The 54,476-nt window shown below is 66.4% G+C and carries 58 protein-coding genes (2 of these 58 cut by a window edge); 31 read left to right on the top strand and 27 right to left on the bottom strand.

Features of this window, described 5'->3' with window-relative positions; genetic code table 11:
* The 7 genes from C7T96_RS11355 to fdxA form a co-directional block, all read left to right on the top strand.
* A protein-coding gene (locus C7T96_RS11355) for a branched-chain amino acid ABC transporter permease (RefSeq protein ID WP_106571332.1) crosses the window boundary here: on the top strand, window positions 1-783 show its 3' portion. Its footprint begins 219 nt before the window's first position; only the last 783 of its 1,002 coding nucleotides appear in the window; the start codon falls outside the window, past its left edge; its stop codon occupies window positions 781-783.
* The gene (locus C7T96_RS11350) at window positions 780-1,502 is read left to right on the top strand and encodes an ABC transporter ATP-binding protein (protein WP_106571331.1); all 723 of its coding nucleotides are present in this window, start codon (window positions 780-782) and stop codon (window positions 1,500-1,502) included. Before C7T96_RS11355 ends, C7T96_RS11350 begins: the two co-directional genes overlap by 4 nt.
* On the top strand, window positions 1,495-2,214 hold the full coding sequence (locus C7T96_RS11345) for an ATP-binding cassette domain-containing protein (protein ID WP_106571330.1): 720 nt from the start codon (window positions 1,495-1,497) through the stop codon (window positions 2,212-2,214). Before C7T96_RS11350 ends, C7T96_RS11345 begins: the two co-directional genes overlap by 8 nt.
* 18 nt (window positions 2,215-2,232) lie before the next feature.
* Complete coding sequence (locus C7T96_RS11340; protein ID WP_106571434.1) at window positions 2,233-3,750, top strand: amidase; 1,518 nt, start codon at window positions 2,233-2,235, stop codon at window positions 3,748-3,750.
* Window positions 3,751-3,891: 141 nt separating this feature from the next.
* Complete coding sequence (locus tag C7T96_RS11335; RefSeq protein ID WP_106571329.1) at window positions 3,892-4,725, top strand: AraC family transcriptional regulator; 834 nt, start codon at window positions 3,892-3,894, stop codon at window positions 4,723-4,725.
* A 249-nt stretch (window positions 4,726-4,974) separates the two neighbouring features.
* On the top strand, window positions 4,975-5,448 hold the full coding sequence (locus C7T96_RS11330) for an Rrf2 family transcriptional regulator (protein ID WP_106571328.1): 474 nt from the start codon (window positions 4,975-4,977) through the stop codon (window positions 5,446-5,448).
* 171 nt (window positions 5,449-5,619) lie between these two features.
* Window positions 5,620-5,958: a ferredoxin FdxA gene (fdxA, locus tag C7T96_RS11325; RefSeq protein WP_106571327.1), complete on the top strand. Its 339-nt coding sequence runs from the start codon at window positions 5,620-5,622 to the stop codon at window positions 5,956-5,958.
* Between the two features lie 98 nt (window positions 5,959-6,056).
* On the opposite strand, the gene C7T96_RS11320 is transcribed toward fdxA, so the two are convergent.
* From C7T96_RS11320 to ccoN, 6 genes are read right to left on the bottom strand one after another with little or no spacing between them, the layout of a single operon-like run.
* On the bottom strand, window positions 6,057-6,890 hold the full coding sequence (locus C7T96_RS11320; protein WP_106571326.1) for a DUF2189 domain-containing protein: 834 nt from the start codon (window positions 6,888-6,890) through the stop codon (window positions 6,057-6,059).
* Window positions 6,891-6,924: 34 nt separating this feature from the next.
* Entirely contained in the window at window positions 6,925-7,140 is a 216-nt protein-coding gene (locus C7T96_RS23865; RefSeq protein ID WP_127596276.1) for a hypothetical protein, read from the bottom strand.
* On the bottom strand, window positions 7,137-8,012 hold the full coding sequence (gene ccoP, locus C7T96_RS11315) for a cytochrome-c oxidase, cbb3-type subunit III (protein ID WP_106571325.1): 876 nt from the start codon (window positions 8,010-8,012) through the stop codon (window positions 7,137-7,139). Before ccoP ends, C7T96_RS23865 begins: the two co-directional genes overlap by 4 nt.
* Window positions 8,003-8,176, bottom strand: coding sequence for a cbb3-type cytochrome c oxidase subunit 3 (locus C7T96_RS11310; RefSeq protein ID WP_338036285.1), 174 nt, complete (start codon window positions 8,174-8,176; stop codon window positions 8,003-8,005). The genes ccoP and C7T96_RS11310 overlap by 10 nt, the downstream gene beginning before the upstream one ends.
* Complete coding sequence (ccoO, locus tag C7T96_RS11305; RefSeq protein ID WP_106571324.1) at window positions 8,173-8,910, bottom strand: cytochrome-c oxidase, cbb3-type subunit II; 738 nt, start codon at window positions 8,908-8,910, stop codon at window positions 8,173-8,175. The genes C7T96_RS11310 and ccoO overlap by 4 nt, the downstream gene beginning before the upstream one ends.
* A gap of 4 nt (window positions 8,911-8,914) precedes the next feature.
* The gene (gene ccoN / locus C7T96_RS11300) at window positions 8,915-10,573 is read right to left on the bottom strand and encodes a cytochrome-c oxidase, cbb3-type subunit I (RefSeq protein ID WP_106571323.1); all 1,659 of its coding nucleotides are present in this window, start codon (window positions 10,571-10,573) and stop codon (window positions 8,915-8,917) included.
* Between the two features lie 260 nt (window positions 10,574-10,833).
* Between ccoN and C7T96_RS11295 the strand changes: the two genes are divergently transcribed.
* Window positions 10,834-12,060: an NAD-dependent epimerase/dehydratase family protein gene (locus C7T96_RS11295; RefSeq protein WP_106571322.1), complete on the top strand. Its 1,227-nt coding sequence runs from the start codon at window positions 10,834-10,836 to the stop codon at window positions 12,058-12,060.
* Here the strand turns inward: C7T96_RS11295 and C7T96_RS11290 are convergent.
* From C7T96_RS11290 to acnA, 5 genes are read right to left on the bottom strand one after another with little or no spacing between them, the layout of a single operon-like run.
* A complete protein-coding gene (locus C7T96_RS11290) occupies window positions 11,941-12,627 on the bottom strand; it encodes a dienelactone hydrolase family protein (RefSeq protein ID WP_106571321.1) in 687 nt (228 codons plus the stop codon). The genes C7T96_RS11295 and C7T96_RS11290 overlap by 120 nt on opposite strands.
* Before the next feature lie 47 nt (window positions 12,628-12,674).
* A complete protein-coding gene (locus C7T96_RS11285) occupies window positions 12,675-13,397 on the bottom strand; it encodes an isochorismatase family protein (RefSeq protein ID WP_106571320.1) in 723 nt (240 codons plus the stop codon).
* A gap of 11 nt (window positions 13,398-13,408) precedes the next feature.
* Entirely contained in the window at window positions 13,409-14,767 is a 1,359-nt protein-coding gene (locus C7T96_RS11280; protein WP_199190458.1) for an amidohydrolase family protein, read from the bottom strand.
* Entirely contained in the window at window positions 14,764-15,168 is a 405-nt protein-coding gene (locus C7T96_RS24205) for a nuclear transport factor 2 family protein (protein WP_199190457.1), read from the bottom strand. The genes C7T96_RS11280 and C7T96_RS24205 overlap by 4 nt, the downstream gene beginning before the upstream one ends.
* Window positions 15,155-17,872, bottom strand: coding sequence for an aconitate hydratase AcnA (gene acnA, locus C7T96_RS11275; protein WP_199190456.1), 2,718 nt, complete (start codon window positions 17,870-17,872; stop codon window positions 15,155-15,157). Before acnA ends, C7T96_RS24205 begins: the two co-directional genes overlap by 14 nt.
* A gap of 147 nt (window positions 17,873-18,019) precedes the next feature.
* Here acnA and C7T96_RS11270 point away from each other — a divergent pair, with 147 nt between their 5' ends.
* Together C7T96_RS11270 and C7T96_RS11265 are read left to right on the top strand one after the other, a co-directional pair.
* A complete protein-coding gene (locus C7T96_RS11270) occupies window positions 18,020-18,691 on the top strand; it encodes a GntR family transcriptional regulator (protein WP_106571318.1) in 672 nt (223 codons plus the stop codon).
* Entirely contained in the window at window positions 18,688-19,635 is a 948-nt protein-coding gene (locus C7T96_RS11265) for an isocitrate lyase/PEP mutase family protein (RefSeq protein ID WP_106571317.1), read from the top strand. The genes C7T96_RS11270 and C7T96_RS11265 overlap by 4 nt, the downstream gene beginning before the upstream one ends.
* 190 nt (window positions 19,636-19,825) lie before the next feature.
* Here C7T96_RS11265 and C7T96_RS11260 read toward each other — a convergent pair whose 3' ends face one another.
* Genes C7T96_RS11260 through C7T96_RS11250 form a run of 3 tightly spaced genes read right to left on the bottom strand, consistent with a single transcriptional unit; the run spans window position 19,826 to window position 22,568 of the window.
* On the bottom strand, window positions 19,826-21,361 hold the full coding sequence (locus tag C7T96_RS11260; protein WP_106571316.1) for a tripartite tricarboxylate transporter permease: 1,536 nt from the start codon (window positions 21,359-21,361) through the stop codon (window positions 19,826-19,828).
* Window positions 21,362-21,364: 3 nt separating this feature from the next.
* Window positions 21,365-21,805 carry a tripartite tricarboxylate transporter TctB family protein gene (locus C7T96_RS11255; RefSeq protein WP_106571315.1) on the bottom strand — a complete coding sequence of 147 codons (441 nt, stop codon included), beginning with the start codon at window positions 21,803-21,805 and terminating at the stop codon, window positions 21,365-21,367.
* Window positions 21,798-22,568: an SDR family oxidoreductase gene (locus C7T96_RS11250; protein WP_106571431.1), complete on the bottom strand. Its 771-nt coding sequence runs from the start codon at window positions 22,566-22,568 to the stop codon at window positions 21,798-21,800. The genes C7T96_RS11255 and C7T96_RS11250 overlap by 8 nt, the downstream gene beginning before the upstream one ends.
* A 389-nt stretch (window positions 22,569-22,957) precedes the next feature.
* On the opposite strand from C7T96_RS11250, the gene C7T96_RS11245 reads away from it, so the two are divergent.
* Window positions 22,958-24,400 (top strand): FAD-dependent oxidoreductase, encoded by a 1,443-nt coding sequence (locus C7T96_RS11245; RefSeq protein ID WP_106571314.1) that lies wholly within the window; start codon window positions 22,958-22,960, stop codon window positions 24,398-24,400.
* Window position 24,401: 1 nt separating this feature from the next.
* A complete protein-coding gene (locus C7T96_RS11240; protein WP_158264344.1) occupies window positions 24,402-25,361 on the top strand; it encodes a tripartite tricarboxylate transporter substrate binding protein in 960 nt (319 codons plus the stop codon).
* A gap of 103 nt (window positions 25,362-25,464) precedes the next feature.
* On the opposite strand, the gene C7T96_RS11235 is transcribed toward C7T96_RS11240, so the two are convergent.
* A complete protein-coding gene (locus C7T96_RS11235; protein ID WP_106571312.1) occupies window positions 25,465-26,133 on the bottom strand; it encodes a TetR/AcrR family transcriptional regulator in 669 nt (222 codons plus the stop codon).
* 179 nt (window positions 26,134-26,312) lie between these two features.
* Here C7T96_RS11235 and C7T96_RS11230 point away from each other — a divergent pair, with 179 nt between their 5' ends.
* A complete protein-coding gene (locus C7T96_RS11230; protein WP_106571311.1) occupies window positions 26,313-27,038 on the top strand; it encodes an NAD(P)H-binding protein in 726 nt (241 codons plus the stop codon).
* Window positions 27,039-27,041: 3 nt separating this feature from the next.
* Here the strand turns inward: C7T96_RS11230 and mtnA are convergent, their stop codons facing one another.
* Together mtnA and mtnK are read right to left on the bottom strand one after the other, a co-directional pair.
* On the bottom strand, window positions 27,042-28,151 hold the full coding sequence (gene mtnA, locus C7T96_RS11225) for an S-methyl-5-thioribose-1-phosphate isomerase (protein WP_106571310.1): 1,110 nt from the start codon (window positions 28,149-28,151) through the stop codon (window positions 27,042-27,044).
* Entirely contained in the window at window positions 28,148-29,416 is a 1,269-nt protein-coding gene (gene mtnK / locus C7T96_RS11220) for an S-methyl-5-thioribose kinase (protein WP_106571309.1), read from the bottom strand. Before mtnK ends, mtnA begins: the two co-directional genes overlap by 4 nt.
* A 292-nt stretch (window positions 29,417-29,708) precedes the next feature.
* Between mtnK and C7T96_RS11215 the strand changes: the two genes are divergently transcribed.
* The 3 genes from C7T96_RS11215 to C7T96_RS11205 are packed head-to-tail and all read left to right on the top strand — an operon-like array spanning window position 29,709 to window position 33,381.
* Window positions 29,709-31,220, top strand: a complete 1,512-nt coding sequence (locus C7T96_RS11215) for a sugar ABC transporter ATP-binding protein (protein ID WP_106571308.1) — start codon at window positions 29,709-29,711, stop codon at window positions 31,218-31,220.
* Window positions 31,221-31,243: 23 nt separating this feature from the next.
* Window positions 31,244-32,302: an ABC transporter permease gene (locus C7T96_RS11210; protein ID WP_245414123.1), complete on the top strand. Its 1,059-nt coding sequence runs from the start codon at window positions 31,244-31,246 to the stop codon at window positions 32,300-32,302.
* Window positions 32,303-32,334: 32 nt separating this feature from the next.
* Window positions 32,335-33,381 carry a substrate-binding domain-containing protein gene (locus C7T96_RS11205; RefSeq protein ID WP_106571307.1) on the top strand — a complete coding sequence of 349 codons (1,047 nt, stop codon included), beginning with the start codon at window positions 32,335-32,337 and terminating at the stop codon, window positions 33,379-33,381.
* Between the two features lie 56 nt (window positions 33,382-33,437).
* On the opposite strand, the gene C7T96_RS11200 is transcribed toward C7T96_RS11205, so the two are convergent.
* Window positions 33,438-34,415 carry a sugar-binding transcriptional regulator gene (locus tag C7T96_RS11200; RefSeq protein ID WP_106571306.1) on the bottom strand — a complete coding sequence of 326 codons (978 nt, stop codon included), beginning with the start codon at window positions 34,413-34,415 and terminating at the stop codon, window positions 33,438-33,440.
* A gap of 213 nt (window positions 34,416-34,628) precedes the next feature.
* Here C7T96_RS11200 and C7T96_RS11195 point away from each other — a divergent pair, with 213 nt between their 5' ends.
* Complete coding sequence (locus C7T96_RS11195) at window positions 34,629-34,982, top strand: ArsC family reductase (RefSeq protein ID WP_106571305.1); 354 nt, start codon at window positions 34,629-34,631, stop codon at window positions 34,980-34,982.
* Here C7T96_RS11195 and C7T96_RS11190 read toward each other — a convergent pair.
* Window positions 34,955-35,914, bottom strand: coding sequence for a LysR substrate-binding domain-containing protein (locus C7T96_RS11190; RefSeq protein WP_106571304.1), 960 nt, complete (start codon window positions 35,912-35,914; stop codon window positions 34,955-34,957). The two genes, C7T96_RS11195 and C7T96_RS11190, sit on opposite strands and share 28 nt — an antisense overlap.
* A gap of 92 nt (window positions 35,915-36,006) precedes the next feature.
* Here C7T96_RS11190 and C7T96_RS24200 point away from each other — a divergent pair, with 92 nt between their 5' ends.
* A complete protein-coding gene (locus C7T96_RS24200; RefSeq protein ID WP_199190455.1) occupies window positions 36,007-36,174 on the top strand; it encodes a hypothetical protein in 168 nt (55 codons plus the stop codon).
* Between the two features lie 33 nt (window positions 36,175-36,207).
* Here the strand turns inward: C7T96_RS24200 and C7T96_RS11185 are convergent, their stop codons facing one another.
* Genes C7T96_RS11185 through C7T96_RS11175 form a run of 3 tightly spaced genes read right to left on the bottom strand, consistent with a single transcriptional unit; the run spans window position 36,208 to window position 37,694 of the window.
* Window positions 36,208-36,903 carry a DUF899 domain-containing protein gene (locus C7T96_RS11185; protein ID WP_106571303.1) on the bottom strand — a complete coding sequence of 232 codons (696 nt, stop codon included), beginning with the start codon at window positions 36,901-36,903 and terminating at the stop codon, window positions 36,208-36,210.
* A gap of 28 nt (window positions 36,904-36,931) precedes the next feature.
* Window positions 36,932-37,375: an SRPBCC domain-containing protein gene (locus C7T96_RS11180; protein WP_106571302.1), complete on the bottom strand. Its 444-nt coding sequence runs from the start codon at window positions 37,373-37,375 to the stop codon at window positions 36,932-36,934.
* Window positions 37,359-37,694: a metalloregulator ArsR/SmtB family transcription factor gene (locus C7T96_RS11175; RefSeq protein ID WP_106571301.1), complete on the bottom strand. Its 336-nt coding sequence runs from the start codon at window positions 37,692-37,694 to the stop codon at window positions 37,359-37,361. The genes C7T96_RS11180 and C7T96_RS11175 overlap by 17 nt, the downstream gene beginning before the upstream one ends.
* A 296-nt stretch (window positions 37,695-37,990) precedes the next feature.
* Between C7T96_RS11175 and C7T96_RS11170 the strand changes: the two genes are divergently transcribed.
* The 3 genes from C7T96_RS11170 (at window position 37,991) to sbmA (ending at window position 42,358) form a co-directional block, all read left to right on the top strand.
* Window positions 37,991-39,604 (top strand): BCCT family transporter, encoded by a 1,614-nt coding sequence (locus C7T96_RS11170; RefSeq protein ID WP_106571300.1) that lies wholly within the window; start codon window positions 37,991-37,993, stop codon window positions 39,602-39,604.
* 83 nt (window positions 39,605-39,687) lie between these two features.
* A complete protein-coding gene (locus C7T96_RS11165; protein WP_106571299.1) occupies window positions 39,688-40,857 on the top strand; it encodes a YbfB/YjiJ family MFS transporter in 1,170 nt (389 codons plus the stop codon).
* Between the two features lie 211 nt (window positions 40,858-41,068).
* Window positions 41,069-42,358, top strand: a complete 1,290-nt coding sequence (gene sbmA, locus C7T96_RS11160; RefSeq protein ID WP_106571298.1) for a peptide antibiotic transporter SbmA — start codon at window positions 41,069-41,071, stop codon at window positions 42,356-42,358.
* A 31-nt stretch (window positions 42,359-42,389) separates the two neighbouring features.
* On the opposite strand, the gene C7T96_RS11155 is transcribed toward sbmA, so the two are convergent.
* A complete protein-coding gene (locus tag C7T96_RS11155; protein WP_106571429.1) occupies window positions 42,390-43,379 on the bottom strand; it encodes a polysaccharide deacetylase in 990 nt (329 codons plus the stop codon).
* A gap of 164 nt (window positions 43,380-43,543) precedes the next feature.
* On the opposite strand from C7T96_RS11155, the gene C7T96_RS11150 reads away from it, so the two are divergent.
* The 9 genes from C7T96_RS11150 (at window position 43,544) to C7T96_RS11110 (ending at window position 50,534) form a co-directional block, all read left to right on the top strand.
* On the top strand, window positions 43,544-44,119 hold the full coding sequence (locus tag C7T96_RS11150; protein ID WP_106571297.1) for an NnrU family protein: 576 nt from the start codon (window positions 43,544-43,546) through the stop codon (window positions 44,117-44,119).
* A gap of 135 nt (window positions 44,120-44,254) precedes the next feature.
* A complete protein-coding gene (locus C7T96_RS11145) occupies window positions 44,255-44,920 on the top strand; it encodes a tetratricopeptide repeat protein (protein WP_106571296.1) in 666 nt (221 codons plus the stop codon).
* Between the two features lie 8 nt (window positions 44,921-44,928).
* Window positions 44,929-46,362 (top strand): ribosome biogenesis GTPase Der, encoded by a 1,434-nt coding sequence (der, locus tag C7T96_RS11140; RefSeq protein ID WP_106571295.1) that lies wholly within the window; start codon window positions 44,929-44,931, stop codon window positions 46,360-46,362.
* 121 nt (window positions 46,363-46,483) lie between these two features.
* Window positions 46,484-47,668 carry a cell wall hydrolase gene (locus tag C7T96_RS11135; RefSeq protein WP_245414122.1) on the top strand — a complete coding sequence of 395 codons (1,185 nt, stop codon included), beginning with the start codon at window positions 46,484-46,486 and terminating at the stop codon, window positions 47,666-47,668.
* 292 nt (window positions 47,669-47,960) lie between these two features.
* Window positions 47,961-48,308: an AtpZ/AtpI family protein gene (locus tag C7T96_RS11130; RefSeq protein ID WP_106571294.1), complete on the top strand. Its 348-nt coding sequence runs from the start codon at window positions 47,961-47,963 to the stop codon at window positions 48,306-48,308.
* A 39-nt stretch (window positions 48,309-48,347) separates the two neighbouring features.
* On the top strand, window positions 48,348-49,097 hold the full coding sequence (locus C7T96_RS11125; protein ID WP_106571293.1) for a F0F1 ATP synthase subunit A: 750 nt from the start codon (window positions 48,348-48,350) through the stop codon (window positions 49,095-49,097).
* Between the two features lie 75 nt (window positions 49,098-49,172).
* A complete protein-coding gene (locus C7T96_RS11120; RefSeq protein WP_106571292.1) occupies window positions 49,173-49,397 on the top strand; it encodes a F0F1 ATP synthase subunit C in 225 nt (74 codons plus the stop codon).
* A 69-nt stretch (window positions 49,398-49,466) separates the two neighbouring features.
* The gene (locus C7T96_RS11115) at window positions 49,467-50,045 is read left to right on the top strand and encodes a F0F1 ATP synthase subunit B (RefSeq protein WP_106571291.1); all 579 of its coding nucleotides are present in this window, start codon (window positions 49,467-49,469) and stop codon (window positions 50,043-50,045) included.
* Between the two features lie 9 nt (window positions 50,046-50,054).
* Window positions 50,055-50,534, top strand: coding sequence for a F0F1 ATP synthase subunit B (locus tag C7T96_RS11110; protein ID WP_106571290.1), 480 nt, complete (start codon window positions 50,055-50,057; stop codon window positions 50,532-50,534).
* A 331-nt stretch (window positions 50,535-50,865) separates the two neighbouring features.
* On the opposite strand, the gene C7T96_RS11100 is transcribed toward C7T96_RS11110, so the two are convergent.
* Both C7T96_RS11100 and C7T96_RS11095 read right to left on the bottom strand, forming a co-directional pair.
* Entirely contained in the window at window positions 50,866-51,537 is a 672-nt protein-coding gene (locus C7T96_RS11100; protein ID WP_106571288.1) for a ribonuclease HII, read from the bottom strand.
* 171 nt (window positions 51,538-51,708) lie between these two features.
* Window positions 51,709-52,863 carry a PA0069 family radical SAM protein gene (locus C7T96_RS11095; RefSeq protein ID WP_106571287.1) on the bottom strand — a complete coding sequence of 385 codons (1,155 nt, stop codon included), beginning with the start codon at window positions 52,861-52,863 and terminating at the stop codon, window positions 51,709-51,711.
* Between the two features lie 134 nt (window positions 52,864-52,997).
* Between C7T96_RS11095 and C7T96_RS11090 the strand changes: the two genes are divergently transcribed.
* Window positions 52,998-53,501, top strand: coding sequence for a glycosyl transferase family 2 (locus tag C7T96_RS11090; RefSeq protein WP_106571286.1), 504 nt, complete (start codon window positions 52,998-53,000; stop codon window positions 53,499-53,501).
* A 36-nt stretch (window positions 53,502-53,537) separates the two neighbouring features.
* Here C7T96_RS11090 and moaB read toward each other — a convergent pair whose 3' ends face one another.
* Complete coding sequence (gene moaB / locus C7T96_RS11085) at window positions 53,538-54,098, bottom strand: molybdenum cofactor biosynthesis protein B (protein WP_106571285.1); 561 nt, start codon at window positions 54,096-54,098, stop codon at window positions 53,538-53,540.
* A protein-coding gene (locus tag C7T96_RS11080; RefSeq protein ID WP_106571284.1) for a 4-(cytidine 5'-diphospho)-2-C-methyl-D-erythritol kinase crosses the window boundary here: on the bottom strand, window positions 54,095-54,476 show its 3' end. Its footprint extends 494 nt past the window's final position; only the last 382 of its 876 coding nucleotides appear in the window; the start codon falls outside the window, past its right edge; the stop codon is at window positions 54,095-54,097. The genes moaB and C7T96_RS11080 overlap by 4 nt, the downstream gene beginning before the upstream one ends.

Here is a 54,476-nt window from a genome sequence, read left to right as displayed (position 1 = left end):
TATGCGATCACGGCGATAAATCTGGGCAGCGGCTGGGGCCTGCTGGCCGCGGTCGCCGTGCCGTGCCTGTTCGCGCTGATCGTGGGGTATGTCGCGTTCTACGGCCGGATCAGCGACGTCTATTTCGGCGTCGTGTCGCTGACCATTTCGTTGATCCTCTACAATTTCGTCAACAGCACCTCCGACGCTTTCTATACGATCGGCGCCGCCCGGCTCGGCGGTTATAACGGCATTCCCTCGGTGCCGCCGATCCAGGCGCCTTGGGCGGCCCAGCCGCTCGGCTTTGAAGCCATGTACATGCTGTGCGCGCTGACGGCGCTGGTGTTCTATCTCGGCGTGCGCCTATTCGTGCGCGCCCCGTTCGGGCGCGTCATCGTCGCCGTGCGCGAAAACGACCTGCGCGCGGAGCTGCTCGGCTACGATCCCCGCTACCACCGGCTGGTCGTGTTTGCGATCGGCGCGGCGATGTCGGGCCTGGCCGGCGCGTTTTTCGCCGCCTGGGGCGCCTTCATCGGCCCGGACACCTTCTCCGTCTCCTTCGCCGCCCAGGCCATCATCTGGGTCCTGTTCGGCGGTCTCGGCACCTTGATCGGACCGGTGGTGGGGGCGTTGTCGGTGTCCTGGTTCACGACCTGGCTCGGCGAGGTGCGGCTGCTCGATCCCAATATCGCGCTCGGCCTGTTGTTCATCATATCGGTGCTGCTGGTTCCCAACGGCATGGTCCCGGCCTTGCGCAGGGTTCTGGAACGGCTGCGGATCGTGAAGGAAAGGGCTGACACATGATTGTCGAAACCAGCGATCTGTGGCGGACATTCGGCGGCGTTGCGGCTGTCGCCGGTGTCAATTTCAGGCTCGAACCGGGTGAATTGCGCTGTCTGATCGGCTCCAACGGCGCCGGAAAGAGCACGTTCTTCAAACTGCTGACCGGCCAGTTGCGGCCGTCCAAAGGCCACATTTCCATCCTCGGCAGGCAAACGACGACCAGTCAGCCCTTCGAGATTTCGCGCCTCGGCGTCGGCATCAAGACCCAGGTTCCTAACCTGTTCGAGGGCCTCAGCGTACGCGAAAATCTTCATCTCGCCGCGCGGCGGACCCATGCCGGCAAGGCGGCGCGCCTGGCCGCCGAGGCGATGCTGGACGATATCGAGCTTGCCGATCGCGCCGGCGTGCCCGTGCGGGAGCTGTCGCACGGCCAGCGCCAATGGGTCGAACTCGGCATGGTGCTCGTGTCGGAGCCGAAACTGGTCCTGCTGGACGAGCCGGCGGCGGGCATGACCCAGGCCGAGGTCGAGCGCACCGCGATGCTGCTGCAGCGCATGCGCAAGGACCGCGCCTTCATCATCGTCGAGCACGACATGCATTTCGTTCGCAACATCGCCGAACGGGTCACCGTGTTTCACCGCGGCCGCATCCTTGTCGAGGACACGATGGAAGCGGTGACGAGCAACGCCGAGGTGCGCAACGCCTATCTCGGCCAGAAATTCGGCAAGGATCATGATTGAGCAATCGCTGTTCGCCGTCTCTGAACTGCGCGCCGGTTACGGAAGGGTCCCGGTTCTGGACGGCGTTACGTTTTCGGCCCGCCAGGCTGAGATCGTCGGACTGCTTGGCCCGAACGGAATGGGCAAGACCACGCTTTTGAAAACCCTGATCGGCGTCCTGCCGTTGAGCGGCGGATCGATACTGTTCGACGGTGTAGAGCTCCGCGCCAAGCCGGCCCACGAGCGGGCCCGGCTCGGCATTGGTTACGTCCCCCAGGGGCGCGAGATCTTCGCCGGGTTGACGGTGCGCGAAAACATCGCCTTCGGTGCGGCCTCCTTCGGCCGCGCCCGCCGGGCGGTGATCGACCGGGCGGTAGCGGATTTCCCAGTCCTGGAGCGGCTTTTGGACCGAAAGGGCGGTGCGCTGAGCGGCGGCGAGCAGCAGATCCTGGCGCTCGCCCGCGCGCTCGCCGGCGATCCCAGGGTGCTTTTGCTCGACGAGCCGACCGAAGGCGTGGCGCCCGCGATCGTCGAGGACATCGAACGCCAGCTCATCAAGCTGGCGCGCGAGCGCAGCCTGGCCGTGGTCGTGGTCGAACAGGACGTCGATTTCCTGGCGACCGTGTCCGACCGGATTCTGCAGATGCAGAAGGGACGGATCGTGCGCGAGGTGCCGGTGGCCGAACTGGCCGAAACCGATATTTTCGCGCCCGTTTCGCAAACCAATTCCTGACAAGTGATGGTGGCATCGATGTTTGAAAATCCCGACATTTCCGCACTTGAGGACGCGGCCGAACGGCTCGGCCTGTCGCCCAAGGCCGGATATCTCGACAAGGTGAGCACGATCGTCGAGGCGCTGTCGGCCGGATATGCCGATCTCGACCTGTTGCCGGACCTCCTGCCCGCTGTCGCCTATCCCCGGCGCGGCGGCGAGCGGCCCGCCGCCGAGGACAATCCGTTCGGCGCCTGGTACGTCAAGACCGACATCGCCGGCGCCGCCGAAGGCCCGCTGGCCGGTCGGCGCGTTGCCATCAAGGACAGCATCTATGTCGCCGGCGTGCCGATGATGCACGGTTCGAGCCTGTTCGAGGGCTTCGTGCCGGATATGGACGCCACCGTCGTGACCCGCATTCTCGACGCCGGCGGCGTGATCGCCGGCAAGGCGGTATGCGAGAACTATTGCGTCTCCGGCGGCAGCCATACCAGCTCGACCGGCCCCGTCATCAACCCGCGCTGTCCCGGCCATTCGGCCGGCGGCTCGTCATCCGGCAGCGCGGCGCTGGTGGCGGCCGGCGAGGTCGACATGGCGATCGGCGGCGATCAGGCTGGTTCGATCCGTATCCCTTCTGCCTATTGCGGCACCTACGGCATGAAACCGACCTTCGGCCTGGTGCCCTATACGGGCATGATGTCGCTGGAACAGACCATCGACCACGCCGGCCCGATCACCGGCAATGTCCGCGACAACGCCTTGTTGCTGCAGGCGATCGCCGGTGACGATGGCCTGGACGCGCGCCAGCGCGCGGTCAAGGTCCAGGACTATGCGCGCGAGATCGGCAAGGACCTTTCCGGCCTGCGCATCGGCGTCGTGCAAGAGGGGTTCGGGCACCCGAATTCGCAGGCCGATGTCGATGCGTCCGTGCGCGCGGCCGCCCAGACGCTGGCCGCGCTGGGAGCGGAAGTCTCGCAGATCAGCATTCCCATGCACACGCATGCCTTCGGCATCTGGGCAGCGCTCGCGCATGACGGGGGCTACTGGATGATGATGGAAACCAACGGCATGGGGGTCGGCTTGCAGGCCCCCGTGGCGACCGATCTGCCCCGCTTCGGGTCGCAATGGCGGCGCGCGGGCGACGACATGTCCGATCCGCTCAAGATCATGGCGCTTTTCGGCGCCTATTCGACCGAACGTTATCTGGGCCACTATTACGCCAAGGCCCAGCGCGTGCGCCGGCGCCTGAAAGCGGCCTATGACGAGGCCCTGCAAAGCTGCGACCTGCTCGTCATGCCGACCCTTCCGGTGACCGCGACCCCGCTGCCGGAAACGCTGTCCGACCCGGTGGAGGTCACCGACAGGTCGTGGGAGATGATCCGCAACACATCTGCCTTCAACGTGTCGGGCCATCCGGCCATGAGCGTGCCGTGCGGGCTGTCGGAGGGGCGTCCGATCGGGATGATGCTGATCGCCGCTCACTGGAACGAGCCGACGATCTATCGCGCCGCGGCCGCGTTCGAGGCGGCTGTCGACTGGCAGAAGGAAGCGGCGTGACCGGGTTTTGCGTCTCGTGCCTCGAACCGCCCGCACAGGGCGGTCTTCCGGCCTGAGTCGGGCGTCGGCGTTCGCGTAGGCCGCCGCCGGCGCAGCAAAGGGGGTGCGCGCATTAATCCGCTTCGACCGAGCCGTGAGGTTTTGGATCGACTGCAATATCTGCAGGTCGAGCGGATTTCCACGCGTATTAGAAAATACAACTGGGAGCTTTTCCCGCACCGCCATTCCGACCTGTTCCAGATCGCCATCGTGCATTCGGGAACCGGTCGGGTGAATTTCGACATCGAAAGCCGGACGTTGCGGCCACACATGGCGGTGCTGCTGCCCAACGGCGTCATGCATAATTTCGAACTGTCGGCAAATGCCGACATCGATCTGATGACCGTCGATGCCGACTATTTTCAGTTCAATGTGAGGCAGGTCGTGGAGGCAGCGGCCGAAGCCTGCTTTGTTCATCCCGACATTGTCGCCTTCGACCCGCAAGGCGTCGAATGGCCGGCGCTGCGTTCGTCTTTCGACAATGCCGAAGCCCATCAGAACGTCGCGAGGTCACGGACACGCAACGCGCTTCTGGCCGCCAATCTGGTCGCCATCATCTCGATCCTGTCCGACCAGTTGTCGCATGCGCACCTGCCGGAGGAGAAGGCCGGCCATGTCGGCCTCTATTTGCGTTTTCGCGATCTGGTGGAGGCGAGCTATGCCAGCCGTCAGACCATTGCCGACTATGCCGCCAGGCTGGTCGTGACCGAGCAGAGCCTGTACCGGGCCTGCAAGGCCGTTTCGGGCGTCAGCCCCTCCAAGCTGGTGCAGCAGCGTCTGGTTCTGGAGGCGCAGCGATTGCTGCTTTACTCGGACATGACGGTGTCGGAGATCGCTTATGCGCTCGGCTTCACCGAACCCTCCGCATTCAGCCGGTTCTTTAGCGAGCGAACGGGACAGAGTCCGGTCAAGTTCCGCGCCAAGCGCCTGGGCTGAACCGGTTCCGGCAAGCGCCTGCGCCAGGCCGGCGAGGGCATCGTGTTGGACTTCGCTATAAGATTCATTTACGATCTATCATAAATCCGGTGTTGGGAAGATCCGATGTTGTTCGCTATCGTTCGCCGTGCCGCCTGTGTCGGCTTGCAAGGATTTCTCGATGGGGCGACAACAGGCCCGGACATTGCCATCTCGTGGCGGCGCGCGCGGAGCGCGCGGCGGCGCTGCGCCGGAGCCAGGTAGAAAACCATGCGGTTGACGACATTTTCCGATTATGCGCTTCGCGTGCTGATGTATGCGGGCGCGGCCGAGGGCCGGTTGATCACCATCGAGGAGACGTCGCGCGTCTACAACATCTCGCGGGCGCATTTGATGAAGGTGGTCAATATTCTCACCAAGACCGGTTATCTGAGGGGGGTGCGCGGGCGGTCCGGCGGGTTCACGCTGGCGTTGCCGCCGGCCGACATCAATCTGGGTGCGGTTGTGCGGGCGACCGAGCCCGATTTCGCCCTGGTGGAGTGTTTTGCCACCGGCAATCAGTGCGTCATCACGGGGTGCTGCCGCCTGCCCAATGTCCTGAACGAGGCGCTGACCTCCTTCGTCAAGACGCTCGATCGCTACACGCTCGCCGACATTATGCTTGAGGAGCGCGACTTCAGCGTGCCGCCGCCGGCCGACGAGACCCGGGGGCCGGATTTCGCCGCGGCCGGGCCGGGCGGCTGATCGCGCCGCGCCGCAGGGGTCGCCGGCTGTGCACCGGGCCGTCGCCGCGTCGTCTCATCCGCCATCCGACCGCACGATCCAAACGGAACGCAACTTTCGTCCAGAGCGCTTGAGATAAAAGATATATTTTGTATATATCTTTTATCGGAAAAATTCGGACGGAGTTTTGGCATGACGCATGTGGTGACCGACAATTGCATCAAGTGCAAATTCACCGACTGCGTGGAGGTCTGCCCGGTCGACTGCTTCTACGAAGGCGAGAACATGCTCGTCATCCATCCCGACGAATGCATCGATTGCGGCGTCTGCGTGCCCGAATGTCCGGCCGAGGCGATCTTTCCCGACAGCGACCCGGCGGCCGAGCCGCAATGGCTGCGGCTGAACCACGACTATGCCGACCAATGGCCCAACATCACCCGCAGCAAGGCGCCGATGCCCGATGCCGATGCGCTCAACGGCGTACCCGGCAAGCTGGCCGATTTCAGTGCCAAGCCCGGCGAGGGCGATTAGAGCGTTTCCAGGCGAAGTGGAAGCCGGGTCGCCGTTCGCAAGCGCGTTAAAGCAAGAAGTTGGAGCCGGTCTGCGAACCCGTGAAAAGCAAGGCGGCTCTAGGAGTCCGCGCCGTCGAGGCGTTCGATGGCGATGTCGGCCGCCGGATCCTGGCGCATCGTGCGGAAGGCGTGCCAGGTCGCGTGGCCGAGCACCGGGAAAACGACGATCAGGCCCACAAGGCCGCTCGCCAGGCTGAGCGTCACCAGCATCATGACGATGCCGCCCCACACCACCATCACGGCGAGGTTGTTCCACACAAGCGCCATGCTGGTCCCCATCGCGGTGAATGAATCCGTGCTTTCGTCGAGCAGCATCGGCAGTGAGAACACGCTGATCGCGAACGAAAACGCGGCGAACAGCCCGCCGACCAGTGTCCCCACGAACAGCAGCGCCCAGCCGGCGGGCGTGAACACGAGCACCGGCAGGATGTCGGCGAAGCCCGAAAACGGCAACAGCCCGAAAAACAGCGCGTAAAGGATGACGGCCGCGCGCATCCATAGCAGCATCAACAGCATCAGGAGCACGCCGGTAAAAATCACCTGCCCGCCCGAACGCGGCCTGACGAACAGCATCGCCGCCAGCCCGACCGGTTCGCCGCGCTGCAGCCGTCGGCTCTTTTCGTAAAGCCCGAGCGCGATCACCGGTCCGGTGAGCATGAAGCCGGCGAGCGCCGGAAACAGCACATAGTCGAGGCCGAGCCGGAACAGGCCGGCCACGATTGCGATCGAGACGACAAAAACCGCCAGTCCGTAGGCGAGGCTGAGGCCGGGTCGATTGCGGAAATCCGCCCAGCCGGCGGCAAGCCATTTAAACGCGACCGTCACCGGCAGGTTGCGGCTCCAGCCGAAATCGCGGCGCAGCGGCGGTGCGGTCGGTGGCAGTGTGATCATGGCCGTTTGCCTTTCCTGTCGCGTTGTCCGGCTATCAGCAGGCCGATTTCGCGGCGCGATAGACGCCGGGCGTCGCGTCGGGGGATTTGACGTGGTCGACGCAGGCCGGCTGCGAGCGCACCGCCACGTAGACGAGGTGAATATTGGCGAGCGCCAGCCCCGCCAGTCCGGCCGCGACCGCCATACCGATCCAAAGACGCCGGCCGGGGCCTCGCCGCGTCGTGCGCAACCCGTTTGCCGCTATCGTCATTGCGGCGCTCCCAGATCGAGAACGTAAAGCGTGAGCAGCTTGCGCTGCACGGGGCTGAGCCGGGTTTCCCAGGACGGCATCTCGCCCTGGCGGCCGCGATCGACGCTTATCAGGATCGAGCGCCGGTCGCCGCCATAGATCCAGAACCCGTCGGTCAGGTCCGGCGCGCCGACATCCTGGCTGCCGCGTCCGTCCTCGCCGTGGCAGGCCGCGCAATTGTCGGCGAAGATCGTGGCGCCGGCGGCGACCCCGGCCTGTTCGGCCGGCGCAAGCGGCGCTTGCGACAACGAGCGTACGTAACTGACCACGTCCGACAACGCCTGACGCTCCAGAATGCCGTCGCGGCCGAAGGCGAGCATCTGGCTGAGGCGGCTTTCGGGATGGCCGGTATTGATGCCGACACGGATCGTCTCCGCGACCGACTGCGCGTCGCCGCCCCACAGCCATGCCGTGTCGACGAGACTGGGATAACCCGGCCCGCCGGCGCCCGTGACGCCATGACACACGCCGCAATTGTCGGCAAACAGCGTCCGTCCGCTCTCGCGCGCAAGCCGCATCAAGTCCGGGTCGGCACGGATTGCCTCGACGGGTTTGGACTCGATTTCGGCCATCCAGTCGGCACGCGCCGCCGCCGCGCTGGCCATATCGTCGGCCAGGCGCGCCCGCTGGTCGACGCCGAGCAGGCCGCGCGTATAGGTCGCGCCCAGCGGCCAGGCGGGCATCAGCACCCACCACACAAGCGCGAACAGGAAGGTCGACAGGAGAAACAGCCAGATTATCTTCGGCACCGGGCGATTGAGCTCGGTGATGCCGTTCCATTCGTGACCGGTGGTCAGGTAGCCCGTATGGGCGTCGCGTTCTTCTACCGCCACGGTCCCTCCTCGTCCTTCAGGACGCTTTTGGCGGCGCGTTCGAACTTCTTGCCGTTGGCCGGCCACAAGGCGTAGGCGCCGGCGCCGATCGACAGCGCGATCAGGTAGAATAGGCCGTAGGATTTGGAGATGCCGACCAGCGTGTCGTGGCTGATGTCGATCATGGCTTGGTCTCCGTGGCGGACGATTGTGTCGTGGCGGCGTCGGTCAGCCTGCCGAGGATCTGCAGATAGGCGACCAGCGCGTCCATTTCGGTAAGCCGGCCGCGATCGCCGTCGAACGCGCGGATGGTGGTGGCCTCGCCGTAGCGCTCGCCCACCGCCGCGGCGCCCGCGCCGTCGGGATCGGCCTGGTTGAGGGCGTCGGCGGCGGCGTTGTCGATCATCGCATCGGTATAGGGCACGCCGACGCGCCGCAGCGCCCGCAACTGGTCGCCAAGGTCGTCGGTCCTGAGTTCGGTATCGAGCAGCCACGTATAGGCCGGCATCACCGATTCGGGCACCACCGCGCGCGGGTCGTCGAGATGCGCGACGTGCCACTGGTCGGAATATTTGCCCCCGACGCGCGCCAGGTCGGGCCCGGTGCGTTTCGAACCCCAGAGCATGGGATGGTCGTACTGGGACTCGGCAGCCAGCGAGTATGGACCGTAACGGTCGACCTCGTCCTGCAGGGTGCGGATCATCTGCGAGTGGCAGGCATAACAGCCCTCGCGGATATAGATGTTGCGGCCGGCGAGCTCGAGCGGCGTGTAGACGCGCATGTCGGGCGCCGCCTCGACCGTTTCGTCGATGGTGAACAAAGGTGCGATCTCGACCAGCCCGCCAATGCTCGCCACCGCGATGATCGCCAGGGCGAAGCCGATGCTGTGGCGCTCGAGCCGGTAGTGGGTCTTGAACATGGTTCTACTCCGCCGGTTCGGCTGCCGATGCGCCGGCCGGTCCGGCGACGGGCCGGTCGCCGAACCGTTCGCGCGGCGCGCTGGCTGAAGACCGGATCGTCATCCAGATATTGTAGGACCCCACCACCGCTCCGATCAGGAACAACAGTCCGCCAAAGGCGCGGGCGACGTAATAGGGATGCATGGCCACCAGCGAATCGATGAAGGAGTAGGCGAGCGTCCCGCTGTCATTGTAGGTGCGCCACATCAGGCCCTGGATGATGCCCGAGTTCCACATCGCGAACACGTAGATGACGGTGCCGGCCAGCGCGAGCCAGAAGTGAAGCTCCACCAGGCCGGGTGAATACATCCGCTCGCGCTTCCAAAGCAGCGGCACCAGGGAATAGATCGCGCCGAAGGTGATCAACGCCACCCAGCCGAGCGCGCCGGCATGGACGTGGCCGACGGTCCAGTCTGTGTAGTGCGACAAGGCGTTGACGGGACGGATCGCCAGAAACGATCCCTCGAAGGTCGACAGGCCGTAAAACACCGCCGCCACCATCATGAAGCGCAGCGTGGCATCGTCGCGCACCTTGTGCCAGGCGCCGTTGAGGGTCAAAAGCGCGTTGCCCGCCGACGACCACGACGGCACCAGCAGCATGACGGAAAAGGTCATGCCCAGTGTCTGCACCCAATGGGGCAGGGCGGTGTAGTGCAGGTGATGAGACCCCGCCCACATGTAGAAGAAGGTGATGCCCCAGAAGCTGATGATCGACAGCCGGTAGGAAAAGATCGGCCGGCCGGCCCGCGTCGGCAGGTAATAATACATCATGCCCAGGAAACCGGCGGTCAGGAAGAAGGCGACGGCGTTGTGGCCGTACCACCATTGCGTCATCGCGTCCTGGACGCCTGAAAACACCGGAAAGCTCTTGGCGCCGCCGAGCGAGGCCGGGATGGCGAGATTGTTGACGATGTGCAGCACCGCCACGACCAGGATGAAGGCCAGGTAGTACCAGTTGGCGACATAGATATGCGGCTCCTGGCGCCGCGCCAACGTGCGCAGGTAAAGCACCAGATAGGTCACCCACACGATCACCAGCCAGATATCGGCATACCATTCCGGCTCGGCATATTCCTTCGACTGGGTGATGCCGATCAGGTAGCCGCTGACCGCCAGCAGGCAAAACAGGTTGTAGCCGACAAGCACGAACCAGGGCGAAAGCTGGTCGGGCATGCGCGCCCGCGACGTGCGCTGCATGACATGAAAGGAGGTGGCGATCAGCGCATTGCCGCCGAAGCCGAAGATGACCCCGGTGGTGTGCACCGGCCGCAGCCGCCCGAAACTCGCCCAGGCCTGGTCGAACGTCGCCTCGGGATAGGCGAGCAGCGTCGCCACCCACACGCCGACGAACATGCCGACCACCGCCCAGGCCATGGCGATCACAAGGCCCGCCTTGATCGGCTCGTCGTAATAGCGCGCAAGCCGCTCTGCGTTGGGCTCGGGACCGTAATAGCCGCGCGCGACCGCACCCGCGCAGACCAGACCGTAGACGAGGATCATAAAACCGTGCGCGCCGAGCGGGTCGTGCCGCCCGGCCGCCGCCAGCGCCAGGCCGGCAAGCGCGACCAGCGCCGAGAGCAGGAGCGCGACCTGGCGCTCGGTTGTGGTCAATGTCGAAACCATGCCGTTCTGTTCGCTCGCGCTCGCCGTTGCGGGATCGGGTGACGACCTCAAGGCGCGTGCGGCGCCTTTCCGATCGTCTTTCTATAATATGTATTTCTCGTATATCTTATGAGTGGCGGCGACGGAAGGGTACGTTTTGTCGCTGCCATAGCGGCGTGCTGAGACACCGCGTCGCGCAAGCTGCGGCGCGCAAAACTGCGCGTTGCGCCCTATATAGGACCGGACGCTGCCCGGTGCCGGGCAGGACGAAAGGACCGCCAATGCCTGGAAAGGCTTTTCGCTACGACACGGCGGCCCCGGTTCTGGTGACCGGGGCCACGGGTTACGTCGCCGGCTGGTTGATCAGGCGGCTGCTTGCCGAGGGTTTCGCCGTTCACGCCGCCGTGCGCGACCCGGACAACGCCGAAAAGCTCGCTCATTTGCGCAGGCTCGAGCGCGACTTGCCCGGCAGGCTGAAATTTTTCCGGGCCGACCTGCTCAAGGACGGCAGCTACACCGAGGCCATGCAAACCTGCCGGGTCGTCTTCCACACCGCCTCGCCTTTCGCCTCGGTGGTCAACGACCCGCAGCGCGATCTGGTCGACCCGGCGCTGAACGGCACCCGCAATGTCCTGGCCTCGGTCGAGCGGACGGAGACGGTCGAGCGTGTGGTGCTGACGAGTTCGTGCGCGGCGATCTTCGGCGATGTGGCCGATATCGCGCTGGCGCCGGACGGCATCCTGACCGAAGAGGTCTGGAACACGTCTTCCAACCTCGACCATCAGCCCTACAACTATTCCAAGACGCTGGCCGAACGCGAGGCCTGGCGGATCGCCGGAACTCAGACGCGCTGGCGGCTGGTGGCGGTCAATCCAGGCCTGGTGATCGGTCCGGCCCTGTCCAGCGCGCCGACCTCCGAATCCTTCAACATCGTGCGCCAGCTCGGCGACGGTTCGGTGAAGGCGGGCGTTCCGCGCTACGAGATCGGCATGGTCGACGTCCGCGACGTGGCCGAGGCGCATCTGCGCGCCGGCTTCCTGCAACGGGCGGAGGGCCGGCACATCGTCTATGCCGAGGTGCTGAGCCTGATTGCGATGAGCCGCATCCTGCGCCGGCAATTCGGCGACGCATGGCCGTTTCCCCGCCGCGTCCTGCCGAAATGGCTGGTCTGGCTGCTCGGGCCGGTCGTCAACCCGATGCTCGACCGCGCCATGGTTGCCCGCAACATGGGCTATTCATGGCGCGCCGACAATTCCAAGTCGAGACGCGCGCTCGGTCTGGATTACCGGCCGCTGGCCCCGGCTCTGGTGGCGATGTTCGAGCAGATGGTCGCGGCTGGCCTGGTTCCGCCTGGCACGGGGCCGGGCGGGCCCGGCTTGGCGCCTGCCTCAGCCGATGCCGCCCAGGAAGGCGAGGCTGCGCGCGAAGGCCAGCTGAGCGGTCGGCGCGTCGTGCGAGGGGCGCCGCCAGTTGTTGAAACCGTGCCCGGCGCCCTGGTAACGAAATAGCGCGGCGCCGGCCGGCAGTTGCCGGCCGAGCGCGGCGAGCGCCTCTGCCGGCGTTGCCGGATCGTCGGCGCCGAAATGTAGCATCATCGGGCATTTGACGTTACCGGCGATGCCGAGCTTTTCGATCCCGACACCGTAATAACCGACCGCGCCGTCGAGGCCGGGCCGGGTCGCCGCCGCCACGGAGAGCTTGCCGCCGAGGCAATAACCGACCGTGAAGACGCGCCTTGTGCCGTGTGCGCGCAAATAGTCCGCGCAGGCGAGCGTGTCGTCGATCGCGGCCTCCAGATCGAATGCGGCCAGCATGGTGCGCGCGCGGTCGAGGTCGGCACCGTCGTAGCCGAGCTGCAGGCCCGGCGCGCTGCGCCAGAACAGGTCGGGCACGATAACGACGAAACCCGCGTCGGCCCACTGGTCGGCGAGCTCGCGGATATGCAGGTTGGTGCCGAAAATCTCCTGCAGGAGCACGATGCCGGCGCTTGCCTCGCCCTCGGGCCGGCTGAGGTAGCATCCGAAGCTGCCGTGTGGCGCGTCGAGTGCGATGTCGGTGCCGCGCGGCGGTTTCATCGTGGCGGTCTCCTCTTTTCGGTCGTCCGGCGCCCGCGTGGCGCTGCTCAGTCGGTCTCCGTCTTACGCGGCGTCAGGCCTTCAAGATAGGCCGCCACCTCGTCGACCGGGATGACGTCGGCATATTTGCAGTTGAGATCGAACAGGCTCATCGCGTGACTTGCCTCGAACCGGTCGAAGGCGGTTTCTTCCGGGATGATCGTCTTGAAGTTGAACGAATAGGCGTCGACGGCGGTCGCGCGCAGGCAGCCCGAGGAGGTGCAGCCGGTCAAGATCAGCGTGTCGACGTCGAGAAAGTTCAGATGGCTCATGAACATCGTGCCGAAAAAGGCCGAGGGCTTGCGCTTGCCGATCAAAATATCCTGCGGACGCGGCGCCAGCGGCGCCACCGTCTGGGTGGCGTGCGTGCCTTCCGTCGAGGTCTTTTCCGTGCCGCGATGGTTCTTGCCGACCTGGACGCCGCTGTCGACCATGTCCGGGCGGCGCTCCGACTGCGTATAGAAGATCGGGATGTTCTTGGCGCGCGCCAGATGCATCAGCCGCTCCGTATGCGGCACGGTTTTCCAGCCGGCCTCGCCGCAATGGGTGCGGTATTTCTTCACGCCGTCGGCGTGGGTTTCGCCCGGTGCGTCGCCGCAGAAATTATACTGCACGTCGATGATGAACAGCGCCGGCCGCTTGCCGAAGCCGCCGCGCTTGCCGTAGCCGGCGAGCTGGTAGATTGCCTTGTCGTGCTCGGTCAGAAACCGATCCCAGATACGTTCTGCCATGGTGGGTCCTCTCAGGGCTCGCGGTGGAGGTAGCGCCCGGCCGCGCCCTGCGCGCCGGCAAGAACGCCGTCCTCCACGAGAAGGTCGCCGCGCCGGATGGTGTGGGTCACCCGGCCGCGAAAGCGCATGCCCTCATAGGGCGAATAGTCGGAATGGGACGGATAGTCGGCCGCGCGCACCGTAACGGCCGCGTCGGGGTCGACGATGGCGAAGTCCGCGTCATAACCCGGTGCGATCATCCCCTTGCCGGGCAGCGAATAAAGCGTAGCCACATTGCGCGAAACCGCCGCCGCCAGGCGCTCGATCGCAATGCCGCGCTTGTGGTGGCCTTCCTCGATCAGCACCGGCAGGATCTGCGCCAGGCCGGGAAAACCGGCGCTCGCCGACCAGATGTCGGGCCCCTTTGTGGCGCGCTTGCGCGGAACGTGGTCGGAACCGATGGTCGCGATCTCGCCGGTGCGCACGCCTTCCCACAAGCCGTCGACGTCGGCCTGCGGGCGCAGCGGCGGATTGACCTTGCCGATGGGGCCAAGCGGGCTGTCGCGCGTCAGCGACAGATAGTGGATGCAGGTCTCGACATGGATCGGCGGCCGCCCGGGACGGCGCAACCGGCGCACGATCTCCAGGCTCTCGGCCGACGACATGTGGACGATGTTGACCGGGCAGCCGGCCTTCTCGCCGAAAAAGGCGACGCGAAAAACGTTTTCGGCCTCCAGGAATCCCGGCGACTGCTCGTCCCATGCCGCCAGGTCGTCGCGTCCGGCCGCCTTCAGCGGTTCGCGGAACAACGGGATCACCTCGGTGTTCTCGCAATGGACGCCGACGACGCCGCCTTTGATGCGTGCGCCCGCCTGCAGCGCCGAATAAAGCAGCGCGTCGTCGACCTCGGTGAACCCCTTGGCCGCTCCCGTGGCACCCTTGTACATCAGATAGACTTTGACCGAGGTGACGCCGAAGCGCTTGGCGAGTGCCGGCAGCTCGGCCACGTGGCGGCGCGAGGTGACGCCGAAATGCAGCCCGAAATCGATCGCCGAGCGCGCCTCGGCGGCAGACCGCCACGGCCCGGTCGAACTGCCCAGATCGTCGTGCCGCCAGAAGCTCAGCAGCCCCGTGACCCCGCCGAGCGCGGCCGTCCGGCTTTCGCTGGCCCAGTCGTTTTCCTTGTCGCCGAAGCCGATATGGGTGTGCGGATCGATGACGCCGGGCAGGATCCAGCGACCTTTGCAATCGATCACCCGCCGGCCTTGGGCCTTTTCCGCGGCGTCGAGGATGGCGCAGATCCGCCCTTCGCGTACGCCGATGCTGCCGGTGCGGACGCCTTCGCCCGGAAAGACGATCTCACCGCCCTTCAAAACCAGGTCGAATGTCAAGATACGGCCTCTTTCTGCATCGACAAGATCCGCTCCCCGGCATCGTTCCACACCTCCTGGCGCACGATCTTTCCGTCGCGGATTTCGAAACGGTCGATGAAGCGGATGTCCTTGAAGGCGCTTCCGTCGAGCCATTCGCCGTAGAGTGTGCCGGTTACCAGTGCCTGGATGGAGCCGTCCTGTTCCCAGGCGCAGCTTTCGCCGATCGTTTTGCGCACCACGCGATAACGGCTGCCCGAATTGGCGACGATCTCGTCGATCGAGCCGAACCGGCGGTCGCCCGGAAACACCAACTGCGCGCCGTTTTGGGCGACGAGGCCGCGCGCGGTGTCGAGATCGCGTTCTTCCATCGCGGCAAGATAGGCAAGGGCGAGCCTGCGGCCGTCTTCAGGTGTCATCATGTCCTCCTTGGTCCGACGCGATGCGTCGCGATTCCAGTCGTGCCAGCAGTGAGGCGAACAGACCGCCATTTTGCAACAGCGTGCGCTCGTGGCTGCTCGCCACGTCCACCCGGGCCGAAAACCTTGTTTCGCCGCCGGCCGTCCGGGCCGTCACGGTGACCGGGCGATCCGTCTCGACCGCGGCTCGCAGACCGTCGAAATCGTAGGCTTCGAAACCCGACAGGCCGAGCGAGGACGCGCTTTCGCCGTCGGCGAAGGTCATGGGCAGGATGCCCATGCCGATCAGGTTGGCGCGGTGGATACGTTCGAAACTTTCCGCCAAGACCGCCCGCACCCCGAGCAGTTTCGGCCCCTTTGCCGCCCAGTCGCGGCTCGATCCCATGCCGTAATCGGCCCCGGCGAGCACGATCAGCGGCACGTTCTGCCGGCGCCAGCTTTCGGCCGCCTCGAAAATGGTCACCGGCTCGGCGTCCGGCGCCGTGCGTGTCATTCCGCCCTCGCGACCGGGCGTGAGCAGGTTTTTCATGCGTTGGTTGGCGAAGGTGATGCGGGCCATGAAGTCGTGATTGCCGCGCCGTTGGGTGACGGCGTTGAAATTTTCCGGCTCGACCCCGGCGGCGATCAGGAAGCGTCCGGCCGGGCTGTCGGCCAGGATCTCGCCGCTCGGCGTGATGTGGTCGGTGGTCAGAGAATCGCCGGCCCGCACCAGAACGCGCGCGCCTCCGATCCGGTCCGGCAGGGGCTCGTGCGGCCCGTCGAAGAAGGGCGGGCGCCGGATATAGGTCGAGGCCGGGTCCCAGGCGAAGCGCGGCCCGCTTGCCGTATCGAGTTCGTGCCAAAGCGCGGCCCCGTCGAACAGCGTGGCGTAGCTGTCGCGGAACCGGTCCGGCTGCTGGCTGGTCGCGACCAGACGCGCAAGTTCCTCGCCGTCGGGCCAGATGTCGCGCAGATAGACCGGCGCGCCGTCCTTGCCGGTGCCGAGCGGCTCTGTCTCGAAATCGACGTCGACGCGGCCGGCGAGCGCAAAGGCCACAACCAGCGGCGGCGAGGCGAGATAGCTCGCCCGGCAGGTCTTGTGGATCCGGCCCTCGAAATTGCGGTTGCCCGACAGCACCGCCGCCGCCACCAGGTCGTTGCCCAGCACCGCCTCGGCGATGTCGGCGCGGATCGGTCCGGATTTGCCCGAACAGGTCGTGCAGCCATAGCCGACAATGTGGAAGCCCAGCGCTTCGAGCGGCTCCATCAGCCCGGCTTCGGCGAGATAGTCGCGCACCAGCCGCGAGCCGGGCGCGAGCGAGGTCTTGACCCAGTTTGGCACCTGCAGGCCGTGTGCGACCGCGTTGCGGGCCAGAAGCCCGGCGCCGATCATCACCGAGGGGTTGGAGGTGTTGGTGCACGAGGTGATCGCGGCGATGGTGATCGTGCCGTGGCGCAGCGGCGCGTTGAGCCCGTCGATCGTGACAGCGTCGTCGAGCCGGTCCGGCGCGAGGCCGAACCCGCCCGCGTCGACCGGCTTGGCGAGGACGTCGCGGAAGGCGGATTTGACCTCGGTCAGCGGCACCCGGTCCTGCGGCCGTTTCGGTCCCGCCACGCTTGGCGCGATCTGGCCGAGATCGATCGTAACGGTCTCGGTGAAGTCGATCGCCTGGTCGTGATCCTCCACGAACAGCCCGGATGCGCGCGCATAGGCTTCGACGCGCCGGACATGGTCGGGCTCGCGGCCGGAACGCGCGAGATAGTCGATCGTCATGGCGTCGATCGGGAAGAAGCCGACGGTCGCGCCGTATTCGGGCGCCATGTTGGCCAGGGTGGCGCGCTCGGGCACGGTCAGCGTGGCGACGCCGGGGCCGAAGAACTCGACGAACGCACCGACCACGCCGACCTTGCGCAGCCGTTCGGTGACGGTCAAGACCAGGTCGGTCGTCGTCGCCCCGGCCGGAAGGCGTCCGGTAAGTCTGACGCCGACGACACGCGGAATGCGTACCACATAGGCCTGGCCGAGCGCTGCCGCCTCGCCGTCGATGCCGCCCACGCCCCAGGCGAGCAGGCCGAGCCCGTTGACCATCGGCGTGTGGCTGTCGCAACCGAGCACGAATTCCGGCCCGGTGATGCGGCCGACGCCGGGCACGTCCTGTTCCTCCACCACGCGGGCGAGTTTTTCCAGGTGTACCTGATGGATGATGCCGGCGCCGGGCGGCACGACGCGCAGGCGCTGGAAGGCCTGCTGCGCCCATTTGAAGAACGCGTAGCGTTCGCGATTGCGCTGATATTCCCGTTCGATGTTGCGGGCCTCGGCGTCGGGCCGGCCGGCCACGTCGACGATCAGCGAATGGTCGACCACCAGCGTGACGGGAACCAGCGGCTCGATGGCGGCGGGGTCGCCGCCGGTCTCGGCAACCGCATCGCGCGCCGCGGCCAAATCCATCAGGACAGGCAGTCCGCTGGAATCGGGCAGGATCACGCGCGACACGCTCAGCGGGACGGTCAGTTCGGCCGCGTCCGGCGCCCAGGCCGCAAGCGCGTCCAGCGCGGCCGCGACATCCGCGCCCCCCAGCGCCTGGCGCGCGACGTTTTCCAGAACTATTCTCAGGCTTGCCGGCAGGCGTCGTATCCGTTTTCCGGCCAACGCGTCGAGCGCCACGCATTGCGCGGCCTCGCCGTTCGGGCCTTGATAGCTTGCAAGTGGTATCTGGGGCGCTGTCACGATCCGACCTTCCTCGGTCAAGAAATATGGGGCGGTCGAAAAAGTGTCAACACTTTTGCCGGAAACCTCTTGAAGAATTCCTGAAGCTTGGCTATCCCTTGGGTCAAGCTCGATTTTGAACCAAAAGTGTCGACAGGAGGAAGCGTCTTGCCGGAGCGCGAACAGTCTACCCTGGTCGATCGGGTCACAAGCAAGATTTTCGAAATGCTGCTGTCGGGCGAGATACCGCTCGGTGGGCCGGTCAACGAGGCTGCGCTGGCCGAGCTCTTGTCGGTCAGCCGTGGGCCTGTGCGTGAGGCGGTCAAGCAGCTCCAGGGCCGTGGCCTGGTCGTCAAGGAGCCGTATCTCAAGGCGCGCGCGGTCGCATTGACCGTACCCGACATGGTGGAGATTTTTCAGCTTCGCGAGGCGGTCGAGGGCATGTCCGTGCGGCTTGCCACCCAACGTATGAGCGATGCCGAACTCGACGATCTGCTCGCCGCGTTCTCCGACGCCAAGCAAAGGGGCGACGGTGTTGCGCTCGACGTGCATGTGCGCATCGCCGAGGGCAGCGGCAACGCCCGCGTCCGCGCGCTGTTGTGCGACGAGCTTTATTATCTGCTGCGTCTCTACCGCGCCCGCTCGGGCAAGGCGCCGGGCCGGCGCGAGGACGCCTTTGCCGAGCACTGGCAGATATTGCGGGCGATGAAGGCGCGCGACGCCGATCTCGCCGAATCGCTGATGCGTACCCATATCGGCCGCGCCACGCAGTCGCTCCAGGCGCTGCTCGAAACCGAAGCGCCGCCGCTTGGCGGCACCGAAGAGAGGAAAACCGGATGAGCTCTGAGCCAAAGCAGCAGGCAACCCGCGCGCGCCGGATGCGCGACCTGATCGCGGCGGACGAGATCATCGTGTCGCCCGGCGTGTTCGACGGCTACAGCGTACGCGTGGTCGAGAAGATGGGTTTCAAGACCGCCTGCACCACCGGCGCCGGCCTGTCGAATTCACGGCTCGGCGTACCCGATGTCGGCATCATGGGGCTGACCGACAATGTCGAGGCCTGCCGGATGATGGCGCGCAGCGTCTCCATTCCCGTCATGGCCGACGCCGACACCGGTTACGGCAATCCGGTCACCGTCTACCACACCGTCCAGCGCTTCGAGGAGGCCGGCGTTGCCGGCGTCAATATCGAGGACCAGGTCAGCCCGAAACGCTGCGGCCACATGACCGGCAAGGACGTGATCGACATGCGCGAGATGGCGCGCAAGATCGAGGCGGCCTGCGATGCGCGCAGGGACGACGATTTCGTGGTTCTGGCCAGGACCGACGCGATCGCCGTCGAGGGCATCGATGGCGCGATCCGTCGCGCCAGGCTCTATGCCAAGGCGGGCGCGGACATGGTCTTTGCCGACGCCATCGCCGGCGAGGAGCAGATCAAGCGCCTTGTCGAGGCCGTGCCGATCCCGGTCTCCGTCAATATGGGGTTCGGCATTCGCAACCGCCCGACGACGCCGTTGATCCCGATCCGCCGACTGGCCGAACTCGGCGTCAAGCGCGTGACCCTGCCGCGCATGCTGCCGGCGGCGGCGCTGATGGCGATGGAGAACGCGCTCGCCATCTTGAAGGATTCGATCCCCACCGGCGAGGTGGTCGACCGTCCCGACCTGCTGGTCGGCATCGACGACATCTGGGACCTGATGGAGCAGCCGCGCATCAAACAGATGGAAAACTACTATAATGACCTGAGCGGCGTGGTGGTGCCGGAGGAGCGCGCCGCCTCCTGAGCGGCCTCTGCCGGGCCCGCATTGCAGCCGGTCCGGGTGATGACCAACTTGGTTTGCGAATGGCGCCCCCTTGGGGGCGCCATTGTCGTTTCGGGCGTGCCGAACGCACGCATGTCGCCCGGTTTGCCGAACTCGATGGTATCCGGTCGTGCTTGGCCTGCCTTTTTCCGGACGATATCCGGCGCCGGCTCTATTCGGCGCCGGCGCCTTCCCGGGTTTTCTTGGCGGCAGCGGTTTTGGCGAAGCGTGCCTTCAGTGAGGGTACCAGGGTCGCCACAAACAGGATTAGGGCGGCCGCGAGGAAGGCCGCACTGATCGGCCGGTCGATGAACGTGGTCAGGTCGCCGCGCGAGAACAGCAGCGCGCGTCGGAAATGCTGCTCGATCATCGGCCCCAGGATGAATCCCATCAAGAGCGGCGCGGTCGGGTATTGAAAGGCGTTCATCAGATAGCCGATCAGCCCGAAAACGATCACCATCAGCACGTCGAACGGGTTGTTGTTGACGCTGTAGACGCCCACGCAGATGAAGAAGGTGACGGCCGGGAACAGGATGCGCTTGGGGATCGTCAGGATGCGCACCCACACCCCGATCAGCGGGATGTTGAGCACCAGAAGCATCACGTTGCCAACCCAGAAGCTGATCACCAGGCCCCAGAACAGGTCGGCGTGCTCGGTGAAGAATTCCGGCCGCGGCTGAATGCCGTGGATCATCATTGCGCCAAGCAGAACCGCCATCGCCGCGTCGCCCGGGATGCCCAGCGCCAGCGTGGGAATGAACGCGGCCTGGGTCGAGGCGTTGTTGGCGGCCTCGGGCGCGGAGATGCCCTCGATCGCGCCGCGACCGAACCGGCTCGGGTCTCGCGCCACCCGCTTTTCCAGCGCGTAAGCCAGGAAGGCCGCAAGCGTCGGGCCGGCGCCCGGCAGCGTGCCGATGAAGGAGCCGATGCCGGCGCCGCGGATGGTCGGCTTCCAGCATTGGCTGAGATCCTTGCGTGTCGGCACCAGGTCGCGCATGCGAACCTTCTGCAATTGCGAGGCGTCACGCTCCGGCGTTCCCGCGTTTTTGAGGATCTCGGCCACGCCGAACAGCCCCATCGCCATCGCCACGAGATTGAGCCCGTCCTGCAGTTCCAGGATGCCGAACGTGTAGCGAAGCTGCCCGGACGTGGTATCCATGCCCACCATGGCCAGCATCAGGCCGGCCACCACCGAGACAACGCCCTTGACGGGATTGCCGAGCGACATCGTCGCCGCCGCGATCAGGCCCAGCAGCATGATGGAGAAATATTCGGCCGAGGAGAATTTGAGCGCCATGGCGCCGAGCGCCGGTGCGAAGCTCATCAAGAGCACGATCGCGAAGCAGCCGCCGAAGAAAGAGGTCAGCGTGGTGATGAACAGCGCCACGCCCGCGCGTCCCTGCTTGGCCATCGGATACCCGTCGATCGCCGTCACCGCCGTCGTCGAGGTGCCGGGCAGGTTGAGCAGGATCGAGGCCGTCGAGCCGCCATATTGCGCGCCGTAGAAAATGCCTGCCAGCATGATCAGGGCGGCCATCGGTTCGAGGTGGTAGGTGACCGGCAGCAGCATCGCCACCGCCGCGAGCGGGCCGATGCCGGGCAGCACGCCGATAAACATGCCGACGGTCACGCCGAGGAAGCAGAACAGCAGCGCCTCGGCGGTTATCGCCGTTTCGATGCCGAGCGCCAGTCCGGAAATCAGGTCCATGGTTCAGCCTCCCAGCGCCGACATCGGGATCTTGAGGCCGACGATGAAGATCAGCCAGCCGAAGGCGCACAGCCCCGCCGTGAGCAGAAGGGCGGAGCGCCAGGTCGTTTCCCGCTCGACCAGCGCGCACGAAAGAACCAGGATCGCGGTGGCCGGCAGGAAGCCGATCCGGTCGATCAGCAGCGCCCAGGCCAGAATGCCCCCCAGGATCATGACGAAAGGCCTGAGCCGCAACTCCACCGCGGTCTTTTCGGCTCTGCGGCTTTGCCAGGCCAGCACCGCGCCGAGCCCGATCAGCAGGACGCCCAGCGCCACGGGGAAGAAGCCGGCGCCCATGCGCACGACGGTGCCCATCGGGTAGCCGATGGCGATGATCAGGTAGCCGGCGCCGAGCCCGACGACGACCAGGGCGGCCAGCAGTTCGTTGCGGTTGAAATCAGACATGCGGCCGGTCTCCAGTGGGCGCGGCGGGGGCGGTCAGGCCGGCAAGCGACAGGCCGCCGCAATGATAAAGGGTTTGTCCGGTGATCGCGCCCGCCTCATGCGACAGAAGAAAGCAGATCGTGGCCGCGATTTCATCGGGCTTGATCAATCTCCCGAGCGGAGGCAGGGCGATCGGCACTGCGGCGCGCGCACGGTCGGTGAGCTGCGGCGTGTCGGTCGGGCCCGGCGCCACCGCATTGACGGTGATGCCGCGGGTCAGGCAATCGAGCGCCAGCGCGCGCACCAGCCCCTCGCTTCCCGCCTTGGAAGCAGAATAGAGCCCGCGGCCGCCGCGCCCCTGAGACGCGCGGCTCGACACCAGCACGATCCGACCGCGCCGGTCGGGCATGCCGGGCAGCAGCGTTTCGGCCAGGCGTTGCGGCGCGGCCACGTGGAGCCGCCACAGTCGTGCGCCCATATCTTCGCGCGTATCCGGGTCGTCGTCCGCTCTGAGTATGCCGGCCGCGTGCACCAGCCCTCCATAAGGTCGATCGACGAGCCCGCGCAGCGCCGCCTCGATGCCGGCCGCCGTGGCAAGGTCGGCCCGCAGCGCGTGGTATCGGGGATGCGAAAGGCCTCTGTCTGCGGGCGCGATATCCATGCCGTCGACGAACCGGCCTTGCTCGAGCAGTCGTAGCGCGACCGCGCGACCGATCCCCGAAGCCGCGCCGGTGACGAGAATGCGGTCGTTTCGCGAGGTCCTTGACGTGTCACTGTCGGGCATGATCGCCACATTTTCCAGGTGGTTGCCGTGTTCGCTCGCCCGCGGCGGCGACAAATTTGCGCGCCGCACTTGTACTGTCAACAGTCCTGCCGATCAATGGAATCTCGACCTGAACCCTTTTTCGATGTTATGTTTTAAGTTATCTATTTGTTTATGATATATTTTTTCATGAGAAAGCCATGTCGTGAAATGGATTTTTGGACAGATCAAAATTTCGATTCAGGTCATTAGAGCCGGCAAAACTGTTGACATAACCAGGGTCACGCTCGATAGTGTCGACACTTTTGTGGTGGGACGCCGAGGCTTAAGGCGCGAAACGGCCGTCGTGACGACCGGGGCGCGATGGACCGGCAACGGCCGGCGCCTGCCGGGTTTGCGAAGGGAGAGCAATGGCGACCGACGTCGACGCCAGTGTGGATGTGTTGGTGATCGGTGCCGGGGGGTGCGGGCTCGTGGCCGCGCTCGCGGCCGAACGTCTCGGCGCCAGCGTCGCCATCGTGGAAAAGGCGCCCACCTGCCAGGGCAATACCGCGCTGTCGAGCGGCTCCATCCCGGCTGCCGGGACCAGGCTTCAGCTTGCGGCCGGCGTGGAGGACACGGCGGAAACCTTCGTCCGGGACCTGATGGCGGTCGCCGGACAGCATGATGCCGCCCATCTGGTCGCCACCCTCGCTTCGACCTCCGCCGACCTGATCGATTTCCTGATCGACGAGGCGGGCCTCGAACTGGAACTCGTCACCGGATACAAACATGTCGGGCACAGCACCCATCGCCTGCACGCGCCGCCGTCGCGCCGCGGCGCCGATCTGATCGCCGGCCTTGAACGCGCGGTCGCGCGGCGCGGCATTCCGCTGGCCTTCTCGCAGCCGGCCACGGCGTTGATCGGCGACGGGGCGCGGATCAGGGGTGCCGTCGTCGGCCAGGCCGATGCGCCGTCGCGTATCGGGGCCGGGGCCGTCATTCTCGCCTGTAACGGGTTTGCCGCCCAGGCCGATCTTCTCGCCCGCCACTGTCCCGCGGCGACCGGCGCCGTTTATGCCGGCTCGCCGCACAGCACCGGCGAGGCGCTCGAATGGGGGCGCGCGCTCGCTGCCGGGACCGGCAATCTCGGCGCCTATCAGGGCCACGCCGCCATCAGCGTCGACACCGGCGCCTTGATGACCTGGACGCTGGTCGAGCGCGGCGCGATCATCGTCGACGGCCGCGGCCGCCGGTTCGGCGACGAAACCCTCGGCTACTCGGCCTTCGCCGATCTCGAGCTCGCCGGCACCGGCCCGTTTTTCCTGGTCTACGATGCCGGTATCGCCGAGGACGTGGCGGCCGGCCAGCCCGACTTTGCCGAAGCCTGCGCCATGGGGGTCGCCCGGCAAGCCGGTTCGCCGGGCGAGATCGAGACCGCGGCGGGACTGCCCGCCGGCGCGCTGGCGAAAACGCTCGCAGCCGCGCGTGCGGCCGCGCGCGGCGAGGTGGCCGACGCGTTCGGGCGCCTGGCGTGGGGTCTGGGGCCGCTGGGTGCGGCCCTGCGCTACAGCGCGATCCAGCCGGCCTGTTTCCACACCCAGGGCGGCCTGATGGTCAACGGCCAGGCCGAAGTGGTCCGCAGCGACGGAACCGCCATCCCCGGCCTTTACGCCGGCGGCGGCGCCGCGGTCGGGATCAGCGGGCGCCGGGGCGGTGTCGGCTACATGTCGGGCAACGGCCTCCTGTCGGCGCTCGGCTTCGGTTTCATCGCCGGGCGCGCGGCCGCCGCCCGCCTGGTGTCGGTGTCCGGCCTGCCGGGCCTGGCCGGCCGCGATGATGTCTCCAACCAACCCATTCACAACGGAGGATGATATGAAGACGATATTCAAGACGCTATTGGCCGGGGCCGCACTTGCCCTCGGCCTGGGCGCGGCGAGCGCCCAGAATTTTCCCGAGCGCGCCGTGACCATCGTCGTGCCCTATTCGCCTGGCTCGACCGACACCATGGCCCGCACCTTGGCCGAGGACATGTCGCAAGCGCTCGGCCAGCCGGTGGTGGTGGAGACCCGGCCCGGCGCCGGCGGCACGGTTGGCGCCTCGGAGGTGGTCAAGGCCGATCCCGACGGCTACACGCTGTTGATGGCGGTGAGCTCGGTCCAGACGGTGGCGCCGCACCAGCGCGAACTGCCCTATGGGTTCGACGATCTGAAGCCGGTGGCCCGCGTCGCCGTCGGTCCCAATGTGATCGCCGCGCGTTCCGGCGCGCCGTTCAAGACGATCGAGGAGTTCATCGCCTATGCGCGCGATAATCCCGGCAAGGTCAGCTACGGCAGCGCCGGCACCGGCGGCGCCACCCATATCGCGGCCGAGGCGATCGCCCGGGCTGCCGACATCAAGCTGTTTCACATTCCCTTCGGCGGCGTGACGCCGGCGATCGCCGCCACCATCGCCGGCGACGTCGACGTGGTGCTCGGTTTCGCCTCGGCGATCCTGCCGCGCGGTGAATCGGGCCAACTCGTGCCGCTGGCTCAGCTTTCCGAAAAGCGCGCCTCGCTGGCGCCGGACCTGCCGACCCTGATGGATGCGGGGGTCGATCTGGCCCTGCCGCCGAATATCGGCCTGTGGGCGCCGGCCGAAACGCCCGACGACGTCGTTGCCGCGCTGGCGGACGCCGTCGAGAAGGCGGCTGGAGGTGAGACCTTCCAGAACTTCGCCAAGAACGCACTGGTCGAGATCGACTATGCCGGCCCGGCCGATTTCGGTGCCGTTTTGAAAAAGGAAGACGCCTTCTTCGCCGAATTGCTGCCGACGATCGACTTTTCGCAGCAGTAATTCCGGCATAAGGGCTGACGTTTCGGGCGGGGCCTCCTTCAGGAGGCCCCGTTTTCGTTCAGGCACCTGTCCGGCCCAGTGCGCCGGATACCGGCACGCACGGTCACGCGCCGTGCCGCTCCAGGCCGTCCAGTATCAGGTCGAGGCCGACCGCGAATTCGTCGCCATAGGCGTAGCCCGGCTGCAAGACGTGGTCGCGGGTCATTTCGGCGAGGTGCGGATAGGTGTCGGCCGGCAAATGCTGCAGTATGGTCTCGGCCAGTGCCGCCAGGTCGTCGGGCGTATCGAAGGGCAGGTTCAATTCCTGCAGCACGAAGCCGTAAATATAGCTGTCGAGTACGGAATAGGCATGCGCGGTCCGGGCGACCGAAAACCCGTTCGCGCGCAGGCAGCCGATCACCGCGTCGTGGTGGCGCAAGGTCGCCGGGCCCGGATTGCGGCGCGAATCCAGCAGACCAAGCGCCCAGGGGTGGCTGCGTAGCATGGTCCTGGCCGCGATCGCCCGCGTCCGCATGGCGGCCTTCCAGTTCTCGTCCGCGCGCGGCAGGCTGATCTCGCCGAAAGCGAAATCGACCATGGCGTCCAGGATCGCGTCCTTGTTGGCGACATGGTGGTAGAGCGACATCGCCTCGACCCCCAGCCGGTCGGCCAGTTTGCGCATCGACAGCGCCGCGATGCCGTGCGCGTCGGCCAGCGCGACCGCTTCCCGCACCACCCGCTCGCGCGTCAGCCGCCCCTTTTTTCGATCGGTTTTCGCGCTCGGTGCAGCCATCGCCAAAATCCCGTTCTTGACAACCTTACACCGTATATATACTTACAGCGTAAGGAAATGAGGAAGCCGGTCGCGCAAGGCTCCGTCGGGCGGTTGTGAACAACAAAGGAAGACGGGACGTGACGGCAGGAACGACAGGGACAGCAAACGCGCAACCCGGCGCGGTGTCGCGGAAAAAGATGTGCATCGTCGGCGCGTCGGGCAAGCTCGGGCGCTATATGGTCCAGCACGCGCTTGAGCGCGGATACGAGGTGGTCGGCGTCTGTCGGCCGCAAAGCGTGGACAAGCTCGAAGCCTTCAGGGACCGCATCACCATCTTGCCCGGCCGCACCGACGACCGCGATGTCGTCCGGCGCGCGGTCGCCGGCTGCGATGCCGTCCTCGTCGTGCTCGTGCCCTGGGGCGTGCGCAATTATTCCAGCGGCACCGCCCAGGCCGTGCTCGACTTCGCCGCGCCCGATGCGCGGCTGGTCTTTTCCTGCGGCTGGCACATCAGCCGCGACGGTCGCGACGTTTATACCTGGCAATTCCGGGCATTGATAAAGCTGGTCGGCTGGCTGGCCAGGCGCGCTCGCCTTGTCGATATCGACGATCAGGTCGAGGCGTGCCGGCGCATCTTCGCCAGCGACCGGCTTTGGACCGTGGTGCGCGGCAGCGATCTGGAGGAAGGCGAAAGCCAGGGCCTGCCGGTATGGAGCCGGCACGTCGGCGACCCGGTCCTGGCCAGCAACCGCACGCGCCGCGTCGACTTCGCCTTGTTCATGGTCGCCGCGATCGACGACGACGCCCTGGTGCGCGAGGCGCCGGCGATCGTCGGGTGCCGTACGCCGTCGGCGCGCGCCCACGCGGCCGAACAAGGACCGCTGCCGCCCGCTGGCGCGGCGGTGCCGGCGCAGCCGCAATGACGCTCAGGCCGCCGAGACCTTCGCTTTTTCCGGAAACAACGCCTTCAGCCCCGCTGCCGAGGCCTCGGCGACGCCGCGCTCGGTGATCAACCCGCTCACCAGCCGGGCCGGCGTGACGTCGAAGGCCGGATTGGCCGCCGCCGTGGCATCCGGCGATATTCGCACCTGGCACAGCGTGCCGTCGGGCGCGCGGCCCCACACCATCGACACTTCGTCTCCGCTGCGCTCCTCGATCGGAACCTCGCGCAGCCCGTCGGCAATCGTCCAGTCGATGGTCGGCGAGGGCAGGGCGACGTAGAACGGCACGTGATTGTCATGGGCGGCGAGCGCCTTCAGATAGGTACCGATCTTGTTGCACACGTCGCCGCTGGCGGTGGTGCGGTCGGTGCCGACGATCACCATGTCGATCGCGCCGCGTTGCATCAGGTGCCCGCCGGCATTGTCGACGATCAGCGTGTGCGGCACGCCGTGGCCGGCCATTTCCCAGGCGGTGAGCTGGGCGCCCTGATTGCGTGGCCGCGTTTCGTCGACATAGACGTGGACGGCGATGCCTTCCTCCATGGCCAGATAGATCGGCGCGGTCGCGGTGCCGTAATCGACGGTCGCCAGCCAGCCGGCATTGCAATGGGTCAGGATGTTGACCGGCTCGCCGGGCGTCTTGCGCGCCGCGATCGCGCGGATGATGGCGAGCCCGTTGCGACCGATGCCGCGATTGAGCTCGACATCCTCGTCGGCGAGTTCGCCGGCGCGCCGGTAGGCGGCCGCCGCGCGCTCGGTTTCGGGCAGGGGCCGCAGCAGCGCGCGCATCCCGTCGAGCGCCCATTTCAAGTTGATCGCCGTCGGCCGGGTGGCGTGGAGCCTGTCCCAGACCGCGTCGAGCGCGGCGTCGGACGGGTCGTTGCGCATCTCAAGCGCCACGCCGTAGGCGGCGGTAACGCCGATCAGCGGCGCGCCGCGCACCCACATGTCGCGGATGGCGGTGGCCGCTTCCTCGGCCGATTTCAGCGTCTCGACGCGGAATTCGTGCGGCAGCCAGCGCTGGTCGATAATGTCGACCGAACGGCCGTCCTCGTTCAGCCAGATGGTACGGAAGTGGCGTTCGCCGACATTCACGAAACTTCTCCTTGGTCCAGCATTTCGGCCAGGGCGCCGATCTCGGTCAGCGACTGGATAGCGCGCCGGTTGACGGCCAGATGACGGCCGAATTTCAGCGCCCGCGCCTCGCAGGCGGCCCTCATATCGAGGTCCTCGATCTCCTCGAACTCGGCATTGTGCGCCAGGCCGAGAATGCGGCGGTGGATCTCGATACCGGCGAAGCCGAGCATGTCGGTCCACACATCGTGCATGAAATGATGCAGTGCCTGCTGGGCGCCGAGCGCGTCGCCCTGATCCTCGAACAGGCTGTGCTGATAAAGCATCCCGGTGCGTTCGGTCCGCCACAAAAGCGTAAATTCGGCGCGAAAGGCCTCCCAGCAGGTCTCGATGGCGGCGAGAAGAAACGCGCGCATCGTGTCGCGGGCGCCGGCGGATTCGTGGCCGCGTTGCGAGAAATAGGCCATCCAGAAATTGGCCAGGAGCATGCCCACGTCGAAACCCATCGGGCCGTAAAAGGCGAATTCGGGGTCGATCACACGCGTGTCGCCCTCGCTCACCATCACCGATCCGGTATGCAGGTCGCCGTGCACCAGCGTTTCCGCGCCGGCGGCGAAGCGGTGCTTCAGCCGTTGCGCTTCCACCTTCAGGTCGCGGTCGGCGCGCAGTTCGGCCACCAGCGGGTCGAGCTGCGGGCTGGTGTGGCGGTTCATCGGCGCGTCGAAATAGGGGTCGGAAAACACCAGGTTTTCGGTGATGTCGCACAGTTCGACATTGTCGGAAAACAGCGCCAGATCGGCCTTGCGCGCGCCGGCCGGCATGCAAAGGTCGGAGCCGCGGAAAAGCGTCCTTGCCATGAACAGGCCGAGGTCGCGGGCCATGCGCGGCGGCTCCCGGCCCTCGATCAGCGCTTTGCGCAGGATGATGTGCGGCGACAGAAACTCCATCACGATCAGCGCCTGCGCCTCGTCGAAATGGAAGATCTCGGGAACCCGCCCCGGCGCGCGTGCGGCTTGCCGCGTCAGCGCGTGATATTCGAAGAAGGAGCGTTTGAGCGGCAGCGGCCAGGAATCGCCGACCAGGCGCACATAGGGCAGGGCCTGCTTGACGACGACGGTGCCGCGCGGTCCCTCCACGATAAAGACCAGGTTGAGATTGCCGTCGCCGACTTCGCGCGCGCGCCATGCCGTCGGGTCCTCGCCGAGCGTATCGCGCATCGCCGCCACGTCGGCGAGCCGTACCGCCAGCGTGTCCACGCTCAACGCCTCGAACGGACGGTCCTGCATTAAGCCAGCCTCCTCGATCCGTGGGGCCAGTCGGCCTTGCGCTGGTGGGGCGCTGCGCACCAAACGCCGAATTCAGCGGCGTCGGCGTCCGGCGGCATCGAAAAGGATGAGTCATTTTCGTGCGTTCGGCGCCGCAAACCTTTGATTTCGCCTCGTCCGGCACCTTCGATCCCGGCCGTCCGCTGGTCCCGATCCTCCCATCTCGACAACGAGGCTAGGCAGCGTCCTGTCAAATGTCAACCGTATTGACATTTGACGATGTGCTCCGTAGCGTCATCGTCGGGAGGACGCGATGGCCGAAGACGCCGTATTCCGCATTGGGGGCGTGACGAAATCGTTCGGTCCCAACCTGGTGCTCGGCGGTATCGACCTCGCCTTGCGCGCCGGCGAGGTCACCGTGCTGATGGGCGCCAACGGCGCGGGCAAGTCCACCCTGGTCAAGATCCTGAGCGGCGTTTACCGCCGCGACGGCGGCGCGATGACGCTTGCCGGCGTGCCCTACGAGCCCGCCACGCCGGCCGAGGCGATGCGCGCCGGCGTGGTGACGGTGCACCAAAATATCAATGACGGCGTCGTCGCCGCGCTCGACGTGGCCACCAATCTGACGCTGGACCGGCTGAGCGGCGCCGCCGCGCCGCTCTTGTTCAGCCGCCGCAGGGTGCGGCGCGAGGCGCAGGCGATCGCCGAGCGCATGGGCCTGTCGCTCGACCTTTCCGCCGATATTGCCGGGCTGAGCCTGGCCGACCGGCAGATGGTGGCGATCGCGCGCGCCATGTCGCACGAGCCGCAGGTGATGATCCTCGACGAGCCCACCGCCTCGCTGTCGAACAGCGAGGCCGCGCGGCTGTTTGCGCTGATCGACCGCCTGCGCGCCCGCGGCGTGGCAATCCTCTACATCTCCCACCGCATGTCCGACATTCGCCGGGTCGCCGACCGTATCTTGAGCCTGCGCGACGGCGTCATCGTCGGTACGTTCGATCGAAGTCCCCTCGACTATGAAGGCGCGGTCAACGCCATGCTCGGCCAGACTGTCGACACACGAGCCGTCGTCGCGCGGCCGGCGACGGAAACGGTGTTTTCGGCCGAGGGGCTGCGTATCGCGCCGGGCGCGCGGCCGTTCTCGTTCTCGCTCGGCGCCGGCGAGGTCGTCGCGATCACCGGCCTGGTCGGCGTCGGCAAGACCGCGCTGGCGGAAACTCTGTTTGCGATCCGCAAACCGCTGGGCGGCGCCATGTATCTGGGCGGGCGTGTCTACGCGCCCGCCAATCCCGGCCGCGCCATCGACGCCGGTGTCTTCCTGGTCGCCAAGGATCGCTCTTCGAGCGGCCTGGTGCCGGATTTCAACATCTACGAAAACATCAGCCTGCCCTTCCTGCAACGCCTGTCGCGGCTCGGCGTGTCCCGCCGGCGGGGCGAGCGCCATGCGGCGCGCGCGCAGATTGCCGAGCTCGGCATCGTGTGCCGCTCCGAGCGCGACGACATCGCGACCCTTTCGGGCGGGAATCAGCAGAAGGTGACGGTCGGGCGCTGGCTCTCCCAGCCCTGCCGGATATTGATCCTCGACGAGCCGTTCCAGGGCGTCGACATCGCCGCGCGGCGCGACATTGCCGCGAAGCTGCGCGCCGGGGCGGATGGCCGCGCCACCCTGCTGTTCCTGACCGAGCTGGACGAGGCGATGGAGACGGCCGACCGTATCCTGGTGATGTCCGAGCACACGCTGATCGGCGAGCACCGCAACCAGGACATCGATCTGGACCGGTTGCTGGCCGAGGTCGCGGGCCGCGACGTGCGCGGCGCGGCATGACGGATCCGGGAGAACGCACGGCGATGGATGCAAGAGCGCCCGAAACCCATCGTGCCGAGGCGGCGCCCGAGCCGCCGCGCCGGCGCGCGAGCGCCCGTGAGATCGCGATCCGCTACGGTTTCATCGCGCTGCTTGTCGGGCTGGTGGTTTTCTTTTCCGCCTTCACCCGCGGTTTCGCCTCGCCGCAGGCGGCCGTCTTCATCCTGCAATCGGTCTCTATCACCGGCATTCTGGCACTCGGCGTGACCGCGACCCTGGTGGTCGGCGGCTTCGACCTGTCGATCGGCTCCATCGCCACCAGTTCGATGATGGCGGCGGCCTATGTGATGGTGGTGCTGGAACAGGACGCCATGACGGCCGTACTTGCCTGTCTCGCCATCGGCGCCCTGGTCGGCTTCGTCAACGGTCTGATCATCTGCTATATGCGCGTGCCCGATCTGCTCGCCACGCTCGGCATGATGTTCCTTTTGATCGGTCTCCAGCGCATCCCCACCGAAGGCCGTTCGATCGCCGCCGGCATGACCCTGCCCGATGGCTCGACCGCCGGCGGCCAGTTCAGTCAGGCCTTTCTCGCGCTCGGCCGGCACCGCTTCGACCTTGTTATCCCCAACCTGGTGCCGTCCTCGGTCGTGGTGCTGGTCGTGCTGGCGGTGCTGATCTGGTTTTTCCTCGAATACACCCGCTTCGGCCGCATGATGTATGCCGTCGGCTCGAACGCCCGCGCGGCCGAGTTCGCCGGCGCGCCGGTCAAGGCCTACAAGATCTGGGCTTATGTGATCTCCGGCATCTTCGCCTCGATCGGCGGCATTTTGCTGGCCGCGCGGCTCGGCCGCGGCGACATCGCGTCGGGCAACAATCTCCTGCTCGATTCGGTCGCCGCCGCCCTGATCGGCTTTGCGGTGCTGGGGGCTGCCAAGCCCAACGCTTTCGGCACGGCGATCGGCGCGCTGTTCGTCGGCGTGCTGCTGCAGGGCCTGACGATGATGAACGTGCCTTATTACACCCAGGATTTCATCAAGGGCGCGGTGCTTGTCATTGCGCTGATGTTCACATTCGCGCTGTCGGGCCGGGCGGCCCGCTAGCCGATCAGAAAAATGTCAGTGGAGGAAAGACCATGAAAATGACCCGAAGATCATTCGCCCGGTTTGCCGGTGGCCTCGTCGGCGCGGCCCTGCTCGCGCCGGCGCCGGCCTTCGCCCAGGACAAGCCCGCCCCGTTCGACAATCCCGGCGAGGTGCAGATCGCGCTGGTGCGCTATTTGTCGACCGGCGACTTCTTCCAGGCCTATCTCTCCGGCGTGGAGGCCCAGGCCAAGGCGCTCGGCGTGGAGCTGCGCGTCTTCGACAGCCGTCAGGACGCCGCCCTACAGGCCGACATGGTCGATCAGGCGATCGCGCTCGGCGTCGACGGCATCGTCATCCAGCACGGCCTGACCGAATCGATGAAGGAGGCCGCCCAGCGCGCCGTCGATGCCGGCATCAAGGTGGTCGCCTTCGACGTCAATGTCGAGAACGAGGCGATCCCGCAGATCGAGCAGTCCGACCGCGATCTGGCGCGGCTGGCTTTGGAGCAGGCGATCAGCGACAATGGCGAGAGCTGGAAGGCGGCCTATGTCTACGTGCCCGGCATCGCGCCGCTCGACCGCCGCGACGAGACCTGGGTCCAGTTCAAGGAAAAATATCCCGGCATCGAGGAGCTCGCCCAGTTCGGCACGCTCGACAATCCGATCGCCAATTCGGTCGCCAACCAGGCCCGCTCCGTCCTGTCGGCCAATCCCGACGTCCAGGTCGTGTTCGCGCCCTATGACGAGTTCGCCAAGGGGGTGAAGATCGCCGTCGACGAGGCCGGCATGGCCGAAAACGTCAAGATCTACTCGGCCGACATCTCCACCGCCGACATCGCCGCCATGCGCGAGCCGGGCAGCGCCTGGGCGGCCACTGCCGCCACCAACCCCGCCGTTGTCGGTCAGGTTTCGGTGCGGGCGCTCGCGATGCTCCTGGCCGGCGAGGATCCCGGCCGCAGCGTCATCGTGCCGCCGACGCTGATCACCCAGAAGCAACTCAATGACGCCGACATCAAGAACATGGAGGAATTGTCGCAAAAACTGCCGCAATTCGCCCATGCCGACGTGGCGGTGCCGGCCTGGATGCCGCTGCCCTGAGGGCGGCGGACGCGCGGCGGAGCAGGGGGCGGCCGGCGCGGCCGCCCTTTACTGTATCAGGGTTTGGCCGCTGCCGGCCCGCCGGTACCCGCCTCGATATGCTCCAGCAGGCGTTCGCCGATCGCCGCACTCGCCACCAGATGGGTGCAGAACCCGCCGGCGAAGGCGGCCAGCAAGGGCGCGACCTTGGCTTCCTCCTGCGCGACCACCAGCCGTTTGGGAATGGCGCGGATCGAGGCGAGGTCGGCCGAGATCACCCGGCGGTTGTAGTCGCAGGAGAGCAGCGCGCCGTCGGCGGCGATCATCTGGCCGGCGATCACGCCGCGCGCGCCGTTGCGCTTGAGCGCGCTCAACTCGTCGAGTGTGAGGGCGCCGCATTTGATGACATGGCTGTCGGCGTCGAGCGAGCCGACGGAAAACAGCGCCAGGTCGCAGGCGTCGATACTGTCGAGCTGTTCGCGGATTACCGGTTCGGCGCGCAGTTCGCGGGCCAGGCGATCCGAACTCAGTACCAGCGGCGCGTAGAAATTGAGCCCCTTGGCATTGACGCGCCGGGCGATCTCCATCGTGCACTGGTCGGGCCGATAGGAATAGGGCGCGCCGAGATTGCCGCAAAGCTGCACCACCGTCACGCCCTCGAAGTCGGCATAGGACATGGCGTCGGCCATGGCGTAGACCGTGCGGCCCCAGGCCACGCCGACCCGCTCGCCATTGCCGATCATCTCCAAAAACACGTTCGCGGCGAGTGTGGGCACTTCGCCGGCCGGGTCGGCCGTCAGCCCCTCGCGGCCGACGATCCACACCGCTTCGAGCCCGAACGCGTCCTCGATGCGTCGCGCCGTCACGTCCTGGCGGAACAGATGGGTCGAGGTCGAGATGTTGACGATCCCGTTCTCGCGCGCCTTGCGCAGATATAGCGCGACCGAGGCGCGCGAAATCTCGAGCCGGCGGGCGACCTCGTCCTGGCGCAGCCCATGGGTGTAGTAGAGCCAGGCGGCCTTGTGTATGATCTGGTCGGTCGCGCGGACGGCCATGCAAGCTCCTTGAGTTCGACAATAGTCATCTTGATTGACAATTGTCAATCATGCCCGGTCACGCCGGTCGCCGGTCGCCGGTCACGCCGGTCGCCGGTCACGCCGGTCGGTTGTCCTGCGCCGGACGATGGCTGCGCCGCGGAGCGGCTTGACGGCGCCTGCCGGCCCGACAGGATGGTCGGTATTGATTCTCGAAACGACGGAACCGGTTCCTTGGCGATCACGATTTACGGCATCAAGACCTGCGACACGATGAAGAAGGCGCGCGCCTGGCTCGACGGGCGCGGGCTGGAACACCGCTTTCACGATTACCGCGTCGACGGCTTGGAAGCGGCCGCCCTGCGCGGCTGGATCGACCAGCTGGGCTGGCAGGTGCTTTTGAACAAGGCGAGCGCGACCTTTCGCGCCCTTCCCGACGCCGACAAGGCCGACCTTGACCAAGCCGGCGCCGAGGCGTTGATGCGCGCCGAGCCGACCATGATCAAGCGGCCGGTGCTCGATGTCGACGGCAGGCTGGTGGTCGGCTTCAAGCCGGCGATCTACGAGGAGGTTTTCGCTTCCGCGTGAGGCGATGCCGCCGGTCGGCCAGTCCGTCCGGCAGCGTTTTGCCCGTCCTCGCCGTCGCGCGCGATTTCTTCCAGGATCCAGCGCTTGAACGCCCGCACCTTGGGCGCTTCGGTCTGTGTGGCCTCGGTGCACAGCCAATAGCCCAGCCCGCTCGGTGCGCGCGTGTCGAACGGGGCCACCAGCCGTCCGTCCGCGACCGCCTCCCCGGCCAGCAATTGCCAGGCCAGCATCACGCCGTGGCCGCAGATGGCGCCGTCGAGACAAAGCAGCGGATCGCGGAAATGCACGCCCGGCTTCAGCGCGACCGGGGCGACGCCGGCGGCGGCGAACCAGTCGTTCCAGCCGAAAAGGGCCGCCTCGTCGGTGATCTTGGTCGCCTCGGCGAGGTCGGCGATCGTCGTCAGCCGCTTGGCGAGCGCCGGCGCGCAAACGGGGAAAATCTCCTGCGTAAACAGCAATGCGGCGCGGGTGCCGGGCCAGTCGCCGCTGCCCAGCCTGATCGCGACGTCGACATCGGAGTTGGCGAGGTCGGCGAGCCTTGTCGAGGTGTCGATGCGCACCAGAATGTCGGGATGGCGGGCAAACATCCGGCCGAGCCTCGGGATCAGCCATTTCGAGGCGAACACCGGCGCCACCGAGACCAGCAGCGTGCATTGGTCCTGCCGGCGCAGCCATTCGACCGCGCCTGTCAGCTCGGAAAACCCCGCGGCCAGCCGTTCGAAGAAGGCGTCGGCCTGCCCGTTCGGCTCCATCCCGCGGCCGGTGCGCGCAAACAAGGTCTTGCCGAGTTGCTTTTCGGTGCGGTTGACCTGCTGGCTGACGGCGCTTGCCGACACGCCGAGTTCCTGGGCCGCGGCCTGCAGGCTGCCGGTGCGCGCCACCGCCTCGACCGCGCGCAGTCCGCTGAGGTGGATACTGTTCAGCGCTCGCATGAAGTTTTTCTAAATGCTTGTCGTTGTGTTCTTGATCGATTGGTCCCGTGGGACGGCGTATTATCGCGCCCGTTCGATCGAGGATGCAAGTCATGTTGAAGATCAGCTTAATATCCAGCCTGTTCTGGCCTCCCGGCCGTTTCGCCGGCGAAACGCCCGAGCGGGATCGCGAGCGCTGGCGGCGCGATCCGCTCTCGCACCCCTCGCTGCGCTGTCTGTCGCAGCGCGAACTGGGCGATCTGCCCTTTCCCTGGCGGTAGCCGAAATCGCTCCGCGCGGTTGCCGTCGGGCCATCAGCCCGTGGCGTAGAGGTCGTGCAGTTTCACCCAGGCCATCGTGTCGCCCGCCCCGTCTTCCTGGCGGCCGAGCGGCGTCAGGTCGAGCAGCGCGTAGGTCGCGTTGAACGGTTCTATTCCGCGTCCGTAGGTCGAATAGGTGTGATAGACCGTTTCGCCGTCGCGGATGAAGGCGCTCAGGCCGGGCAGTTCCGGCGCCGCGAAGCGTTTCGGCGCGTAATTATAGGTGCCGCCCGCGTCGTCGGGACGGAACGAGACCCCGAAATCGAAATTGAAGTCCGATCCCTGCGAGGACGACCAGGGAAACGACCAGCCCATACGCCGGCGAAAGCCGAGCAGGGTGGCAAGCGGTGCGCGTGACACGGCCGTGAAACGTGTGTCGTGCTGCCTGAGATGGGGCGCACTGCCATGAAAACTGTCGGCCCAGAACGAGCAGCTCTTGCAGCCGACCTCCCAGTCGGGCGCGAACATGAAATGGTAGACCAGCAATTGCGCGCAGCCGTCGAACAGCTCCACCAGGGTTCTGGCACCGTCCTCGGTCTCGAAACGATACTCCTTGTTGATGCGGACCCAGGGCAGGGCGCGCCGTTGCCGGCAAAGCGCATCGCGTTCCCGCGTCAGCGCCTTTTCGCGTTCGAGAAGCGTCTTGCGGGCGGAAAGCCATTCCGCGCGGCTTGCGATCGGGTGGTCCATCGCACTCTCCCCTGGCTTGGTGTCGGGCTCAGCCAAACAACCGTTCCAGGTCGTTGAAGCTCGAGTTCCAGCCCATCCGGTGGTTGTCGCGGTCGTCCGTGGTCGCAAAACGCCGCTGGGTAAGCCGCATCCGCGTTCCCTGCGGCGCGGGGTCGAAGCTTACCTCCACCACCGTCTCGTCTCCGCGCGTACCGTCGTCCCGGGTCCAGGCCCAGGTGAAGACCAGCAGGCGCGGGCGCTCTATCGTCCGGTAGATGCCCGAGACGACCCGGTCGCCGCCGGGCGTGCGCATCGTCGTCGACCAATGGCCGCCCTCCTGCACGTCGAGCGCGACCTGCGGGGTCGTGACCCCTTCGGGGCCCCACCAGGAGACCAGGACCGCCGGATCGACCCAGGCGTCGAACACCGCGTCTGGCGCGGCGGCGATCAGGCGTTCGATCTCGAGCACGCGCGCGTCACTCGTCTTTCGCATCGCGCCGCTCCTCCTGCGCAAAAATCCTTTCCAGCCGGTCGAACGAGCCGTTCCAGAATTCGCGGCTCTTTTCCAGCCAGTCCTCCATCTGTGCGAACCCTTCCGGTCGCGCCCGGAACACCCGGAATTGCCGCTCGACGCGCCGCTCGACGACCCCGGCCTCTTCCAGCACCTTCAAATGGCGCGAGATGGCCGGCTTGGAAATCTCGAACGGCGCGGCGATTTCTCCGGCCGTCAGATCGCCGGTCCGAAGCAATCGCTCCACGATGGCGAGGCGGGTCGGGTCTGCCAGCGCCCCGAACACGGCATGAATACCCATCGGTGCTCCTTATTTATTTAACAAAAACATGAAATAAAGTCGACGTCAATCCCCGCCGCTCGCACGGCAAATGGGCCGCAAACGCGCCCAGATGCGGCTGCGGGCGCTGGATAGGCTTTGGACAAGTTCGTGACGCCTTTGAAACATCGCGCGTTCTCCGGCTATGGTGGAGTTTCGCCCTTGTCGGGCCGGCTGCGTCCCTCGACGCGACCCAAGTCGGGAATGCCGGCGGTCCGCAAACAAAAGATCCCGTGCCCGCCAAGCGGCGATGCGGGACGGACAAGAGGGAGGAATCAATGTCCGATACCGACACGGCCAACGCCGCCACCGAGGATCATGGACTTGAACCGGGACAGGACAACGTCCTCATTCTCGGGCTCGACGTCCACAATCCGGTGTTTTTCGTTTCCGCCGTCACCATCGTGGCCTTCGTCATCATAACCCTTATTTTCAAGGAATCCGCCGGCGCCGTGCTCGGCGGCCTGCGGACATGGCTGACCACCACTTTTGACTGGCTGTTCATGTTCTCGGCCAACATCTTCGTGCTGTTTTGCCTGCTCTTGATCGTCAGCCCTGTCGGGTCGGTGCGCATCGGCGGCGTCGATGCGGTGCCCGACTATTCCTATTCGGGCTGGTTCGCGATGCTGTTCGCCGCCGGCATGGGCATCGGGCTGATGTTCTTCGGCGTGCTCGAGCCGATGTATCATTTCAACAATCCGCCGCTCGGCATCGCTCCGCCGATGGTCAATGGCGAGTTCGTGGCCGAAAATGTCGAAGCCGCGCGTCAGGCCGGCATGGCGGCGACCATCTTCCACTGGGGTCTGCACCCCTGGGCGATCTACGCCGTGGTCGCGCTGTCGCTGGCGCTTGCCGCCTACAACAAGGGCCTGCCGCTTTCCATGCGCTCCGCTTTCTACCCGATCTTCGGCGAGCGGGTGCGCGGCTGGGTCGGCCACGTCATCGACACCATGGCCGTTTTTGCCACGCTGTTCGGTCTGGCGACGTCGCTGGGTTTCGGTGCCTCGCAGGCCTTGGCCGGCTTGAACGAGCTCTACGGCGTGCCCAACACCGACACCGCCAAGGTGGTGCTGATCATGCTGATCACCGGCGCCGCGCTGGTTTCGGTCGTCGCCGGTCTCGATGCCGGCGTGAAACGGCTGTCGGAGATCAACATGCTGCTTGCCGTGCTGCTCTTGGCGTTCGTCATCGCGCTTGGACCGACACTGGCCATCGTCTCGGGATTTTTCTCCAACAGCTGGCTTTACGTGAAGAGCCTGCCGGTGCTGTCCAATTGGATCGGGCGCGAGGATGACGCCTTCATGCATGGCTGGACGACCTTCTATTGGGCCTGGTGGATATCCTGGTCGCCCTTCGTTGGCATGTTCATCGCCCGCGTGTCGCGTGGTCGCACGGTCCGCGAATTCGTCATCTGCGTGCTGATCATCCCCACGCTGGTGTCGATCCTGTGGATGACCACGTTCGGCGGCACCGCGCTCTACCAGTTGATGTCGGAGGGCTATAATGGCGTCCAGCAGACGGTGGTCGACTACGTGCCCGAACTGTCACTGTTCCGCATGCTGGCGGAGTTGCCGCTGGCCTCGATCACCTCGCTGATCGGCATCGTTCTGGTGATCGTTTTCTTCGTCACCTCGTCGGATTCGGGCTCTCTGGTGATCGATACCATCACCGCCGGCGGCAAGATCGACGCGCCGGTCGCCCAGCGTGTCTTCTGGGCGATCTTCGAGGGGCTGGTGGCGATCGTGCTCCTGCTCGGCGGAGGGCTGGCGGCCTTGCAGGCCGGTGCCATCGCGACCGGCTTCCCGTTCGCGCTTCTGCTGCTGCTGATGATCTACGCCACCTGGCTGTCGCTGCGTGCCGAGCCGCGCGGACGCACCCCGGCCGCCGCCTGACATGATGGGGCGGGGCCGCGCGGCGACGCGGCCCCGCCTCGCCACCCCGTTGCAACCGCGCTTTCGCGCTGTAGTTTGGCGTGATGAAGCGTGAGACCGTCCAGCCGCTGCGTTTGGCGATCGCCGGCCTGATCGCCATGGCAGCGGCCATGGGCATCGGACGTTTCGTCTTTACCCCCATCCTGCCCGGCATGATGGAGGGTCTCGGGCTTGATGCGGGCCAGGCCGGCCTGATCGCCTCGGCCAACTATCTCGGCTATCTCGTCGGCGCGCTGCTTGCGGCCGGCGGCTGGGCGCATGGCCGCGAGCGGGTTGCCATGCTCGTCGGGCTGGGCTCGAACGCGGTGCTGCTTGGCGCGATGGCGCTGACACACGCGCTGCCGGTCTTTCTCGCGATCCGCTTCCTCGCCGGCGTGGCGAGTGCGTTTTTGATGGTGTTCCTGAGCGCCATCGTCTTCAGCCGGCTGGCGGCGGCCGGGCGCGACGGGTTGCAGGCGTTGCATTTCGGCGGCGTCGGCGTCGGCATCTCCGCGTCCGCCATCCTCACCGGCTGGGTCTTCGTCGCCGGCTATGGCTGGAAGGCGGCCTGGATCGCGGCTGCGCTCTTGTCGGCGCTTGCCTTTTTCGCGGTGTGGCCGATGGCGCGTGGCGGACCGGCGGTCGCCGCCGGCGCCGGGCGCGAGCCGGCCCTGCCGAAAAGCGCCGCGCTTACCCGCATCATCGTCGCCTACGGCCTGTTCGGTGCCGGCTACATCGTCACCGCCACCTTTCTGGTGGCGATCGTGCGCCAGCAGGCCGGTGGCCCATTGTCCGAATCCGCCGTCTGGCTGGCCACCGGTGTCGCCGGCATCCCTTCGGTCTGGCTGTGGAGCCGGATTGCGCGACGCATTTCCATGGCGGCGGCGTTCGCTCTGGGTTGCATGGTCGAGGCGGTGGGGATCGCCGCCAGCGTGGCGCTGCCGAGCCCGCTCGGCCCGCTTGTGGGTGGGGTGCTGCTCGGCGGCACCTTCATCGCCGTCACCGCGCTCGGCCTTCAGATCGGCCGTCAACTGGCGGCCGCCGCGCCGCGCCGCGCGCTGGCGCTGATGACGGCGGCCTTCGGCACCGGCCAGATTCTCGGACCGATCGCGGCCGGCTACGCGGCAGACTGGAGCGGCAGCTTCCTGGCCCCGTCGCTCGGCGCGGCCTTGATCCTGCTCGTCTGCGCCGCCATTGGCTGGGCGGCGAGGGATCGGGGGCTCGGCCCGCGATAAGAGCCGTTTCGAAAAAACGATCGTTGGCTTTCGGGGCTCCGGCGCGCAGGGCTTGCTCGGCGCGATACGCGTCATCGTGATGGCTGTGTGAGCGGGTGGTGCGCCAACATGCTTGTTGCCGGCCGCATTGGTTCGTAGCATCGATTCGCTCGGACGGGCCGGCTCCAAGGCCTCCGTCTCGTGCCGGTCCGTGTCAGGGAGACGTCTTTCCGTGTTCGTATCCTTTTTTCCCAAGCCGAAGCAGCTTTTTGTCTCGGCCGCGCTGTGGACGCTGTTCGGCGTGTTGTTCTGGTATGTCGTGGCCAGGGGCTGGGGCGGGGCGCTCAGCCTGGGCGGGGTGTTCGGCTACGGCTTCCCGCCGGCGCTGCCCGATGGCGCCGACGATGCCGCCAAAGCCGCCTTCGAGGCGGCGCGTTCGCCGGCGCTCGAATTCTGGTTCTATCAGTATTTCATCGTCCTGATCGCCGCCTTTGTCGGCTTCTGGATGGTCTATTCGCCCCATCCCTGGCAGCGCTGGTCGCTCGCCGGCTCGGCGCTGATCCTGTTCGTCAACTGGTTCCTGGTCCAGCTCGACGTGATGATCAACGAATGGTTCGGCACCTTCTACGATATGATCCAGCAGGCGCTCGGCAATCCGGGGACGGTCGAGGCCGCGGATTATTACTGGCAAATCGCCACCTTCCTGCAGATCGCGCTGGTCTACGTCTTCGTCGGGTCGCTGTTCCGCTTTTTCGTCAGCCATTTCATCTTCCGCTGGCGCAGCGCCATGAACGACTACTACATGCAGAACTGGCCCCGGCTGCGCCACATCGAGGGCGCGGCTCAGCGTGTCCAGGAAGACACGATGCGCTTTGCCACCATCGCCGAGGGGCTCGGCGTGAGCCTGGTGGACTCGATCATGACGCTGATCGCCTTCCTGCCGCTGCTGTGGGGTCTGTCGGCGCACGTCAAGGAACTGCCGCTCGTCGGCGAGGTCAGCCAGGGCCTGGTCTTCGTGGTGATCTTGTGGTCCGTCATCGGCACCGCGCTGGTGGCGGTGGCCGGCATCCGGCTGCCGGGGCTGGAGTTCCGCAACCAGCGTGTCGAGGCGGCCTATCGCAAGGAACTGGTCTATGGCGAGGACCATGCCGACCGCGCCCAGCCGCCGACCGTGCGCGCGCTTTTCGCCGATGTCCGGCGCAATTATTTCCGGCTCTATTTCAACTATCTCTATTTCAACCTGGTCCGCATCTTCTATCTGCAGATCGGCAATCTGGTGCCCTATATCGCGCTCGGGCCGACCATCGTCAGCGGCGCGATCACGCTCGGCGTCATGCAGCAGATCATCCGCGCCTTCAGCCGGGTCGAGACCTCGTTCCAATATCTGGTCAATTCCTGGTCGACGATCGTCGAACTGCTTTCGGTCCACAAGCGCCTGAAGGCGTTCGAGGCGACGCTCAGGGGCGAGGCGCTGCCGGAGATCGACCGGGAATATCTGGCGCGCGAGGGTGCGGGCGAATGAGGCGATCAGGCGAGCGGACTTCGCGCGGCGTTCAGCCGCCGACCGGTTCGCCGGTTTTCGCCTCGAGCGTCTTGACGAGCTCGTCATAGCCGACGCAGCGCACCTCGTCCTTGCCGCAGACCTCCCTTGCGAACCGTTCGAGCGCGCGCCAATAGGCGCCGCCGTTCATCAAGGTGAAGTGAAGTCCCACCTGCAGCGGTGTGCGCGCGCCGTCATATTCGGCCTCGAACGCGTCCATCAGGGCGCGGTAGCTGCGCGCCTCGAAGCGGCCGTCCGTGTCGGGCTGCTCGACGGCGTCGGAGTGGCGCACGAACCAGTTGTAGTCCATGGCGATGACGCGGCGGCCTTCTGGTCCTTCCGGAATCAGCGGCAGCGCGAAATGCCAAAGGCCGCCCTTGCGGCGCGGCGCCGCCGGCCCGCGCGATACCGAACTGGCATCGTATTTGATCCCGTCGGCGACAAGCGCCTCCGCCAAGCCCGCATTGACCGACAGATAGGGCGCGCGGAAACCCGAAATCCCGGTTTCGGCAAAACCACGCCAGCCAAGCGGCTCGCCTTCGATGTCGTTGATCTTGTAGGCGTCGGTCAAAATGGTGCGGAACTGGGTGAACTCCTTGCCCCAATCGGCCGCGCTCCAGTCCTTGCCGTCGAAATGGCCGCAGCCGTGGCTGGCGATCTCGTGGCCCTCGTGGCGGGCCTGCCAGATCTGCTCGAGCCGTTCGGCGACCTCCGCCTTCGTCTCGGCAAAGCCGACATTCGACTGGCCGGGTTTCTTGCCGGGTCCCGCGTAGGTGGCGCGTGTCTCCTTGGACAGCAGGAACACGCAGGACAGGAAATAGGTAAAGCGCGCGCCGGTCTCCCGCGCCAGCGCGCGGCTGCGTTTCCATTGCGCCACGTCGTGGGCGCCGTCGAAGGAAATCGTCACGATCTGCGGCTCGCGCTCGTTCTCGCCGGCAAGCGCCGACGGCGCGGCAAGGCCGAGCGACAGAAAAACGGCGAGCGAACGAAAAAGCACGGGCATGAAAGTCTTCTTCTCGAAAAAAGGCAGGACGGCGAAGCCGGCACGGGTGGCCGGCGAATGTGGCAGCTTTGGGGTCGCGTTGGTCAAATCGGTTTGCAAGAACGGCGCCGCGCGTTAGGGTCCGGCCGTTCACCGCCGGCCTGCGGCGCTTTCGGAGTTTTTTGATGCTCGTCCTTGTCCTCGGCCTCGTCCTTTTCCTGGGGGTGCATTCGGTGCGTGTCTTTGCCCCGTCCTGGCGCGATCGGAAGCGCGACGCGATCGGCCATGCATCGTGGCGCGGCGCCTATTCGCTGGTTTCCTTGATCGGTTTCGTGTTGATCGTGTGGGGGTATGGCCTGGCCTGGGCCGGGGCGCCGGTGCTCTACGAGCCGCCGGTCTGGCTCAAGCATCTGGCCGCCCTTTTGATGCTGTTCGCCTTCGTTTCGCTCATGGTTTTCGCGCTGCCGGCGGGGCGGCTGAAGCCGGTCCTCAAACACCCCATGCTGGTTGCGGTCAAGCTGTGGGCGGTGGCGCACCTGCTCGCCAATGGCGACCTGGCCTCGCTTTTGCTGTTCGGGTCGTTCCTGGCCTGGGCGGTTCTCGACCGTATTTCCGTCAAGCGTCGCGGCGAGGCGCCGCCGGCGCCGGGTTCCGTGCTCAACGATGCGATCGCGGTCGCGGCGGGCCTCGTGCTTTACGTGCTCTTCGTGTGGAAGCTGCATCTGTGGCTGTTCGGCGCGGCGCCGATCGCCACCGCCTGAGCGGGTGTCGGGCGCCGGTTTGGCACGCGGCGGGGTGGCAAATTTCGCCACATGCCTTCCATAAGCCGGAATTTTCGCTAAAAGGCGTGCGCAATCGCTCGTCGCGCGTGGCGGGCCGAACAACGGTAAAATGTGATGTCGGACGACAGTTTCATCCGCGAGGTCTCCGAGGAGTTGCGCCAGGATCAGGCCAAGGCGCTGTGGGACCGCTACGGCCCCCTCATCCTGGGCTTGGCAGTGCTGGTGGTGCTGGCTACGGCCGGCATCGTCGGCTGGAACTATTGGACCCAGGCTCAGGCCAGTCGTTCGGGCGATGCGTTTTCCGAAGCGCTGGCTTTCGCCTCCGAGGGCCAGAACGACCAGGCCCTGGCCGCGCTCGAAAAGCTCGAGCAGGACGGCTACGGCGCCTATCCGGTGCTGGCCCGGCTGCGCGCGGCCACGGTCCTGGCCGAAACGGGCGACTATGACGGCGCTGTCGCGGCGTTCGACGCGGTCGCCGGCGACAGCGCGATTCCCGGTTCTATCCGCGACATGGCCCGGCTGCGCGCGGCGCTGCTTCTGGTCGATCATGGCGGTTATGACGAGGTGTCGGCGCGCGTGGAGCCGCTGACGGCCGAAACCAACGCGCTGCGCCATTCCGCGCGCGAGGCGCTTGGCCTGGCCGCCTGGAAGGAGGGCAAGCCGACCGACGCGTTGACCCTGTTCGACCAGATCGCCGAAGACAGCGCCGCACCGCGCAACGCGCAGGAGCGCGCCAAGCTGATGGCCGAGCTGATCCGCGGGTCGGGCGACGCCTCCTGACCGCCGCGATGTCGTTCACCATCGCCCTGGTCGGCAGGCCGAATGTCGGCAAATCGACGCTGTTCAACCGGTTGGTCGGGCGCAAGCTCGCCCTTGTCGACGACACGCCGGGTGTGACGCGCGACCGGCGCGTGCACGAGGCCAGGCTTTACGATCTGCGTTTCCAGGTCATCGATACGGCCGGTTTCGAGGATGTCAGCGACGAATCGCTCGAGGGTCGCATGCGCCAGCAGACCGAGCGCGCGATCGCCGATTGCGATCTGGTGTTGTTCATGATCGACGCCAAGTCCGGCATCACCCCCAATGACGACGCTTTCGCCCGGGTGGCGCGACGGCTCGGCAAGCCGATCGTGCTGGTCGCCAACAAGGCCGAGGCGCGCGGCGCCGAAACCGGTCTGCACGAGGCCTGGGGCCTGGGCCTCGGCGAGCCGGTGCCGATCTCGGCCGAGCATGGCCAGGGCCTGCCGGATCTGCGCGAGGCGATCATCGCCGCGCTCGGCGAGGACAGGGTCTTCGGTCCGGAGGAGGACGAGGCCCCCGACGACGCCCAGCTCGCGCTCGTCGGCGAGGACGTCTTCGACACCGACGAGGACGAGCTTCCCGCCTACGACGCCAGCAAGCCGATGCGTATCGCCATCGTCGGCCGGCCCAATGCCGGCAAGTCGACGCTGATCAACGCGCTGATCGGCGAGGAGCGCCTGCTGACAGGGCCGGAGGCCGGCATCACCCGCGATTCGATTTCGGTCGACTGGCAATGGCGCGGCCGCAAGATGCGACTGTTCGACACGGCCGGCATGCGTCGCAAGTCGCGCGTTCACGAAAAGCTGGAAAAGCTTTCGGTCGCCGACGGGCTGCGCGCGATCCGCTTCGCCGAGGTGGTGATCGTGGTGTTCGACGCAACGATCCCGTTCGAAAAACAGGACCTCCAGATCGCCGACCTGATCGTGCGCGAGGGAAGGGCGCCGGTGCTTGCCTTCAACAAGTGGGACCTGGTCGAGAATCCGCAGGAATTGTTGGCGGAGTTGCGCGAAAAGACCGAACGGCTCCTGCCGCAGGTGCGCGGCCTGCGCGCCGTGCCGGTGTCGGCCGAGACCGGCCGCGGGCTCGACAAGCTGATGCAGGCGGTCGCCGAAACGCACGAGGTCTGGAACCGGCGCATCTCCACCGGTCGGCTCAATCGCTGGCTCGAGGGCGTGCTTGCCCACCACCCGCCGCCCGCCGTCGCCGGGCGTCGGCTGAAGATCAAATACCTGACCCAGGTCAAGACGCGTCCGCCGGGATTCGTCGTGTCGTGCTCGCGGCCCGACGCCATGCCGCAATCCTATGTGCGTTATCTGATCAACGGATTGCGCGACGGTTTCGACATGCCCGGCGTGCCGATTCGCGTCATGCTGCGCGCGCCCGACAATCCCTATGCCGGCCGCGCGCGCAAGAAGAAATGAACCGCGGCGCCCGGCCGCCCGGTCCGCTCTAATTCGGCCAGATTTCTGCCGTTAACGCTCCATCAACGATAAAAACGCAAACTCTTACAGATTCGTTCGAGTGGCGTTCTGGAGAGTTTCGGTGCTTCGAAAGTCGGTTTCGCGGCTGCCCGCCGCTGTATTTCGCGGGCCCACCTTGTTGTCATCCCTCGTCGTTGCCGCGGGCCTGTTCATCGGTTCTCCCACACAAACCGCCTATCAGGACATGGCGAGTTACGTCGCCGGCATCGGTGCGCGCGAGGTGCGCTGGGGCGCGGCCATCGAGCGCTCGGTCGCCGGGTCCGTGCACAAGGCCGAGATGCCCTTCGTCGACGACACCGTGACCGGCACGATTTCGGGCGGCGGCATGAAGACCGACGCGATCGGTTCCGTCGCCTTCCGCGACAAGAGCGGCGTCGCCAACGAAGTGCCCGACGAGGAGCGTGTCAATCGCAGCGAGAAGCGCGGTCGCATCATCAATGTCGCTCCCGTTGCCCCGCCGAAGGCCTTCAACGCCGGGTCGGTCTTGGACCGCACGAGCATGATTGCGGTTCCCCCGGCCGAGCCGGAACTTGCCATGGCCTTCGACGAGCCCGCCATCAAGGGCAAGGAAATCGCGATTGCCGCCGCCTTCCACCCCAGCGTGGCCGAAAAATCGATCCCCGGCGTGCCGGCCATGCTGGCCAGCCTGGTCACCAACGATCGCGCCGACATTCTGGCGACCGCCTACGCCCCGTCCGAACCCGACTACGCCAAGAAATCGCCCTTCGCCAGCCTGCTCGGCGAGGAGGAGGACGACAAGGGCGGCCGCTTCATCCCACCGGTCGCCAAGGGGGACCATCCCTGGATGCGCCGGCCGCTGCCGGCGTCCGTGTTTTCCAAGGCGGAGCAGAAATGCCTCGCCGTCGGCATCTATTTCGAGGCACGTGGCGAAAGCCTGAAAGGCCAGGCCGCCGTCGCGCAGGTGATTTTGAACCGGGTGCGCAATCCCACCTATCCCAATTCGGTCTGCGGCGTCGTCTACCAGAACGACAATTGGCGCAATCGCTGCCAGTTCTCGTTCGCCTGCGACGGCATTCGCGATCGCATCAGCAGCCCGAACCATTGGCGCATCGCCCAGGACATCGCCATGGCCGTCACCGCCGGCAAGATCTTCATCTCCGAGGTGGGCTCCTCGACTCATTATCACGCCACCTATGTGGCGCCGCGTTGGGCCCGCGCGATGAAGAAGATGAAAAAGATCGGTCTGCATGTTTTCTACCGCACCTATGGCGGCGGCTGGAACTGAATCCGGCAGGAGATTCTCCGCTTGGGCGCGCCCGTGCGCTGTGGATTCGCCCCTCCACGGGCCGGCGCGATCGCGGACGTAGTGTCGCACCGAATTAAATATCTGAAATAATTGACATATTTAGCGATTGCCGGAGCCGGAACTGCGGCTTGACTGCCGGTAGCGCCCTCACTATGGTGCGCCCGACTTTGGAGCGGGCAATCCGGCCGGGATTGCGCGGGCAAGGGTCACGCGCCGGAAGATGGTTCCGGTGTGACCTGTGTGAAGCGGCCCGTGCGGGATCCAGGTGAAGATGGCACGCGAGGACGATCTTGATCGCAGACGACGGGAACTGGAAGCTGCCCTTTCGGCGCGGCGACCGGAGACCGCCGATGAGGGGAAATCCGCCAAGTCGGGCGGCCTGGTCGGGGCCGGCAATGCGCTGAAACTATCCAGCGAATTCATTGCCGGTATCGTGGTCGGGGCCGGTGTGGGGTGGATGATCGACCGGCTGGCGGGCACGTCGCCCTTCGGCCTGGTGATTTTCCTTCTGCTCGGCTTTTGCGCAGGCGTTCTCAACGCGTTGCGCGCGACGGGGCAGATCGCGGAATTTGGTTCCCGCTCATCCGGCAAGGATGGCGACGGGGACGACAGGAACTGAACGGCGCCATGGGCGCGAACAGCAAGGCGGGGTAGGCAGGTGGCAAGCGATCCCATCCACCAGTTCAATATCAGCAAGCTGGTCCCGATCGAGATCGGCGGCCTCGATTTTTCCTTCACCAACTCCTCCGCCTTCATGGTCGCCACGGTTGTGGCCGCCGGCGCCTTCCTGTTTGTGAGCACGGCCAGCCGCGGCCTGGTGCCCAGCCGCATGCAGTCGATCGCGGAAATGACCTACGAGTTCGTCGCCAATATGTTGCGCGACGCGGCCGGGTCGCAGGGCATGAAGTTCTTCCCGTTCGTGTTTTCCCTGTTCGTGTTCGTGCTGGTCGCGAATCTGCTGGGCATGTTCCCCTATTTCTTCACGATCACGAGCCATATCATCGTGACCTTCGCGCTCGCCATCCTGGTGATCGGCACCGTCATCGTCTACGGCTTCTGGAAACACGGTCTCGGTTTCCTCAACCTGTTCGTGCCCAGCGGCGTGCCGGGCGTGCTCCTGCCGCTGGTGATCGCGATCGAGATCATCTCGTTCCTGTCGCGTCCGATCAGCCTTTCGGTGCGTCTGTTCGCCAACATGCTGGCCGGACACATCACGCTCAAAGTGTTTGCCGGTTTCGTCACCTCGCTGAGCGCGTTCGGCGTCGTCGGTATCGGCGGTGCGATCCTGCCGCTCGGCATGACGGTCGCGCTGACCGGCCTCGAATTTCTGGTCGCGTTCCTGCAGGCCTATGTGTTCGCGGTCCTGACTTGCATGTATCTCAACGATGCGATTCATCCTGGGCACTAAAGACACCGGGACGTCCGCTGCGGCGTCCCTCCTCGACATCAACCTGATCCAAAGCTTCAAAGAAGGAGTACCCCAATGGAAGTAGATGCAGCTAAGGCAATCGGCGCGGGCATTGCTTGTCTCGGCATGGGCGGCGTCGGCATCGGCCTCGGCAACATGTTCGGCAACTTCCTGGCCGGCGCGCTGCGCAATCCCTCTGCCGCCGACGGCCAGTTCGGCCGCCTGATCTTCGGCTTCGCCGTGACCGAGGCGCTCGGCATCTTCTCGCTGCTCATCGCTCTGCTTCTGCTCTTCACCTAAGAGCCGAAACCAACGCGTAGGGTGACCGGCCGCCTCGGGCGGCCGGCTGGAAAGTGACAGGACAGGCCCATGTTTGTGGCACCGGCATTCGCCGCGTCGGATCAACCGGCGGAAAACGGCGAGACTCATTCCGCGACCGAGGCGGGTCATGGCGCCGCCGAGGCGGGCTTCCCGCCCTTCGAGACGGCGACCTATCCGTCGCAGATCCTGTGGCTGGCGATCACGTTTGGCCTGTTCTACCTGTTCCTGAAGCGGGTGGCGCTGCCGAGGCTGGCCGGCATCATGGAGGTGCGGCGCGACCGCATCGCCCAGGATCTCGACCAGGCGGCCCGGCTGAAGCAGGAATCGGACGAGGCGATCGCCGCGTACGAGCAGGCGCTGGCCGAGGCGCGCCAGAAGGCCAACGAGATCGGCCAGAAGGCGCGTGACGCGGCCAAGGCCCAGGCCGACGAGACCAGGCGCGCCGTCGAGGCGCAGCTGGAAGAAAAGCTGACGGGTGCCGAGACGCGGATTGCCGAGATCAAGGCGTCGGCTCTCGCCGATGTCGGCACGATCGCGCAAGACACGGCCGGATCGATCGTGCAGACGCTGGGCGGCGGTTCGGTCACCAAGGCCGAAGTCGCGGCCGCGGTCAAGGCAGCGCGCTAGGAGGCGATGATGGACGCAACATTCTGGGCCACCGTTGCCCTGTTCATCTTCTTCGCGGTCGTCTTCTATCTGAAGGTGCCGGGGATGGTGGCGAAGTCGCTCGACGATCGGGCCGAGCGCATCCGCAACGAACTGGACCAGGCGCGCAAGCTGCGCGAGGAGGCCCAGGAGGTGCTGGCCGAGTATCAGCGCCGCCGCAAGGAAGCCGAGAAGGAAGCCGACGACATCGTCGCCTCGGCCGAACACGAGGCGGCCTTGATGGTCGAGGAAGCCAAGCAGAAGACCGAGGACTACGTTGCGCGTCGCACCGCGCTGGCCGAGCAGAAGATCGCTCAGGCCGAGCGTGACGCCGTCAACGAGGTGCGCGCGCAGGCCGCCGACATCGCGGTCGAGGCGGCGCGCCGGATACTGGAATCCAAGGTCGACGCCAAATTGTCGGGCGACCTGTTCAAGAGCTCGCTCGCCGACGTCAAGGCAAAGCTCAACTGAGTTTGCGCCGCGTTGCGCGGTGCCCGAACGAACCGATCGATGCCGCCTCCGGGCGGCATTTTTCTTTGCCGGGCCGCGATGCCGCGCGGGGTCGCGATGCCGGCGGCGGAGCAATTTTCTTCGGAAAAATGCTGGAATTGGGCGATCGGCGCGGCGTGGCGGCGTGCGCCGGAAGGCCGGTGCCCGTGTGCGGCACACGCGCCCATGCCGCTTGTCTCGGCGCCTGCTCCTAGAGCGTTTCCAGGCGAAGTGGAAGCCGGTTCGCCATTCAAAAACGCGTCAAAACAATAAGGTGGAGCCGGTCTGCGCTTCCGCGAAAAGCAGAACGGCTCTAGGCCTCGCTTGGCGTGTCGGCCGTTTTGCGCAGCGGTGCGAAGGACAGGCGGTGGATGCGCGCGACCGCGCCGTCGCGCCCGATGGCCTCGCGGTGGATCCGTGTGCCGTAGCCCATATGGCGATCGAACCCGTATCCCGCGTGACGCTGCCCGCACGCCGCCATCATCCGGTCGCGCGTGACCTTGGCCACGATCGAGGCTGCCGCGATCGACTGCGCGCGCCGGTCGCCCTTGATCAGCGCCTCGGCCGGACAGGCCAGAGCCGGCGGGACGTCGCGCCCGTCGATCAGCGCGAAGCCCGGCGCGAGCGAAAGCGCCGCCACTGCCCTGCGCATCGCCTCCAGGCTCGCGCGCAAAATGTTGGACCTGTCGATCGCCGACGCCGAAAGGCTCGCCACGCCGACCGCGCGGGCGCGCTCGAGTATGGCTGCGTAGAGCGCTGCGCGCGCGGTCGCCGACAGCCGCTTGGAATCGTCCAGCCCGGCGGGAACGGCGTTCGGGTCGAGAATGACGGCGGCGGCCACCACCGGCCCGGCAAGCGGCCCGCGGCCGGCCTCGTCGACGCCGCACACGGGCGACAGGCCGCGCGACATCGCCCCCGCCTCGTGGGCAAAGTCGGGAGCGTCGGCGAGCGCGAAAAGCAGCGGAGAATCGGGGGAGCGAGCCATTTGCGGCGAAACTCGCATCCGCCCCGATTCTCCGCAAGTCCTTCCCGGTCCGAAGGGGCGGCAGGCCGGGAAGGGGCCGTCGGCTAGAGCGGGGGACGTAGCCGGACGGGAAACGGGACGCGGGTTGGGAAACCCGCCGGCGCGACAAGCCGGGCCGCGCGTGGAACGGCTCTAGAGCAGGCGCAACTGTTCGCCGGCACGCGGCGGTGGCTTGAAAAGATCGGTGCGCAGGGCGAGCTTGGCCCGGTTCAATCCGATCCGGCGCGCGGCGATCTCGAAACGGCGGCCGATCTGCCAGGCATAGGGTCCGGTGCCGCGCATCCGTTTGCCCCAGCTCGAATCGTAATCCTTGCCGTCGCGCATCGAGCGGATCAGCGCCATCACGTGGCGGTAGCGGTCCGGATAGTGGCGCAGCAGCCAGTCCTTGAAGATCGGGCTCACCTCCAGCGGCAGGCGCAGGATGATGTAGCCGGCCTCGCGCGCCCCGGCGGCGTGGGCCGATTCCAGGATGCGCTCGACCTCGTGATCGCTCAGGCCGGGGATCAGCGGCGCGGCCATCACCGAGACCGGAATGCCGGCCTGCGACAAGGCCTTCATCGCCTCCAGCCGCCGCGTCGGCGTCGCCGCGCGCGGTTCCATCGTGCGCGCCAGACGCCGGTCGAGCGTCGTCACCGAAAAGGCGACCTTGGCCAGGCCGCGCGCGGCCATGCGCGCGAGAATGTCGCTGTCGCGCATCACCAGCGCCGATTTGGTCACGATGCCGACCGGGTGATTGTGGGCGTCCAGCACTTCCAGAATCTCGCGCATGATGCGCCATTGTCTTTCGACCGGCTGGTAGGGGTCGGTGTTGGTGCCGATGGCGATGGTCTTCGGCTCGTAGCCTTCCCTGGCCAGTTCACGCTCCAGCAGCTTGGCCGCATCCGGCTTGGCAAACAGCCGCGCCTCGAATTCGAGCCCGGCCGAAAGTCCCATGAAGGCATGGGTCGGGCGGGCGTAACAATAGACGCAGCCATGCTCGCAGCCGCGATAGGGGTTGATCGAGCGGTCGAAGGCGATATCGGGCGACGTGTTGCGGGTAATCACCGAGCGCGGCTTTTCCACCTGCACCTCGGTCTTGAAGGGCGGCAGCTCTTCCAGCGTTTCCCAGCCGTCGTCGAACACTTCGCGACGCAGCGCCTCGAACCGGCCCGACGGGTTGATGCCGGCCGCGCGCCCGCGCCGGCGCGCTTCGCCGACGCGCAGGCCGCTTTCCTCGATCAGCGCATTCGCCATTGCGGCGCCGCCACCGGCAAAGGCGGCCGTATCTGCGCGGTCGAACTGCTCCATGATCTGTCTCCGCTCGTCGAAGGCGAGTCGTTTTCGATGAATCTATTCCTATCGGTCAAAATGGAACAAAGCAAGAACTTTTTCGATCGCGTGCCGACGTGGCGTTGGTTGCTGCAATGCGGTATCGAGGATGGATGCTGACCGTGGTGATCGAGACCCTGAACGACGAGCAGGCGCTGGCCGCCACGCTGGCCGCGCTTGTGCCGGCGGCCGTGGAGGGGCTGGTGTGCGAGGTGATCGTGCATGATCGCGGTTCGTCGGATGCCACCGTGGCGGTTGGCGACCAGGCCGGGTGCACGCTGGTCGGGCCGGGTGGTCTCGGCGGCGGGCTGACGGCGGCCCGTGGCACGTGGCTGTTGCTGCTGGAGCCCGGCGCGCTGCCTGGCGAAGGCTGGATGGAGGCGGTCGCAAACCATGTCGGCACCCAGTGCCGGCCGGCGCGGTTTTCGCCGGCGCGGTCGCGCGCCGTGCAGGTGCTGAGGCGCCTTTTCGGCCGCGCCGGTCCGTTGGCCGACGGGGTTCTGGTTTCAAAGGCCGAGGCGCTGTCGCGCTACCGGCCGCAGGGCGGCTTGGAAACGGTGGCGCGGGGGCTCCGACGCCGCCGGCTGGCGGCCGCGATCAGGCCCGCCCCGCGTTGACGATCTTCGCGCCTCGCGGTCGCCGCTTCCGCCCGTTCACACGATCTCGCCGCCGCGCTGCAGGTGCTCGTCCAGGCGCGGCATGATCTCGACGAAATTGCACGGCATGTGCCGATAGTCGAGCTGCCCCTTCAAGATGCCTTCCCAGGCGTCGCGGCAGGCACCGGGCGAGCCCGGCAGCACGAACACGAAGGTCTGGTTGACCAGCCCGCCTGTGGCGCGCGACTGGATCGTCGAGGTGCCGATCTTGTCGTAGGAGATCCGGTGAAAGACCTCCGAAAACCCGTCCATGCGCTTTTCGAACAGCGGTTCTATCGCCTCGGGCGTGACGTCGCGGCCGGTAAAACCGGTGCCGCCGGTGGTGATGATCGCGTCGACCCGGCTGTCCTGCGACCAGGCGAGGATCTTGGCGCGGATGGCCTCGATCTCGTCGCGCACGATCGCGCGCTCGACGAGCCTGTGGCCGGCCGCTGCGATCAGCTCGGCCAATGTCCGGCCGGACTTGTCGTCGGCCGCAGCGCGCGTGTCCGACACGGTCAGGACCGCGATGCCCACGGCGATGAAGGGGCGGTTTTCGTCGAGCCGGCCGGTACTCATGCGTTTGATCCCCGCGTTGCGCCGGCGGCCGCAAACCAGCCCGGCCGTTCCTGTTTGATCGTGGCCTCGGCGCGCCGCGCCGCCTCGATCGTGTCGTAGAGCCCGAAACAGGTCGCGCCCGATCCCGACATGCGCGCCAACCGCGCGCCGCTCGCCGACAGCCGGTCGAGCGCCTCCATGATTTCGGGAGCAAGGCCGAGCGCGGCCGCCTGCAGATCGTTGCGGCATTGCCGCAGCCAGTCCAAAACCGATTGCGCGTCGCGCTGCGGCGGCAAGGCCGGCAGGGGGGCGTTGTCGCGGCGTTCGAGCCCGGTAAACACCGTCTGCGTCGGCACCGCCACGCCGGGATTGACCAGGAGAAGCGGCAGCGCCGGCCAG

The organism is Nitratireductor sp. StC3, assembly GCF_003015025.1.
Classification (GTDB): domain Bacteria; phylum Pseudomonadota; class Alphaproteobacteria; order Rhizobiales; family Rhizobiaceae; genus Mangrovimarina; species Mangrovimarina alexandrii.
Note: the sequence above shows the minus strand (reverse complement) of the source record. Positions and strands in the feature narration are given on the sequence as shown.

Excerpts from the sequence above, each read along its gene's own strand:
- C7T96_RS11350 (WP_106571331.1), top strand. The coding sequence starts at position 780 with ATGATTGTCGAAACCAGCGATCTGTGGCGGACATTCGGCGGCGTTGCG.
- C7T96_RS11345 (WP_106571330.1), top strand. The coding sequence starts at position 1,495 with ATGATTGAGCAATCGCTGTTCGCCGTCTCTGAACTGCGCGCCGGTTAC.
- C7T96_RS11340 (WP_106571434.1), top strand. The coding sequence starts at position 2,233 with ATGTTTGAAAATCCCGACATTTCCGCACTTGAGGACGCGGCCGAACGG.
- C7T96_RS11330 (WP_106571328.1), top strand. The coding sequence starts at position 4,975 with ATGCGGTTGACGACATTTTCCGATTATGCGCTTCGCGTGCTGATGTAT.
- fdxA (WP_106571327.1), top strand. The coding sequence starts at position 5,620 with ATGACGCATGTGGTGACCGACAATTGCATCAAGTGCAAATTCACCGAC.
- C7T96_RS11320 (WP_106571326.1), bottom strand. The coding sequence starts at position 6,890 with ATGATCACACTGCCACCGACCGCACCGCCGCTGCGCCGCGATTTCGGC.
- C7T96_RS23865 (WP_127596276.1), bottom strand. The coding sequence starts at position 7,140 with ATGACGATAGCGGCAAACGGGTTGCGCACGACGCGGCGAGGCCCCGGC.
- C7T96_RS11310 (WP_338036285.1), bottom strand. The coding sequence starts at position 8,176 with ATGATCGACATCAGCCACGACACGCTGGTCGGCATCTCCAAATCCTAC.
- ccoO (WP_106571324.1), bottom strand. The coding sequence starts at position 8,910 with ATGTTCAAGACCCACTACCGGCTCGAGCGCCACAGCATCGGCTTCGCC.
- ccoN (WP_106571323.1), bottom strand. The coding sequence starts at position 10,573 with ATGGTTTCGACATTGACCACAACCGAGCGCCAGGTCGCGCTCCTGCTC.
- C7T96_RS11295 (WP_106571322.1), top strand. The coding sequence starts at position 10,834 with ATGCCTGGAAAGGCTTTTCGCTACGACACGGCGGCCCCGGTTCTGGTG.
- C7T96_RS11290 (WP_106571321.1), bottom strand. The coding sequence starts at position 12,627 with ATGAAACCGCCGCGCGGCACCGACATCGCACTCGACGCGCCACACGGC.
- C7T96_RS11285 (WP_106571320.1), bottom strand. The coding sequence starts at position 13,397 with ATGGCAGAACGTATCTGGGATCGGTTTCTGACCGAGCACGACAAGGCA.
- C7T96_RS24205 (WP_199190457.1), bottom strand. The coding sequence starts at position 15,168 with ATGATGACACCTGAAGACGGCCGCAGGCTCGCCCTTGCCTATCTTGCC.
- C7T96_RS11265 (WP_106571317.1), top strand. The coding sequence starts at position 18,688 with ATGAGCTCTGAGCCAAAGCAGCAGGCAACCCGCGCGCGCCGGATGCGC.
- C7T96_RS11260 (WP_106571316.1), bottom strand. The coding sequence starts at position 21,361 with ATGGACCTGATTTCCGGACTGGCGCTCGGCATCGAAACGGCGATAACC.
- C7T96_RS11255 (WP_106571315.1), bottom strand. The coding sequence starts at position 21,805 with ATGTCTGATTTCAACCGCAACGAACTGCTGGCCGCCCTGGTCGTCGTC.
- C7T96_RS11250 (WP_106571431.1), bottom strand. The coding sequence starts at position 22,568 with ATGCCCGACAGTGACACGTCAAGGACCTCGCGAAACGACCGCATTCTC.
- C7T96_RS11245 (WP_106571314.1), top strand. The coding sequence starts at position 22,958 with ATGGCGACCGACGTCGACGCCAGTGTGGATGTGTTGGTGATCGGTGCC.
- C7T96_RS11240 (WP_158264344.1), top strand. The coding sequence starts at position 24,402 with ATGAAGACGATATTCAAGACGCTATTGGCCGGGGCCGCACTTGCCCTC.
- C7T96_RS11235 (WP_106571312.1), bottom strand. The coding sequence starts at position 26,133 with ATGGCTGCACCGAGCGCGAAAACCGATCGAAAAAAGGGGCGGCTGACG.
- C7T96_RS11230 (WP_106571311.1), top strand. The coding sequence starts at position 26,313 with ATGTGCATCGTCGGCGCGTCGGGCAAGCTCGGGCGCTATATGGTCCAG.
- mtnK (WP_106571309.1), bottom strand. The coding sequence starts at position 29,416 with ATGCAGGACCGTCCGTTCGAGGCGTTGAGCGTGGACACGCTGGCGGTA.
- C7T96_RS11215 (WP_106571308.1), top strand. The coding sequence starts at position 29,709 with ATGGCCGAAGACGCCGTATTCCGCATTGGGGGCGTGACGAAATCGTTC.
- C7T96_RS11210 (WP_245414123.1), top strand. The coding sequence starts at position 31,244 with ATGGATGCAAGAGCGCCCGAAACCCATCGTGCCGAGGCGGCGCCCGAG.
- C7T96_RS11205 (WP_106571307.1), top strand. The coding sequence starts at position 32,335 with ATGAAAATGACCCGAAGATCATTCGCCCGGTTTGCCGGTGGCCTCGTC.
- C7T96_RS11200 (WP_106571306.1), bottom strand. The coding sequence starts at position 34,415 with ATGGCCGTCCGCGCGACCGACCAGATCATACACAAGGCCGCCTGGCTC.
- C7T96_RS11190 (WP_106571304.1), bottom strand. The coding sequence starts at position 35,914 with ATGCGAGCGCTGAACAGTATCCACCTCAGCGGACTGCGCGCGGTCGAG.
- C7T96_RS24200 (WP_199190455.1), top strand. The coding sequence starts at position 36,007 with ATGTTGAAGATCAGCTTAATATCCAGCCTGTTCTGGCCTCCCGGCCGT.
- C7T96_RS11185 (WP_106571303.1), bottom strand. The coding sequence starts at position 36,903 with ATGGACCACCCGATCGCAAGCCGCGCGGAATGGCTTTCCGCCCGCAAG.
- C7T96_RS11180 (WP_106571302.1), bottom strand. The coding sequence starts at position 37,375 with ATGCGAAAGACGAGTGACGCGCGCGTGCTCGAGATCGAACGCCTGATC.
- C7T96_RS11175 (WP_106571301.1), bottom strand. The coding sequence starts at position 37,694 with ATGGGTATTCATGCCGTGTTCGGGGCGCTGGCAGACCCGACCCGCCTC.
- C7T96_RS11170 (WP_106571300.1), top strand. The coding sequence starts at position 37,991 with ATGTCCGATACCGACACGGCCAACGCCGCCACCGAGGATCATGGACTT.
- C7T96_RS11165 (WP_106571299.1), top strand. The coding sequence starts at position 39,688 with ATGAAGCGTGAGACCGTCCAGCCGCTGCGTTTGGCGATCGCCGGCCTG.
- C7T96_RS11155 (WP_106571429.1), bottom strand. The coding sequence starts at position 43,379 with ATGCCCGTGCTTTTTCGTTCGCTCGCCGTTTTTCTGTCGCTCGGCCTT.
- C7T96_RS11150 (WP_106571297.1), top strand. The coding sequence starts at position 43,544 with ATGCTCGTCCTTGTCCTCGGCCTCGTCCTTTTCCTGGGGGTGCATTCG.
- C7T96_RS11145 (WP_106571296.1), top strand. The coding sequence starts at position 44,255 with ATGTCGGACGACAGTTTCATCCGCGAGGTCTCCGAGGAGTTGCGCCAG.
- der (WP_106571295.1), top strand. The coding sequence starts at position 44,929 with ATGTCGTTCACCATCGCCCTGGTCGGCAGGCCGAATGTCGGCAAATCG.
- C7T96_RS11130 (WP_106571294.1), top strand. The coding sequence starts at position 47,961 with ATGGCACGCGAGGACGATCTTGATCGCAGACGACGGGAACTGGAAGCT.
- C7T96_RS11120 (WP_106571292.1), top strand. The coding sequence starts at position 49,173 with ATGGAAGTAGATGCAGCTAAGGCAATCGGCGCGGGCATTGCTTGTCTC.
- C7T96_RS11115 (WP_106571291.1), top strand. The coding sequence starts at position 49,467 with ATGTTTGTGGCACCGGCATTCGCCGCGTCGGATCAACCGGCGGAAAAC.
- C7T96_RS11110 (WP_106571290.1), top strand. The coding sequence starts at position 50,055 with ATGGACGCAACATTCTGGGCCACCGTTGCCCTGTTCATCTTCTTCGCG.
- C7T96_RS11100 (WP_106571288.1), bottom strand. The coding sequence starts at position 51,537 with ATGGCTCGCTCCCCCGATTCTCCGCTGCTTTTCGCGCTCGCCGACGCT.
- C7T96_RS11095 (WP_106571287.1), bottom strand. The coding sequence starts at position 52,863 with ATGGAGCAGTTCGACCGCGCAGATACGGCCGCCTTTGCCGGTGGCGGC.
- C7T96_RS11090 (WP_106571286.1), top strand. The coding sequence starts at position 52,998 with ATGCTGACCGTGGTGATCGAGACCCTGAACGACGAGCAGGCGCTGGCC.
- moaB (WP_106571285.1), bottom strand. The coding sequence starts at position 54,098 with ATGAGTACCGGCCGGCTCGACGAAAACCGCCCCTTCATCGCCGTGGGC.